Raw genomic sequence first — 56629 nt, forward strand, 5'->3', positions numbered from 1 at the left:
GCGAGGGCGGCGCAGACTCCGGCGATGACGCGCCCCTTGCGGGGCCGGACGAGGGTGCTCATGCCCTCATCCTGCCGCCGCGTCCTGAGCGGCGCCTGGGGCCGCCCGCCTTCGTCACGGCAGGCGGTTCGCCGCGGCGAGGTTGGCCCGCAGCTCCTCCGCGTTCTGCCGCGTGACGTAGGCGGGACGATCCCGCTCGAGGCGCCACGATTCGCTCAGCGGACCCGCGCTCACCGTGTCGAATCCGAGCCGATCGTACACATCGGTCACGAACGCGATCGCGTCCTCGTCATCGCTGGACGTGCCGAGCGCGCGACGATCGGACGTCCCCGCCGGGGAGCCGGTCGTCAGGATCTCCCCGGCCGCGATGTGGTTGAACGCCTTCACGACCTTCGAGGAGGGCAGGTGCTCCTGCAGGAGTTGCGACGTGGTGGTCTCGCCGCGGTCGAGGGACCCGATGCGGCCGTCGCGCTCGAAGTAGTAGTTGTTCGTGTCGAGCACGATCTTCCCGGCGAGCGGATCCACGGGGATGTCCTCCACCGCCTTCAGCGGAACGGTGACCACGGCGACGTCGGCGGCCTCGGCCGCTCCGGCCGCGGTGGACGCGGTCACGCGCGGGCCGAGTCGGCCGGTGAGCGCGCTGAGCGTCTCGGGGCCCCGTGAGTTCGCGATCACGACGTCGTAGCCGAGGCCCGCGAAGGCCTCCGCCAGAGCGCTGCCGATGTGTCCTGCTCCGATGATCCCTATCGTCGTCATGATGTGCGCAACAGCGCGCACCCGCGATCGCATTCCCGACGCGCGGGGAGCGGCGAGGGTCAGGTTCCGAGCGTCACCTCGGCGAGGGCACGGTCGGCGCCGAGCTCGAGCACGAGATCCGGTTCCAGCCGCCGCAGAAACGCGTCGTCGTGGCTCACGATCAGCACGGCTCCGCGGTAGGCGCGCAGTGCCTGCACGAGATGGTCCACCGTGTCCAGGTCGAGGTTGTTCGTCGGCTCGTCGAGCACGACGAGGTGCGGGGCGGGGTCCGCGAGCAGCAGCGCGGCCAGCGCGACCCGGAAGCGCTCCCCGCCGGAGAGCGACGCGATCCGCCGATCCGCCGTCGCCCCGCGGAGGAGAAAACGCGCGAGTCGATTGCGCAGCTCCTTCTCGGGGAGCCCCGGCGCCCGCGCACCGACGGCCTGAACGACGGTCGCGGACTCGTCGAGACCGTCGATGCGTTGGGGCAGGTAGCCGATGCGATCGGTGTGCGCGACACAACGCAGGACGTCGTGCGTGACGCACGGCGATCCGGCCCCGGCCACGGCGGGTTCTCCTGCGTTGTGTTCGACCCCGGCTCCGACCACGGCTTCGGCGTCGGACTCGGCGACCAGACGCCGGAGCAGCGTCGTCTTGCCGACGCCGTTGCGGCCGATGAGCGCGACCCGTTCGGAACCCTGGATCGTCCAGGAGCGCTCCGCGTCGCCGATCGTGGCGATGCGGCGCGACGCGGAGACGCCGGGATCCGGCAGCTCGACGTTCATGCTCGCTTCGCTGCGCACCCGTCGGCCCGCATCGTCGAGCGCCGCTCGAGCCGCCCCCTCCTTCTCCGCGACCTCGACGCGGAGCCGTCCGGCCGACACCTCTGCGGCCATCCGACGTCCGTGCGCCACGATCTTCGGCACGCGCTTCTCGCGCTCCGCCTTGTTCGCGGTGCGCTCGCGGTGGGCGAGCTTGGTGTGCGCCTCGATCCGCTGCCGCTTCTCCCGGCGGACGGCCTGCTTGGCGTCGCGCTCGGCCTGCCGCGCCGCGTCCTGCTCGGCGTCCAGCCAGGCGCGCCACTGCGAGTACGGGCCGCCGAATACGCTCAGATCCCCGTCGTAGAGCTCGGCCGTCTCGTCCATGAGCTCGAGCAGCGCCGTGTCGTGGCTGACCACGATCAGCGTGCCCTTCCACGAGCGCACCATCTCGCCGAGGCGCGCACGCGCGTCGCGGTCGAGGTTGTTCGTCGGCTCGTCGAGGAGGGTGATCGGCGCACGGCGGGCCCGGATCCCTGCGATCGCGACGAGCACGGCTTCGCCGCCCGAGAGCTCGCCGACGGTGCGGTCGAGGTACGACCCGGCGAGCCCCGCCTCTGCGAGGGCGGCCTCGGCGCGCGCCTCGACGTCCCAGTCGTCGCCGACATCGTCGAAACGCGCCTGGCGCACGTCGCCCGCGGCGATCGCGCGCACGGCGTCGAGGGCCCGGTCCACGCCCAGCAGCTCCGCGACCCGGGCCCCGGTGTCGAGGGTGAGGCGCTGCGGCAGCGTGGACACCTCTCCGTTCGTCGCGAGCCGCCCCGACGTCGGCCGCAGCTCGCCCGCGATGAGGCGGAGGAGCGTCGACTTTCCGGACCCGTTGCGGCCGACGAGGCCGGTGCGACCCTCGCCGAAGGCTCCGGAGACGTCGTCGAGGGCGACAGAGCCGTCGGGCCAGACGAAGCGGACGCGGTCGAGCACGACGGCGGAGGAAGGAAGGGATGATGACATGAGCGGACTCCCGGTGATCTCGGGTGCGCTGATCCCGGCTCCGATCGGGGACGTCGCGACGAGGACGTCGCGGGAGGCGATCGAGGTGCCTGCGGGCAGGAAGGAGCGTCGGTTCAGCGCGTGGATGGAACGCGGAGACGACGACTCAGATCAAGGGACTTCCTTACACGGCGGACAGGACCCGCACGACGATACCCGCGCCACGAGGAGACACGCAACCCGGGCGTGTCGGAACATGCCGCACGCGCATCCTGACACGTCACCGTCCCTTCCGGGATCTAGCCTGGAGGGATGGACGAGCGACCGCGGACGTCGGGGGAGACCGTACGGCGCGCAGGGCTCGGCGTCGGGCTGGCCGTCGGCATGGCGGCCGGAGTCGCCCTCGCGGCGGGACTCGGCAACGCCGGCGCCGGGATCGCGGCGGGTCTCGTGATCGGTTCCGCGGTCATGGTGCTGTTCACCGTGGCGGGAGCGCGGCGAGACCGGGAGGACGCGCGTCGTCGCGCTTCCGACGACGACGCTTCCCGCGTCGACCGCGGACCGGAGAACGCTGCGGAACCGGCCCCAGGGAAGGTGGATCGAGCCGACCCGGACCACGGGGATCCGGGTCAGGATCCGGTGATCCCGGGCTGATCTTCGCTGTCGGCGGCGCGCCCGGCGAGTGCGTCGTCCCGCCAGCGTTCCAGGAAGCGCCGGACATCGCCCAGCTCCTCCTCCGAGACGCTGTGCGTGAGGCCCGGATAGACGCGTCCGGTGAGCTGGGCGTGATCGGGCAGCCACTGGGCGGTGTGCGCGACGAGCGCGGCGGGGATCACGTCGTCGTTCGTGCCGCGGCCCCAGAAGACTGGAGGGCGTCGATCGCGCAGCGCGGCGTCGCCGTCGATCGCACCCGGTGCCGCGTAGCCGCTCAGCACGACGGCAGCCGCGATCCGGTCCGGCTCACGACGCATCGTCTGCAGGGCGACGGAGGCGCCTTGGGAGAAGCCGAGCAGCGCGATCGAGGGCGCGTCCCCCGCGTGCGCGTCGAGCCAGCGGAGGACGGCGTCGGCCGCCGCGGTGACGGTCGCGGGATCCCGGCGCTCGAGCTCGTCGATGGGGTACCAGGACCGCCCCGGCATCGGCCACGGGGCATCCAGCGGTGCCGGCAGCGAGGCGATCGCGATCCCGTCCGGGAGGAACGGGACGAGCGCGAACAGATCCTTCTCATCGGAGCCGTACCCGTGCAGCAGCACGAGCAGAGGTCGTCCCTCGCCCCGTCCGGAGGCGCGCACGGCGCCGTCGTCGATCTCTACGCTCTCCGCCATGCGTCCATCCTGCCCCAGCGCCCCGACACGGCCGCTCTGACCGGGCCGCGTGCCCGATCCCGAAGTGCGGCTGGTAGAAAAGGACAATGGCGGTACGCACACCCGACCCCGATCCGGCCGACTCCGGCGACGAGCTCCCCGGCGGTCTCGGCGACGGTCTGGACGGTCTCGGCGCCTCCGGAGGGGCCAACCCCGGCTGGCTGACCGATGTCGAGCTCGCGCAGGCGCGACGCCGCCTGCCGATGTTGTACGTCGAGGCGGTCCCCGTCCGCACAGACGGATCGGGACAGGTCACGGATATCGGGATCCTGCTCCGCGCGACGCCGCTCGGGGAGATCACCCGCACGATCGTCTCCGGGCGTGTGCGCTACGGCGAGACCGTGCGCGACGCGCTCTTCCGGCACCTGGAGAACGATCTGGGGCCGATGGCCTTCCCGATGATGCCGCCGTCCCCGGCGCCGTTCACCGTGGCCGAGTACTTCCCGCTGCCCGGGGTCAGCGCCTATCACGACGACCGTCAGCACTCGGTGTCGCTCGCCTTCGTCGTGCCCGTCACCGGCACCTGCGAGCCGCGGCAGGATGCGCTCGAGGTGACCTGGTTCAGCCCGGAGGAAGCGGCGAGCGACGCGCTCGCCGCTGAGATGGAGGGCGGCCGCGGCACGTTGATCCGGCAGGCGCTCGCGCACCTCGGACTGCTGCGCTGACCCCTCGGACTGCTGCGCCGGGCCCTCGGACTGCTGCGCTGGGCGGACCTAGCGGCTCGTCTCCTGGGCCATGAGCGCGACGAGCGCGTCGATGTCGGCCTCGGTGGTGTCGAAGCTGCACATCAGCCGCACCTCGTTGCGCGCGGCGTCCCAGTCGTAGAACCGGAAGGTCTCGCGCAGCCGGTCGGCCACGCCCTCCGGAAGCGTGGCGAACACGCCGTTCGACTGGGTGGGCTGGGTGAAGGCGACGCCGCGGATGGATCCGTCGGCGATGCCCGCTTCAAGCGAGCGGCGGAGCCGGCGCGCCATCGCGTTCGACTGCCGCGCGTTGCGGAGGTAGAGGTCGTCCTTGAGCAGCGCGATGAGCTGCGCCGAGACGAACCGCATCTTCGAGGCGAGCTGCATGTTGAACTTGCGCGAGTAAGACAGTCCGTCGGCCGCACCGGGCGTGAGCACGACGATCGCCTCGCCCAGCATCGCGCCGTTCTTGGTGCCGCCGAAGCTCAGCACGTCCACGCCGGCGTCGCGGGTGAAGGCCCGCAGCGGCAAGTCGAGCGCGGCCGCGGCGTTGGAGAGCCGTGCGCCGTCGAGATGCAGCTTCATGCCGCGCTCGTGCGCGTGATCCGCGAGCGCGCGGATCTCGTCGACCGTGTAGAGCGTGCCGACCTCGGTGGTCTGCGTGATCGAGACCACGAGCGGCTGGGCGCGGTGCTCGTCACCCCATCCCCAGGCCTCGCGGTCGACGAGCTCGGGCGTGAGCTTGCCGTCGTCGGTGGGGACGGAGAGGATCTTGAACCCGCCGATCCGCTCCGGCGCACCGCCTTCGTCGACGTTGATGTGCGCGGTCGAGGCCGCGATCACGGCGCCCCAGCGCGGCAGCATGGCCTGGAGTCCGGTCACGTTGGCGCCCGTGCCGTTGAAGACGGGGAAGGCCTCGACGTCCTCGCCGAAGTGGCGACGGAAGACCTCCTGCAGGCGAGCGGTATACGCGTCCTCGCCGTACGCGATCTGATGGCCGTCGTTGGCCGCCGCGATCGCCGCGAGCACCTCGGGGTGGATGCCGGAGTAGTTGTCAGATGCGAAGCCGCGGACGGCCGGATCATGCAGAACGCTCACCGCACAAGCCTACGGGCTGCGGGCCTCTGAACCGTGCTTCGCGCCCTCTTCCGGAGGTGGTCCTCCGGGTCTTATGCTCCCGTGACATGGGCGACGGCGATCGGGAGGGGTTCTGCGTCGTCCCGGCGAACCGGGCGGCGTGGGACGATCTGCAGACCGTTCTCACCGGTTCGGCGCGGAGATGCCAGTGCGAGCGGCAGCGCCTCGGCGACCGCGACTGGTGGCCGATGTCCGAGGGGGAGCGCGCGGCGCTGCTGCGCGGCGAGACGCACTGCGGAGATCCGTCCGCCCTCGGCACGACAGGCCTGCTCGGCTTCCTCGACGGCGAGCCGGTGGCGTGGTGCGCCGTTGATCAGCGCCGCGTCTACGCCCGGCTTCGCGGCTCTCCCGTCCCGTGGAAGGGGCGCGACGAGGACCCGGACGACGAGGGCGTCTGGGCGATCGCCTGCCTGATCGTGCGACCGGGGTTTCGCGGACGGGGTCTCACCTACCCGATGGTCGAGGCGGGCGTCGAGCACGCCCGCCGCTCGGGCGCGCGTGTGGTCGAGGGCTATCCCCTGCGCGCCGACGGTGCAAACGTCCCCTGGGGCGAGATGAACGTCGGATCTCCCGGGGCGTTCCTCGCGGCGGGGTTCTTCGAGGTCGCGCGGCCCACGGTCCGCCGAGTGGTCATGCGCCGCGAGCTCTGACTGCGGTGCTCCGTGGTCCCGGTGCGGCGGCTTGACCGCCCCACGATCGGTACGGGAGCATGCGGGAATGAGCCAGTCCCCCCTGGACGACGCGGCATCGCCGCCCGATGCGCGCCATCCGCTGCTGTCCGCCGAGCGGCTGAAGGCCTTCGTCGACGCGGTCGTGGCGATCGCCATGACCCTGCTGATCCTCCCGCTGCTGGAGAACGTCTCCGAGCTCGCGCGGGAGGGGAAGAGCACGCTGCAGTACCTGCAGGAGGAGCAGGGACCGCTGTGGAGCTTCGCGCTGAGCTTCGTCATCATCGCGCTGCTCTGGATCAACCATCACCGCGTCTTCGACCGCGTCGAGAGGGTGAGCACTCCGCTCGTGTGGTTGCAGGTGGGCTGGATGTTCACGATCGTGTGGCTGCCCGTCAGCACGGCGATGCTCGGGGCGATGTCCACCGACGACGCGCAGAAGTTCGTCTACATCGGCTCGCTGCTGCTGTCGTCCCTGCTCATGCTGGCGACGCGGCTGTACCTGCGGAGGCATCCGGGGCTGCACGGCATCGACCCGGCGGCGCTGCGCCGAGGGATCACGGCGGAGGTGGTGACGGCGGTGCTCTTCGCCATCGCGCTGATCGTGTCGGTCACCCTGCCCAGGATCGGCTACGCGGCGCTGTTCCTGCTCGTGCTGTCGGGGCCGATCCAGGCGGTCGCGGGGCGCAGCAGGCGCACGCCCTGACTCCAGGGCGGCACGGCGTGAGGGGTGTCCTCAGCCGTCGTCAGTCGACGTCGAGGATCCGGTCGTTCACCGCGACGGCGTCGGCGTCCCACAGTCCGACGATCGTCGTGGCGACGCGATCGATCACGCTGTCCAGCGCCTTCACGCGCAGCACCGTCGCCGCCGCGCGCAGAGGCTCGTCGGCCTCCCTCGCCGCCTTCGCGAAGCCCTGTGCCACGGCGCGGGTCCATGCCTCGCTCGCGGCCTTGACCGCGGCGTAGTTCGCCCCTCCGGCGAGCGGACGCGCCACCGCCGTCGAGGAGAGGATCGCGAAGCGCCCTGCTGCCGACGCGCGCAGATCGGCCTCGAACGCCCGGCTCGTGAGTCGGATCGCCGTGAACGAGCTCTCCAGCGCGCGGTAGTCGTCCTCGCTCTGTCCGGCGAGTCCACCCCCGCCGCGCCAACCCCCCACGAGCGGGACCAGTCCATCCAGGTGCTCCCCGTCGGCGGCGAGCCGTCCGGCGAGCGCCGTGACCGCCCCCTCGTCCGTGAGCGAGCAGCGTTCGACGCGCACGGACCCCGCGCGCTCCGCGCCGAGCGCGTCGGCGAGGGCGTCGAGGCGGTCCTGGTCGCGCCCGACCGCGATCACGCGGGCGTCGGCGGCGACGAGGGCGCGGGCGATCGCGAGCCCGGACGGACTCGTCGCGCCGGCCAGCATCACGGTGCGTCCTGCAACGGTCATGGCTTCCGCCTCTCAGGGCTCGGGAGATTCGCGGGTCGTCGGGCGAACGGCGGCCGCCCGCCCGACGACCCGCATCGGCCGGTCTCGCCTTGGATCAGTCGTCGGTGCCGCGGATCCCGACGGTCGACTCGATCACCGGCTTCATCTTCTTGTCCAGCGTCTCGAAGAACATGGACAGCGGGAACTCGTCGTCCATCACCGCGTCGGTGTAGCCCTTGGGGGCGCCGGCGAGGATCTCGTCGCTCAGACCGCGGGCCCACTGCGACGCGGGGTGCGGGGTGAGCGTGCCGCGGACGAGCTCGTAGGCGGCGAGCCAGTGCGCGATCTTCGGACGATCGATCGAGTGCCAGTACAGGTCGTCGATCGCGTCGCCGAGGGCGACCACGGCGTCCGGCACGTTGCCCCAGTCGAAGGCGAGGGCGGTGTCGGTCCAGTGCAGCACGCCGCGCTGGTGCAGCCAGGCGAACAGGAGCTGGCCACCGACCGCGTCGTAGTTGCGCGTGCGGGTGCCGGTGATCGCGAAGCGGAAGATGCGGTCGAAGATCACGGCGTACTGCACGAGGTGCGCGTAGTCGTGCATCTCCTGCTCCGTCGCGGTGAGCTGCTCGCCGGCGGCGATGCGCGCGGCGAGGCCGCGCTCGATCTTGACCGACTCGCGGAACGCGGTCATGTCGCAGCGCATCTCCTCGAGCGAGTAGAGGAAGAACGGCATGCGCTGCTTGATCATGAACGGATCGAACGGAAGGTCGCCGCGCATGTGGGTGCGGTCGTGGATGATGTCCCACATCACGAACGTCTTCTCGGCGAGCTCCTGATCGTCGAGCATCGCCGCGGCCCGCTCGGGCAGCTCCAGGTTCGTGATCTCGCTCGCCGCGCGGACGACCCGGCGGTAGCGGGCGGCCTCGCGGTCCTGGAAGATCGCGCCCCAGGTGAACGAGGGGATCTCGCGCATCGCGACCGTCTCCGGGAAGAGCACGGCGGAGTTCGTGTCGTAGCCGGGGGTGAAGTCGATGAGCCGCAGCGAGACGAAGAGCTTGTTGCCGTAGTCGCCGGCCTCCAGGTCGGCGATGAACTCGGGCCAGATGGTCTCCACGATGAGCGCCTCGACGAGCCGGTCGCTCGATCCGTTCTGCGTGTACATCGGGAACACGACGAGGTGGCGGATCCCGTCGATCCGATGCTGCTGCGGCTGGAAGGCGAGCAGCGAGTCGAGGAAGTCCGGCACGCCGAAGCCCTCGTCGGCCCAGCGCTGGAAGTCCTTCACAGAGGCGTCGAGGTAGGCCGCGTCGTGCGGGAAGGCGGGGGCGAGGGCGCGGATCCCCGCGGTGATCGCCGCGACGTGCGCACGGGCCGCCTCGTGATCCTGCGCGTTCGGAACGGATCCGTCCTTGATCTGGAGGGGACGCAGGGCGATCGCGGCATCCTTGAGCGTGCGCCAGGCGGCGCTGTTCTCGGCGGTCGTGGCGTCCTCGACGACCTCGGGCTCGCCGATGAGGGTGGAGTTGTCGTGCAGGGTGGAGAAGGACATCGTGACCTCCGATCGTGTGAAGGCAGGAAAAATTCCTGCATAGATGTTCTGACTCCGGTATTCTTCCATGCATGGACGATCCTGTCGACCTCGCCATCCTCGGTGCCCTGTCCCGTGACGGACGCGCGACCCTCGCCCACCTCTCCGAGGCGGCCGGGCTCTCCGTCTCCGCCGTGCAAGCACGCCTGAAACGCCTGGAATCCCGCGGCGTGATCACGGGCTACCGCGCCGTCGTCGATGCCGAGGCCGTGGGTCGGCCGATGGCCGCGTTCATCGAGATCACGCCGCTGGATCCCGCCCAGCCGGACAACTCTCCTGACCTGCTCGAGCACCTCGAGGCGATCGAGGCCTGCCATTCGATCGCCGGCGATGCCGCCTACATGCTCTTCGTCCGCGTGCCGTCGCCCCGCGCGCTCGAACAGCTGGTGCGCGACATCCGTCTCGCGGCCAACGTCAGCACCCGCACGACCGTCGTCCTGCAGACGTTCTACGAGCACCGGCCCGTGGTACCCGCCGCCGGATAGCGCGCCCTCGATCCGTCCGTTCTCAGCCTGAGCTCGTGGCCACCGCGACTCCGAAGGACAGGACCGGCCGAGCCGCAGAGCCGTCCTGAGAACGGACGGGACGATCGGGGAGAGCGCGGCGTGGCTGCGCCTAGGCTGAGTGCCGTGACGGATACCGCGATCCAGGGCAGCACGGCGCAGGAGATCGCCGACTCCATCCGCGGTCTCATCGACGCGGGCGCGCTCGCACCCGGGCAGAGCCTGCCGACGGTGCGCGGTCTGGCCGACGAGCTCGGCGTCAACCGCAACACGGTCGCCGCCGCCTACCGGGCGCTCGCCCGCGTGGGCGCCGCCGCCAGTCGTGGCCGGGGCGGAACCGTCGTCGCCGAACCGCTCCGCACGGAGGAGGAGGGCTTCGCCGCCGAGACGGTGCTGCGCGATCTCGGGAGCGGAAACCCGGATCCGGATCTCCTGCCCCTGCCGGTGCTCGCCGAGGTCGACCTGCGCACGCCGGCGCTCTACGGCGACGCGCTCATCGATGAGGGACTGCGCACCTGGGCCACCGCCTGGCTCGCCGCGGCGCAGGACCGTCCGTTCGAGCTGAGCGTGACCTCTGGCGCGGTCGACGCGCTCGAACGTCTGCTCCTCGCCTCGCTCGCCCACGGTGATGCCGTCGGCCTGGAGGATCCCTGCTTCCTCTCCAGCATCAACGTGGTGCGGCTGGGCGGCTATCGGCCGATCGGCATCCCGCTGGACGACGAGGGCATGACGCCGGACGGGGTGCGCGCGGCGATCGCCGCGGGTGCGCGCACGATCGTCTGCACTCCGCGCGCCCACAATCCGACGGGGATCAGCCTGAGCGCCGCGCGGGCGGAGGAGCTCCGCGCGGTCTTCGCCGAGGCACCGCACGTGCTCATCGTCGAGGACGACCACTACTCGCTGCTCTCGCGACGCCCGTATCACACGGTCGTCCCGGACGGGCATCCGCGCTGGGCGCTCGTCCGCTCCATGTCGAAGTTCCTCGGACCGGATCTGCGTCTCGCGCTGCTCGCGAGCGATCCGGACACCGCCGCGCAGTTGCGCACCCGGCTCTCGCCCGGCAAGACCTGGGTGAGCCGGATCCTGCAACGGGTCGCGGTCGGCATGCTCGACCACCCGGACACCCCGAGCGCGCTGGAACGCGCGGGGGAGCACTACGCGGAGCGCGGCGACGCCCTGCGCACGTTGCTGCGCGAACGCGGCATGACGGTGCGCGGCGACGACGGTCTGAACGTCTGGGTGGAGTGCGGCGTCGATGCCCGCGCGGTCTCGCTCGCGATGATGCGGCGCGGGTGGCTCGTGCGCACCGGCGGAGGGTTCCTGCTGGAGGCAGACGAGGCCTCTCCGCAGATCCGTCTCACCGCCCACACGCTCGACGACGCCGAGCTGCGCGCCCTCGCGGACGACCTGCAGTCCGCGATCGCCGGGGCGCGGGCTCGATGAGTCCGTGCGCCGGGACCCCGCGCGCAGCCGGCACAGCCGCCGCCGTTAGGATTCGGGCGTGGCGAAAAGCAAGAATCCCGGGACCTCGGCCTCGCGTCCGGTGACGCACGCCCGCTCCGGGAACCCCGCGAAGAAGCCGGCCGTCGCGCAGAGGCCGGTCACGGTCGGCGACTGGATCGGGGCGGCGCGGCCCCGTACGCTGCCGCTCGCGATCGCCCCGGTGCTCGTCGGCACCGGTGCCGCGCATCTGGTGGATCCGCGCTTCCACGGGATGATCGCGCTCGCCTGCCTCGCCGTCGCGGTCTGCCTGCAGATCGGCGTGAACTTCACCAACGACTACAGCGACGGCGTCCGCGGGACGGATGCGCGCCGCGTCGGCCCGGCGCGCCTCACCGCGTCCGGGCGCGTCTCGGCCCGGAGCGTGCTGTTCACCGGGCTCGCGTTCTTCGCGCTCGCGGCGATCGCCGGGCTCGGCATCGTGATCCGCACCCAGCAGTGGTGGCTGATCGCGGTGGGCGCCGTGTGCATCGTCGCGGCGTGGTTCTACACGGGAGGCAAGCGCCCCTACGGCTACAACGCCCTCGGCGAGGTGTTCGTGTTCGTCTTCTTCGGTCTCGTCGCCACGCTCGGCACGACCTGGGTGCAGGCGGGGGCGCTGCCGCAGGAGGCCTGGATCGGGGCCGTCGCGGTCGGCCTGTTCGCGTGCGCCGTGCTGCTCGCCAACAACCTGCGCGACATCGACCAGGATCGCGTGGTCGGCAAGCGCACGCTCACGGTCGTCATCGGCCGCCGCGCCACCCAGATCGTCTACACGCTGTTCGCGCTGCTGCCCTTCGTGGGGCTGGTCCTGCTCGCCCTGTTCTACCCGGTCGCGTGGATCGGCCTGCTGGCCCTGCTCGCGTTCCTGCCGGCGATCCTCATCGTGTGGACGTACAAGGAGCCGCGCGAGCTCGTGATCGCCCTCGCGCTGACCTCGCTCGGAACCCTCGCGTTCTCGGGTGCGCTGCTGTGGGCCTTCCTGACCCCGACCGTGTGAGCCGACGCCGCGCGCCGCGTTCGGCGTCCGCCCATCCGACCCATAGAGACCTTCCGTAGGATTCCGAGCATGTCCCCCCGTTCGTCGCGCCCGGCCGCCGAGCTGCGCACCGCCCCCCGCCGCGCAGAACGGACCAGCGCCTCCCGCGCCGCCCGTCTCGTCCGCACGGGCGCCGCCCTGGCGGGCATCGGACTCGTCGCGGCAGGTCTCGCGGCCTGTTCGAGCGACCCGGTGGCGGACCAGTACCGCAACGGCGACAACAAGGGCTACATCGGCAGCGACGGGCTCCGCGTCGACGAGATCAAGGCCGCCGACCGTTCCAGGCCCGTCTCGTTCGCCGGCACGCTCGAGGACGGCAAGAGCTTCACGAGCGCGTCGATCGCGGGCGACGTGACCGTCGTGAACTTCTGGTACGCCGCCTGCGGCCCGTGCCGCGTCGAGGCCGAGGACCTGCAGTCCGTCTGGAAGAAGTACGACGGCAAGGGTGTCTCCTTCGTGGGCGTCAACACCTACGACCAGGCGGGCACCGCGCAGTCCTTCAACGAGAAGTACGGCGTGACCTACCCGAGCATCATCGACGTGAACACCGGCGCGGCGAAGCTCGCGTTCGCCGAGGTCACCTCGATCCAGGCGACTCCGACCACGCTCGTCCTCGACAAGCAGGGCAGGGTCGCGGCGCGCATCGTCGGCCCGATCGACTCCGCCTCGATCCTGTCGACGCTCATCGACGACGCGCTGGCGGAGAAGTCGTGACACGTCACCGGGCGGGGGCGCGGTGAACATCGACGCCATCGTCGGATCCGGCGCGCTCTGGGTGGCCCTGCCCGTCGCGATGCTCGCGGGTCTGCTGTCGTTCCTCTCCCCGTGCGTGCTGCCGCTCGTCCCCGGCTACTTGGGCTTCGTGGGCGGCGCGGTCGGCGGATCCGCCCCGGCGGTCGACGGCACGAACCCGGCGCCGACGCGGCGGCAGATGGTGCTCGGCGTGCTGCTGTTCATCCTCGGCTTCACGCTGGTGTTCGTGCTGTTCGCCGTCGTCGGCGGTGCGGCGGGGGTGTTCCTGCTGCGCTGGGGCGATCTCATCACGCGCGTCCTCGGCGCGGTGATCGTGCTCATGGGGCTCGTGTTCATCGGCCTCTTCGGCTTCGCCCAGCGGACCGTGCGGATCGGCGTGTCCGGCCGTGCGGGACTGATCGGGGCGCCCCTGCTCGGCATCGCGCTCGGCTTCGGCTGGAGCCCCTGCATGGGGCCGACCCTCTCCGCGATCGTGTCGCTCTCGGTCAACGTCGGGGACGTGGGTCGTGCCGCGCTGCTCGGCGTCGCCTATTCGCTCGGGCTGGGGATCCCCTTCCTGCTCGTCGCCTTCGGATTCGGCTGGGCGACCCGGTCCGTGTCGTTCCTGCGTCGCCACGTGCGCGTCGTCAACATCGTCGGAGGTGCGCTGCTCATCGTGCTCGGCCTGCTCATGGTGACCGGGGTCTGGAAGGCCCTCATGTCCAGCATCGGGGCGGTGATGGGCAGTGTCCAGCTCCCGCTCTGAGACGGTGAAGAAGGCGAAGGCCCGCGGATCGGCCTCGACGGATCCGTTGCGCCCCAGCGACCACGTCGACGGCGCGGGGCCCGAGATCGAGTCGCCCCGGCTGGGTGTCGTCGGCTGGCTGCGCTGGGGCTGGCGTCAGCTCACCTCGATGCGCACGGCGCTCGTGCTGCTGCTCATCCTCGCGATCGCGGCGATCCCCGGCTCGATCTTCCCGCAGCGCATGGCCGATCCGAACGGCGTCACGCAGTGGAAGACGGACCATCCGGACCTCTTCCCGATCCTCGACGGGATGCAGCTGTTCGACGTCTATCTTTCGGCGTGGTTCTCGGCCATCTACCTGCTGCTCTTCCTCTCGCTCGTCGGATGCGTGATCCCGCGGATCAAGCACCACGCGAAGGCGCTGCGCTCTCGTCCGCCGCGGACGCCGGCGCGGCTGAGCCGGCTCGACGACCACCGGGAGAGCACGCGGATCGTCGCCGGCGGGGATCCGCGCGCCGCGGCGGAGCAGTCCGTCGCGATCGCGGAGCGGCAGCTGAAGGCGCTGCGGTACCGGGTCGAGCGCTACGACGACGCGCGCGGCTTCTCCGTCTCCGCCGAGCGCGGCTACGCGAGGGAGACCGGCAACCTGCTGTTCCACCTGGCCCTGCTCGGCGTGCTCGTCGCCGTCGGCCTCGGGGGCAGCTTCGCGTACACGGGGCAGCGGGTGGTCGTCGAGGGCACGACCTTCGTCAACACCCTGCTCGACTACTCCTCGATGAACCGCGGCCGGTTCGTCTCGGATGACGCGCTCCCGCCCTACAGGATGACGCTGGACCGTTTCGACGTCACCTATCAGCCGTTCGACCAGACCAAGTCGTCCTCGGGGCAGGCCGGCGACTTCGACGCCCGCGTGACCGTGGCGGAGCCGGGGCAGAAGGGCCGCGAGGAGTCCGTCCGGGTCAACCATCCGCTGGGCATCGCCGGCGACCGCGTGTACCTGCTGGGCAACGGCTACGCGCCCACCATCACCGTGCGCAACGCGCAGGGCGCCGTCGTCTTCCACGACTCCGTGCCGTTCCTGCCGCAGAACAACTCCACGATGACGTCCCTCGGCGTGGTGAAGGTGCCGGACGGACTGCCGGAGCAGCTCGGCATGGTCGGCTTCTTCTACCCGACCGCGGCGGCGCTGCAGACCGGCGCGTTCACCTCGGCCTACCCGGACCTCATCAATCCCCTCCTCACGCTCAACGTGTACGCGGGAGACCTGGGCATCGACGGCGGCCAGCCGAAGTCGGTCTACGTGCTCGATCCCACCGACATGACCCAGCTGACCGGAGGCAAGACCGGGGTGAAGTCCCTGGAGCTGCAGCCGGGCGACACCGCGCAGCTGCCGAACGGCATGGGGTCCGTCACCTTCGACAACGTCGCGCCGAAGGATGCGAAGGACTACTCCGCATCCGTGAAGCGCTACGTGTCGCTGCAGATCCATCACGACCCGTCCGAGCAGTGGGTGCTCGGCTTCGCGGCGCTCGCCGTGGTCGGGCTCGTCCTCGCGCTGTTCGTGCCGCGTCGGCGACTGTGGGTCAAGGCGAGCGTCGTCGACGGGCGCGTGCACCTCGAGTACGCCGGCCTCGCCCGCGGAGAGGATCCGACCCTCGCGGCGGCCGTGGAGGACCTGCGCGCCGGCCATGCGCGTCTGCTCGACGCCGACACCGGTGCCGACACCGCCACCGTCGCGGAGCCGGACGCCTCCGCCGCCGACCCCGCGGAGGCGCCGGACGCCGCGAGGGACGTCGCCGACCACCCCTCCGACAAGCCCGATGACAGCGGAATTCCGCGGAAGTAGGCTGAGACCATGAACTTCGACTCCCTGTCGATCCTGATGATCTGGACGGCGATCGCGATCTATGCGCTCGCGTTCATCGCTTACGCGCTCGATCTCGGCAGGCGCTCCCAGGTCGCCGCGGACACCCGCTTCGCCGAGGTGACCGCACGCGAGCTGGTCGCGGTCGGCGCGGCGACCGAGACCGGGGGAGCGGCCGCATCTCTTTCCGCCGCCCCGGCCCCTGCACCGTCGTCGGGATCAGGGGGCGCGTCGTCGACGCCCCGCTTCGTGATGGCCCGCATCGGCACCGCGCTCGCGACGCTCGGCTTCCTCTTCCACCTCGCCGGAGAGGTCCTGCGCGGCATCGCCGCAGGCAGGGTGCCGTGGTCGAACATGTACGAGTTCGCGATGACGGGAACGCTGCTCATCGTCGCGGTGTACCTCGTGGTGAACATCCGCTTCGATCTGAAGTTCCTCGGCACGTTCATCCTGGGTCTCGTCGTCGTGCTGCTCGGAGGTGCGGCGACGGGCTTCTACGTGCAGGTCGTGCCGCTCTCGGACCCGCTCAAGAGCGTCTGGCTCGTGATCCACGTGTTCGTCGCCTCCCTCGGCACCGCCTTCTTCGCGCTCGCCTTCGCGCTCAGCGTCTTCCAGCTGCTGCAGGCCCGGCGAGAGGCGAGGATCGCGGCGGGTGCGGTCAAGGGCGGTCCCCGTTTCCTCGCGACGCTGCCCGGTTCCGAGCGGCTCGAGGGGCTCGCGTACCGGTTCGCGACGATCGGCTTCATCTTCTGGACGTTCACCCTCATCGCGGGAGCGATCTGGGCCAATGACGCGTGGGGACGGTACTGGGGCTTCGACACGAAGGAGACCTGGACGTTCATCATCTGGGTGCTCTACGCCGGGTACATCCACGCGCGCGCGACGCGCGGGTGGCGCGGATCCCGGTCGGCCTGGCTGTCCATCGTGGGCTTCGCGGCCGTGCTCTTCAACTTCACCATCGTGAACATGTTCTTCAAGGGGCTGCACGTCTACTCCGGCCTGAGCTGAGCCGGATCCGTCGTCCGCGCGCCCGCCGACCGATCCCGCGGCGGCGGGCAATACTGGAATCCGGCATCCGAGCCAGAGGACGGTGGGGGACATGCGCAGACGTCAGGTGACGATCATCACGGGCGATCCGGGACAGGCCGCGACCGGCACACGGATCCAGCCGTTCACCTTCGGCCTCGTGGGAGCCCTCGGGGTGCTGGTGGCGTTGCTCATCGGCGCGATCGTCGGTCAGCTGTCCACGGTGCTCGTCTACATCGGGATCGCGCTGTTCCTCGCTCTCGGGCTCGACCCGATCGTGCGCTGGATCGAGAAGAAGCTGCCGCGGGGCGCCGCGGTGGCGATCGTCGTGGTCGTCGTCGTGCTGGCGGTCGCGGGGATCCTGTTCGCGATCGTGCCCATCGTCGTCCAGCAGATCACGCATCTCATCGAGATCGCGCCGAAGACGATCGACGACATCCTGCGCAGCGACTGGTACAAGCAGCTCGCGGACCAGTACGGCGACTCGTTCAACAAGGCCGTGAACGGGATCGCCGACTTCTTCAAGGATCCCGGCAACCTCGGCAAGATCGGTGGCGGTCTGCTGGCGGTCGGAGCGGGCATCGCCGGCGGCTTCACCGGCTTCACGATCGTGCTGATCCTCACGCTCTACTTCATGGCGTCGCTGCGCGCGATGAAGCGCACCGCCGCGCGGTTCGTGCCGGCCTACCGGCGCCCCCGGTTCACCGAGCTGCTCGAGGACGTGTCCGGCGCCGTGGGCCGCTACGTGATCGGGCAGGTCAGCCTCGCGCTCATCAACGGCGTCCTCAGCCTGATCTTCCTGTCGATCATCGGCGCGCCCTTGCCGGCGCTGCTCGCCCTGATCGCTTTCATCGGCTCGCTCATCCCCCTGGTCGGGACGCTGAGCGGATCGATCATCAACTCGCTGCTGTGCCTGTTCGTGTCGCCCGTGACAGCGTTGATCGCGTTCGTCTACTACCTCATCTACATGCAGATCGAGGCATACGTGATCAGCCCGCGCATCATGAGCAGGGCCGTCGCCGTGCCGGGCGCGCTCGTCGTGATCGCTGCGGTGGCGGGAGGGGCGCTGGGCGGTGTGCTCGGCGCGCTCGTCGCGATCCCCATCGCCGCGAGCGCCATCATCATCATCCAGAAGGTCGTCTTCCCCGCGCAGGACGCGAAGCTCACTCCGCCGCAGGAGGCGAAACAGTCCTGACACGGCTCCGCTCCGCGGGACGGAGGCAGGGTCGCCGTAGGATCGGCCGGTGAGCATCGCGCGTGGTCGTCTGCGTCCGGGGGTCGTCCTCGTGTGGGCGCTCCTCGTGGTCGCCGTGGCATTCGTCGCCACGGGACTGCTGCCCGCCACGGACGCGGACGCCCTGGTGGGACGGACCGCCCCGGTACTCGGGTTCGTCGTGGCGATCACGATCGTGGCGGAGCTCGCGCGCGACGCCGCCGTCTTCGACGTGATCGCGCAGCAGCTCGGCCGGTGGGGTCGCGGACGGGTGCTCGTGCTCTGGGGCGCCGTGATCGTGCTGGCGGTGCTCAGCACCGTCTTCCTGTCGCTGGACACCACGGCCGTGATCGTGACGCCCGTCGTGGTGCTGCTCGCGCAGAGCGTGGGCGTGTCTCCGCTGCCGTTCGCCTTCGCGACCGTCTGGCTCGCGAACACCGCCTCGCTCCTGCTCCCGGTCTCGAACCTGACGAATCTGCTCGCGTCGCCGACCATGGGCGGCAATGCGGTCGCCTTCCTCGCGCTGAGCTGGGCTCCTGCGCTCGCCGGGATCCTCGTGCCGGTCGTGATCCTCACCCTCGCGCATCGGCGCACGCTCTTCGCGACGTTCCCTACGCCGCCGCGTCACGCGCCCGCGGACCGCACGCTCTTCCTCGTGTCGTCGATCGTGCTGCTCGTGCTGCTCCCGTTGCTGGCGCTCGTGCCGGAGGTGTGGATTCCCGCGACCGGGGCCGCCCTCGTGCTGCTCGTGCTCTTCGCCGCACGCCGCAGGGAGGCGCTGCGCCTCTCCCTCGTGCCCTGGCAGGCGCTCGGCCTCGCCGCGGCGTTGTTCGTGATCGTGGAGACGGCCCATGCACGCGGACTCGCCGAGCTGCTGGGCCCGTTATCGGCGCACGGTCACGGGCTCGGCGAACTGCTGAGGGTCGCAGGCATCGGCGCGCTCGCCGCGAACGGCATCAACAACCTGCCGGCCTACCTCGTGCTCGAACCGATCGCGTCGGGCGATCCGGTCGCGCTCATGGCACTGCTCATCGGTGTGAACCTCGGACCGCTCGTCACGCCGTGGGCCTCGCTCGCGACCCTGCTGTGGCACCACCGCATCACGGCACTCGGGGTGCGGATCCGCTGGGGCGGCTTCATGCTGTGGGGTCTGCTCGCCGCGGTGCTCACGGTCGCGGCGGCGGCCGTGGCTCTCGCGCTCGTGCACGGCTGAGCGTCGGGGCCGCGTCGGCCCGCGTCGTCCGGATCGGGAGGGAGGGGATGGCATGGCCCTGATCGGCGAGTAGGGTCGGCGGCATGTGCCGCAACATCCGCTGTCTCCACAACTTCGAACCGCCGACCACGGACGACGAGGTCCGCGAGGCCGCGCTCCAGTTCGTGCGCAAGGTCAGCGGATCCACGCGTCCCTCCCGAGCCAACACACCGGCGTTCGAGCAGGCGATCGACGAGATCGCCGCGGCCACCCGCCGCATGCTCGACCAGCTTGTCACGAGCGCTCCGCCGAAGAGCCGTGAGGCCGAAGCGATCAAGGGGCGTGCCCGGCACGAGAAGCGGATGGAGCGCGAGGTGCGGATCCGCACGGCGTCCGCCTGACCGGCGGACGCCGCGATCAGGCGGACGCGGGGGCGAGCACGGCGCGTGCGGACGTCGTGCGCCGCGCCACGACCGCGAGCGTGGTCGCGGCGATCGAGAGCACGGTCCAGACCACGAGCGCGGCGATCGCGGATCCGACGCCGTCGCGGCCCAGCAGGGCGGTCGCGGCGGGAGAGGTGGGGAGGATGCCCGCGAGCCCCGCCAGCCATCCGGGGAGCGTCGAGATGATCCCCGCGCCCAGCGCCGCGACCCCGACGAGGGCCGCGACCCAGCGTCCGAAACCGCCGAGCACCGCGACGAGCGCCTGGTTCACCGCCGCGAACGCCACACCGGTCAGCACGGCGACACCCGCGAAGCCCCACCAGCGCGCGGGATCGTACGCGGCGACGATCTGCACGACGAGGGCGACGAGCAGCCCCTGTGCCGCCCCGATCGCAGCCGCGGGGGCGAGGCCGCGCAGCGCGAGCGACGCCGAGGAGCGCCGGGAGGTGAGCGCGCGTGCGGTGAACGCGCGGATCGCCAGGAACGACGCCAGGCCCCCGAACCACAGCACGACGGTCGCGAGCAGGGGGATCGCGGTCGGTCCGAACATGCCGCCCGAGGTGTCGGCCGTGACGGGATCGGCCACGACCGAGGCGAGCGACGACGCCTCGGCGTCGGTGCGCTTCGGCAGGGAGTCGGCCGCCTGGTGCAGCCCCGCCGCGAGATCCTTGGTTCCGCTCGCGAGCGAGGTCAGTCCGGTGCCGAGCTGCGTCGCGCCGTCGGCCAGCTGGGTCGCTCCGGACTGCAGGCCCGTCGCCCCGGAGGCGAGGCCCTGGGCGCCGGTCTGGCTCTGCGACGCGCCGGCCGAGAGCTGGTTCATCCCGGCTGAGAGCTGGTTGATCCCATCGGCGGCGGAGCGGAGCTGGCCGGGGAGGGCGGTGAGCCCGGACATGCCTTCGGACACTCCCGCAGCGCCTTGCGCGGCACCCGCGGCGACGGGATCAAGCTGTGCGGCCCTGGCGGACAGCGCGGCGAGCTGATCGCAGACCGGCTTGGCCGTGACGGGATCGCAGTCGGCCAACGCTTGATCGATCCCCTTCCGCAGACCACTCACCCCTGCGCTCGTCCCGTTCGCGGCGGTGCTCGTGTCGGACGCGGCCTTCGCCAGATCCGTGATCCCCTTGCCGGGAGCTTCCAGGGCATCCGCGCCCCGGGAGAGTCCTGCGCCGATCCGGTTCGCTCCGGTCTGCGCGGAGGTGATGCCGTCCGAGAGCGATCCGAGGCCGGTGGCGAGCTGCGAGGCGCCGTCGGAGAGCTGTCCCGCTCCGTCGGCGAGCTTCGTCGCGCCCTCCGGGATCGCCGCCGCGCCGTTCGCGGCGGACTGGGCGCCGCCCGCGAGCGTGTCGGCGCCGTCGGCCGCCTCGCCGATCTTGTCGCCGAGCGTGCCGAACCCGACGAGGACGTTCTGCAGCGTGCTCTTCGAGATCGTCGAGCCCATCGTGGCCGCGGCGGTGTCGGCGATCTGGTTCGCGATGAGCCCGTCCGCGGCGCGCGCCTGCGGGGCCGTGGTGACCGAGATCGTCGCCTTCTCCGCGGACTTCGCCGGATCCTGGATCGCGGCACCGCCCGAGACGGCCGCGGACGAGAAATCCTTCGGGATCCGCACGACCGCCTGGTAAGTGCCGTCCTTGAGGCCCTGGGTCGCGTCCTTCTCGTTCGAGACGACCCAGGTGAGGTTCTCGTCCTTCTTGCCCGTGCCGTCGACGAGACCCGCCGACAGCTGGCGGCCGAGCGGTGCGAGCTGGCCGTTGACGGTCGCAGGCTCGTCGTCGTTCACGATCGCCGCGGTCATCGCGTCCAGCCGCTGGGTGGGATCCTGCAGCGCCGCCACGAGGACGCCGCCGATCGCGGCGGGCAGTAGCAGCACGCCGATCAGCGTGAGCGCCGTGACGGGCTTGTGCGAGCGTGCGCGCTCGATCAGCGCGGACAGACGGGAGGTCATGCGGTCACCTCGTCGAGGTCGTCGGTTTCTCGGGCGAAGGAGCGCCCGCGGAGCGGGAGGGTGTGCGGATCCGCCCACCCGGCGTCGCGGAGCAGCGCGGCGACGTCGGACGACGTGCCGGCCCCGGAGGTCGCGACCACGGCGAGCGGGCGGCGGGCCGCGGCATCGCGCAGCATGGCGGCCGCCTGCTCGCGCTGCGAGAGCGTGAGCAGGCCGATCCCGTCGAGGATCACCAGGCGGGAGCGCCCGCGGAGCGCTTCGCGCAGGTCGCGCAGCGGATCCGCCGACGCGCCTCCCGCCTCGACCAGCACGATGCCCACGTGCGCACGCACCCACGCGGCACGCCCCGGCAGGAGGTGGCCGGCGACCCGCAGGAGGCCCTCGGCGGGGATGCGCCCGGCGAGAGCCAGAGCGACGGCTCGCCGCGCCGGCGCGTCATCCCCGCTCAGCACCAGGGCCGCCCCGGGGGCGAGCCGCAGATCCAGCGCCGTGACGGCGCCGGGGACGTCGAGGCCGTCGGCGGCGAGGATCGAGTCGTCGCCGGGCCAGGCGTCGAGGTGCTTCTCGCGCTCGACCGCCTCGCCCTCGATGTCGACGTGCGGGAGCACGCGGCCGAGCCAGGCGGGGATCCGCCATGCGCGATCGCCGAGGATCGCCATGAGCGCGGGGATGAGGGTCATCCGCACGAGGAACGCGTCGATCGCGATGCCGGCCGCGAGGCCCAGCGCGATGGGCTTGAGCGACGAGTCGCCCTCGGGGACGAAGGCGACGAAGACCGCGAACATGATGACGGCGGCCGCGGTCACGACCCGGGCAGACCCCGAGAAGCCGCTGCGGACGGCGCGGATCGCGGCGGCCCGTGCCGTGGCGCGATCCTTCGACTCCGGGTCGTGCACGTAGTCCTCGCGCATGCGCGAGACGAGGAAGACCTGGTAGTCCATCGCGAGGCCGAACAGCACGCCCATGAGGATGATCGGCATGAAGCTGATGATCGGACCGACGCGGGCGACGTGCAGGGCGTCGGCGAACCAGCCCCACTCGAAGACCGCGGCGACGACCCCGAACGCCGCGACGATCGAGAGCAGGTAGCCGAGGGCGGCCGTGACGGGCACCCACAGGGAGCGGAAGACGATCGTCAGCAGCACGAGGGAGAGCCCGATCACGAAGATCCCGAACGGGAGCAGCGCGGCGCCGAGCTGATCCGAGATGTCGATGCCGACCGCGGTGAATCCGGTGACCTTGAGGTCGATTCCGAACTCCTTCTTCCACTCGTCGTGGTGGGCGCGCAGCTCGCGGACGAGGTCGGCGGTGGCGGGCGCGTCCGGAGCGGTGGTGGGGATGACCTGCACGATGCCCGTGTCCGCCGTCTGATTGGGGGTCGCCAGGGCGATCTCCGCGACGCCGGGAAGGCGCCCGACCGCGTCGCCGAGTCGATCCATCAGCCCGACCGGATCCGTGGACGTGACGATCGTTCCGGTGAGGATCAGCGGCCCGTTGAACCCGGGGCCGAAGTGCTCGGCGGTGAGGTCGTAGTTCTGCCGGGCCTCCGAGCCCTTGTCGAGCACGCCGGCGTTCGGCAGGGCGAGGGCGAGACTCGTGGCGGGCACGGCGACGACGCCGAGGCCCAGGACCACGGCGACCGCGACGAGCACGGGATGCTTGGTCACGCCGCCGACCCAGCGCTCCGAGAAGCGGCGCCGCGGTGCCGACGGCGTCTTCTTCGTCCTCGTGGCGGCGCGGGGCGGACGGCCCGCGACCCGTCCCTTGAGGAAGCCGAGGATCGCGGGGGTCAGGGTCACCGCGATGAGCACGGCGATCGCGACGGCGACCGCGGCGGCGATGCCCATCGTGGTGAGGAACGGGATGCCGGCGAAGCCCAGGCCGATCAAGGCGATGAGCACCGTGACCCCGGCGAAGAGGACGGCGGATCCGGCGGTCCCCGTCGCCCGCGCCGCCGACTCCTCCGGATCCACGCCCGCGCGCACCTGGTCCTGATGCCGCGCCATGATGAACAGCGCGTAGTCGATGCCCACGGCGAGACCGAGCATGAGCGCGAGCAGCGGGGTCGTCGAGGAGACCGAGGCGAAGGCGGTCGCGGCGAAGATCGCGGCCATCGAGATGCCGACGCCGAGAATGGCGGTCACCAGCGGCATGCCGGCCACGACGAACGAGCGGAAGGTCACGATCAGCACGAGCAGCGCGATCACCAGACCGACCGCCTCGGTGATCGACAGCGCGGGGATCGACGTGGCGAAGAGGTCGCCGCCGAGCACCGCGCGCGCGCCGTCGGGAAGCTCCTTCTGCAGGTCGGACACCGCGGTGCGCAGCTCGTCCTTCGTCGCGGACGACACCTCGGAGGCCTGGCCGCGGAACTGCAGTCGGACGATCCCCGCCGTCCCGTCCTTGCTCACCATCCCCGTGACGTGCTCGTCGAAGGGCGAGGTCGCCGCGAGGACGCCCTTCAGATCCGCGAGCTCCCCCACCGTGCGCTGGATGGGCGCCTTGTACGCGGCGTCCTTCACGTCGTCCCCGGGGGCTGCGACGACGATGAACTGCGCGCTCGTACCGCTGACCTGGGGGAACGTGCGCTCGAGCTGTTCCAGCCCCGCCTGCGACTCGGTGCCGGGGATCGAGAACGTGTTGTCGGTGCCCTTGCCGAGTGCGAGGGCGGCCCCTCCGGCGATGCCGAGGACGAGGAGCCAGGCGACGAGCACGCGCCAGGGGTGCCGGAACGACCATCGTCCGAGCGAGAAGAGCAGGGTGGACACGCGGTTCCTCCGGACGGGCTCGGGATGTGTCGGGGCAGTGTCGAACGAGTTCGATACACTTGTGTATTCAATACGTCAATGTATCGTAATTCGGCGGTGCCGCGATATCCTGTGCGTGGGATGTGAATCGTGCGACGATGCCGTCGTCGGGAAGTGGTGGACATGACGATCGGTGCGACGCGGAGCCGCGAGAACACCCGTGCCCGGCTGCTCGATGCGGCGGCGCAGGTCTTCGCGGAGGAGGGCCTGGATGGTGCGACCGTCGAGGCGGTCTGCGAACGCGCGGGCTTCACGCGCGGCGCGTTCTACTCCAACTTCGCCTCGAAGGACGAGCTGTTCCTCGAGCTCGCCGGCGCCGTCTCGGCGGAACGGCTCGGAGCGGTGCGCGAGCGCATCGACGAGCTCACGGCCTCGGGGGCGCTCGCCGCCGACTGCGATCCGACCACGCTCGTGCAGCAGGTCATGGACACGGGCACCGACGATCGGCTCGGCGTGATGCTGCTCAGCGAGATCCGCCTGCGCGCCGTGCGCGATCCGGTCTGGGGCGCCGCCTACCTCGCGCAGGAGCAGGAGATGGTCGACGGCATCGCCCGGATCATCGAGGACGTGGTCTCCACGGGATCGATGTCGTTGCGGGTCGAGGCGCCCCTCGCCGCACGCATGCTGCTGATCCTCTGGGAAGGCATGACGGTGCGCGGTGCGATGGCCGGTCAGGACGATGCGCAGCTGCGCCGCACGGGCAGCGTCGAGCTCGGCCGTGCCGTGTCGCTGCTGCTCGGCTGAGGCGCGCACCGGTCGTCGACCGGATCCGCGCCCCGTGGTCCCCCTCCCGGGGTTCGTTGACCGAGGACGCCGAAGGCGACCGAGACGAAACGCGGTTCGCCACCTTCGCGACCACCCCAACCCCGGGGTCGTTGAGCGAGGACGCCGAAGGCGCGCGAGACGAAACGCCGTCCCTCCCGGACCACCCGCCCCCGGCGGGGCCGTGCTCAGCCCCGCCGCTCGGCTGCCCCCTGCGCGGCCCCCTCCGCGAGCAGAGCGTGGCAGCGCACGAGCCGGTCGATCCACCAGGTGCGGCGGTCGGCGGGCGCCGCGAGACGCGTGAGCGCGGCCGGATCGGGCGTCACACGCGCCGGCGAGACGGTCCCGGCGATGGGGCGCGCCTCGGCAACGTCGTCCGCGAAGAGCGCGGCGGTGCCGAGGCCGCAGTCGTAGTCGAGGTCGGGGAGCGCCGCGGCGAGGGCCGCGCCGAGCGACAGGCCGACCGCCGTGTCCAGGGCGCTGGAGACGACGACGGGCAGGCCAGCCTCCGCCACGATCGCGAGCGCTCGCTCGATGCCGCCGAGCGGCTGCGCCTTGACGACGAGCAGGTCCGCGGCGCCCGCCCGCGCGACGGCGAGGGGATCGGTCGCCTTGCGCACGCTCTCGTCCGCGGCGATCGGGATGTCGAGATACGCGATCCGCGTGCGCAGTTCGGCGAGCTCGTCGACGCTCGCGCAGGGCTGCTCGGCGTACTCCAGATCGAACGGAGCGAGGGCGTGCACGGCGCGCTCGGCCTCGTCGACGTTCCAGCCGCCGTTCGCGTCGATCCGGATCCGCCCCTCCGCACCCATGCAGGAACGCACGGCGCGCACGCGGTCCACGTCGTCGGCGAGCGTCTGCCCGGACTCGGCGACCTTGACCTTGGCGGTCCGGCAGCCGTCGAAGCGTTCCAGGACCTCGGGGACGTGCGCCGCGGCGATCGCGGGCACCGTGGCGTTCACCGGGATGCGCTCCCGCCGCGGGCTCGGGCGGGGCCGCCAGGCGTCGGCGAGGCCGGCGGCGAGCCAGGTCGCGGCCTCGGCGTCGTCGTACTCGGCGAACGGCGAGAACTCGGCCCAGCCCTGCGGCCCCTCGAACAGCAGCGCCTCACGGACATCCACCCCGCGGAACCGCGTGTGCATCGGAAGCGCGACCACCCGGGCGGTCTCGAGGATGTCGGCGAGCGCGGGGAGGTCGGTCATGCCCCCATCATGCACCGGCGCGGCGGCGCGACGCGGCTACCCGGCGGGGTTCGCCTGCTCCCGTCGCGGAGTCCGTCAGCCTTTTCGTATGGAGTGCGATCAATAGAATCGTGTGATTGACAATAGTGTGTGTCGCACAATATGGTGTTGACCATGAACGACGAGGAGTTCGACGGGCACCTGCAGGAGCTGAGGCGCGGCACGGTCGTGCTCGCGAGCCTGCGGCTGCTGCACGAGCCCGGGTACGGATACGGCCTGCTCGAGCAGCTGAGCGCCGCCGGTTTCCCCACCGACTCCAACACGCTCTACCCTCTGCTGCGCCGCCTCGAGAAGCAGGGGTATCTCGTGAGCGAGTGGAACACCGAGGAAGCGCGCCCGCGCAAGTTCTACCGCACCTCCGACGCCGGGCTGCGCCTGGCCGACACCCTCACCCGCGACGTGCAGGCGATCGCCGCGGCCGCGAAGAAGCTTCCCTGACCTCCCGGAGGAGAACATCATGGACACCGACACGTCGCTCGCCGAGCGATACGTGACCGCCGTCGCGCGGTCCGTCCCCGCTGCCGACCGCGCGGAGGTCTCCGCCGAGCTGCGCGCGTCGATCGCCGACGAGGTCGAGGGTCGCATCGCCGCCGGCGAGGAGCCCGCCGCGGCCGAGTACGCCGTCATCGCCGAGCTCGGCGATCCGATCGCGTACGCGGCGTCGCTTTCCGGCCGGCCCCTCGTGCTGATCGGCCCCCGGTACTACGCCGCCTGGCTGCGCCTGCTGCGCCTTCTCCTGATCATCGTGGTCCCCGTCACCGCCCTCATCGCGGGACTCGTCCGGGCGATCGGCGGCGGCGATGTGGGCGCGGTGATCGGATCCATGATCCCGGCGATCATCACGTACGGCGTGCACGTCGCGTTCTGGACGACCCTGGTCTTCGCCGTGCTGGAACGGGTGGGATCCACCGGCGACACGGTGCTCGACTGGACGCCCGACAAGTTGCCGCGCACCGTCATCCCCACCGCGCGGCTCTCGGACCTGATCGGCATCGCCGTCATGACCGTGCTCCTCGTCGGCTCCGTCGTCTGGGACCGGACCATCGGCTGGGGCGACCAGCACGTCCACGTGCTGGCGCCGGGCCTGTGGCCGTGGGTCATGACCGCGTGGTTCGGGCTGCTCGCGATCGGCCTGGTCGTCGAGGCGATCGTCGCCGTGCGGGGGCGCTGGAGCGCTCCGCTCGCGGCGGTGAGCATCGCGGCGAGCCTGGTCGCGATGATCGGGGCGATCATGCTGATCTGGCGCGGCGCTGTGATCGCCCCCGAGCTGATGGCGCAGATGCGGGCCGCCAGTACCCCGACCGCGGACGTCGTGCAGATCGTGAACATCTCGGTCACCGCGGTGCTGGGCGGGATCCTCATCGGGCTGCTGTTCGACGCCTACCGCAAGCTCGGTCTCGCCCGCGAGGCGTGAGCGGTCCGCTGCGGACGACAGTCGGAATAGGCTGGAACCGTGACTGACACGTTCGTCTCCGACCTGTTCGACCCGGCCGAGTGGACGCTCGCCCCGGGCGCGGGGGAGTACACCGACATCACCGCGCACGTCTCGAACGACGGGCGGATCGCCCGTATCGCCTTCGACCGGCCCGAGGTGCGCAACGCCTTCCGCCCGCACACGGTCGACGAGCTGTACCGCGCGCTCGACGAGGCGCGGCAGGATCCGAGGATCGGCGTCGTGCTGCTCACCGGCAACGGCCCGAGCCCCAAGGACGGCGGCTGGGCCTTCTGCTCCGGCGGCGACCAGCGCATCCGCGGTCGCGACGGCTACAAGTACTCGGAGGACGAGACGGCCGTGCCCGCGCAGGCGCAGGCCCGCGCGGGGCGCCTGCACATCCTCGAGGTGCAGCGGCTCATCCGGTTCATGCCCAAGGTGGTCATCGCCGTCGTGCCGGGGTGGGCGGCCGGAGGCGGGCACTCGCTGCATGTGGTCTGCGATCTGACGATCGCGAGCGCGGAGCACGGCCGGTTCAAGCAGACCGACGCCGACGTCGGATCCTTCGACGCCGGCTACGGATCCGCGTACATGGCGCGGCAGACCGGGCAGAAGTTCGCCCGCGAGGTGTTCTTCCTCGCCGAGGAGTACTCCGCCGAGCGGGCGATGCAGGCGGGCGCCGTGAACCGCGTCGTGCCGCACGCGTCGCTGGAGAAGGAGGCGATCGCCATGGCGCGCACGATCCTCACCAAGTCGCCCACCGCGATCCGCATGCTCAAGTTCGCCTTCAACGCCGTCGACGACGGGCTGGTCGGCCAACAGGTCTTCGCGGGCGAGGCGACCCGCCTCGCGTACGGCACCGACGAGGCCGTCGAGGGCAGGGACTCGTTCCTGCAGAAGCGCGAGCCGGACTGGTCGCCCTACCCCTGGCACTTCTGACCCGCATGCGCGCGCTCACCGCGATCGACACCGCCGATCCCGTCGCGTTCCGGCACGCGGTCGCGCGGGCGCTCGACGGGGAGAATCCGCTGGCGCTCGGCTTCCGGCCGTCCGACGAGGACCGGGTCCCGGACGGGACCGCGGTCGTGATCGCGACCTCGGGTTCGACCGGCGTCCCCAAGCGCGTGGTGCTGAGCGCCGCCGCGCTGCGCGCGTCCGCATCCGCGACCGCGGCGCGGGTGGGATCCGGATCCTGGCTCCTCGCGCTCGCCCCGGGCTACGTCGCCGGCCTGCAGGTCGTGGTCCGCTCCGTGCTCGCCGGGACGACGCCGGCGGTGCTGCCCGGTCGCTTCCATGCCGCGGAGTTCTGCGCGCTCGCCGCAGAGCTGTCCGCGGGGGGCGCCCGGCTGAGCTCGCTCGTCCCTGCGCAGCTCGGCGATCTGCTGGACCTGGCAGGTCACGACCCGGCGGCGGCGACGGCGCTGCGCACCTTCGACGCCCTGCTCATCGGCGGGCAGGCGCTCGCCCCGGCCCTGCGCGCGCGGGCCGCCGACCTCGGCGTCCGGATCGTGCGCACCTACGGGTCGAGCGAGACCGCCGGGGGATGCGTGTACGACGGCGTGCCGCTGGACGGCGTGCGCGTCGCGCAGGTCGACGGCGAGCTGCGGATCGGCGGCCCCACGCTCGCGGACGGCTATCTCGGCGACCCGGCGCAGACCGCCGACCGATTCCTCCGAGCCGAGGGCGCGCGCTGGTACCGCACGGGCGACCTCGGGGAGATCTCCGACGACGGCGTCGTCGCGGTCACCGGGCGCGCGGACAACGTGATCGTCTCGGGCGGCGTCAATGTGAGTCTCGACCGGGTCGAGCGGGTCGTGCGCACCGTGCCGGGGCTCGGCAGCGCGCTCGTCGTCCCCGTCCCCGACGAGCGCTGGGGTCAGGGCTCGGCGATCGTGGTCCCCGGCGGAATCGACACCGGCACCGAGGACCCGGCGGAGGCGTCGCTCGCCGTCGTGCGCCTGCTGGACGCCGTCCGTGACGCCGTCGCCGCGGAGATCGGCCCCGCGGCCCGGCCGTCGCTGCTCCTGCCCGTCCGCACGCTCCCGCTGCTCGCGTCGGGCAAGCCCGACCGCCGCGCCCTCAGCGCCCTCGCCGCCCGCACCCACGCGCTCTGAGACCGACGGCAGGCCCCCGTCGTGCCGGGGTCCCGCGGATACATCGTCCGACGGATGTCCCGGCGGACCCTGTCGCGTACCGTGAGGGGGTGATCCGCAGCATCCCCCGTTCCTGGCTCGTCTTCGACATCGTCGGATCCGGGATCGGGCTGCTGCTCACGCTCTCCATGACCTCCGCGCTCGCGGCGGGGCCGATCGTGAACTGGCTCGGCGACGGCACGGTGGCCGCCGTGCTGACCGCGGTCGTCGCGATCGTGCTGTGGTCGGCCGCCGCGATCTGCCGGCTCTCCCCGCCGATCGCCCTCATGATCGCCTGGGCGGGGGCGATCCTGCAGATGGCCTGCGGCTTCTCCCCGGCCCCGTACGATCTCGCGATCCTCGGGGTGCTCTTCGCGACCGCCGCCTGGGGGACGCGCCGGGTGATGTGGCTCGGCGGGGTGTCCGCGCTGGTCGGCGGCCTTCTCGCCGGTGCCTACCTCTCGCTGATCAACGAGCCCGGCCTGCTGCAGGACGAGCAGACGGGACTGCGCATCGCGGTGGTCGCCGGTCTCCTCGGGGCGGTCTCGGTGCTCACGCTCGTGATGGCCTGGGGCGCCGGGCTGCTGTGGCGCCTCGTGCTGCGCGGGCGCACCACCCGGGAGGCGCAGGTGCGCGCGGAGGCCGCTGCCGCCGCGGAGCAGGAGCGCGTGCGGATCGCCCGTGACATGCACGACGTGGTCGCGCACTCTCTCGCCGTCGTGATCGCGCAGAGCGACGGCGCCCGATACGCCGCGCAGACGGATCCCGCGCTCGCGACCCAGGCGCTGACGACCATCGGCCAGACCGCGCGCGCCGCGCTCGCCGACGTGCGACTGCTGCTCACTCAGCTGCGCCACCGCGAGGGGGAGGGCCCCCAGCCGACCCTCGCCGATCTGGAGCAGTTGTACGCGCAGGTCCGTCACGCGGGCATCGAGCCGCGCGTCACGGTCGACCCGACCCCGCCCGGCGAGCCGCCCGCCGCGATCCAGCTCGCGGTCTACCGCATTCTGCAGGAGGCCCTCACCAACGCGATCCGCCACGGCACCGGCGAGGTGGACGTGCGGCTGTCCTGGCTCGCGGACCGGGTGCGGATCACCGTCCTGAACGACGTGGCGCCGACCCACGTCCCCGGCCACGGGGGCCACGGTCTCGTCGGCATGCGCGAACGCGCGCAGCTCGTGGGCGGTACGCTCGGGGCCGAGCGCGAGGGCGAGCGGTTCGCCGTCCGTGCCGAGCTCCCGGTCGGGGCGACGGAGATCGCGGGATGAGCGCGCCGGCCGTGGTCGCCGGAGCGCACGAGAGAGGAGAGGCATGATCCGGGTCGTGCTCGTCGACGATCAGGCGCTGTTCCGCGCGGGGATCCGCATGCTCGTCGCATCCCAGCCCGATCTCGAGGTGGTCGGCGAGGCGGGCAACGGGCAGGAGGCGATCGACGTCGTCCGCGCCGTGCGTCCGGACGTCGTGATGATGGACATCCGCATGCCGGTCATGGACGGTCTCACCGCCACCGCGCGGATCCTGGAGGACGCGGATCCGCCCCGCGTCGTCATGCTCACGACGTTCGATCTCGACGAGGCCGCCGCCCGCGCGATCCGCCGGGGGGCGAGCGGCTTCCTGCTGAAGGACGCGGATCCCGAGTTCCTGCTCGCCGCGATCCGCACGGTGCACTCCGGTTCCAGCGTGATCGCCGCGTCGGCGACGCGGGAGCTGTTCGCGCACTTCTCTGCGCCGGAGCCGACGCCCGTGCCCGCCCGCTACGGCGACCTCACCGATCGGGAGCGGGAGATCTTCGCGCTCGCCGCACGGGGGCTCTCGAACTCGGAGATCGCCGCGCGCGAGTTCCTCTCCGAGGCGACCGTGAAGACGCACATCTCGCGGATCCTCACCAAGCTCGTGCTGCGCGACCGGGTGCAGCTCGTCGTGTTCGCGTTCGAGCACGGTCTCACCGCCTGACCGTCCGCGCTCAGTCCTCGGCGCGCAGCAGCCCGAGCAGCGCCAGCGCGGCACGGCTCGGGCGACCGCGGTGCACCACGCCCAGCCGGGATCGCGCGGCGGGCGCATCGACGGGGATCGCGCGGATCCCCTCCCAGCGCCGGCAGGTCGCGGCGCTCACCACGCCCACGCCGAGGCCGCGGACCGCGAGCCGCTCCACGACCGAGGGGGTCGCGACCTCCCAACGCGGAGCACGCGCGCCCGGCCTGCCGGACAGCAGAGCGTCCAGCGCCGCGCGATCGCCCGTGCCCTCCGGCAGCGCGATGAGATCCATCCCGATCAGCTCGGCCGGGCGGATCGCGCGTCGTGCCGCCCAGGGATGCGCGGGCGCGACGACGGCCACGAGCGGATCGTCGAAGATCGTCGTGGCGACGAGGCCCTCCGGGGGCTCCGCGGCCCATGCGAGCAGCGCGAGGTCGAGGTCTCCGTGGCGGACGGCCTCCGACAACCGGGCCGACGTGTCCTCCTTGAGCCGCAGGTCGATCCCCGGATGCGCCGCGCTGAGCGCAGCCAGCGCGTCGTAGAAGACCGGCCAGGTCAGCCCGGACACCGTACCCACCCGGAGCGAGCCGAGGATCAGGCCACGGAGGTCGGCCGCGGTCGCGCCGATCTCGCCGACGGCCTCGACCGCCGCGCGGATCACGGGCAGGAGGCGCTCGCCGTCGCCGGTGAGCGCGATCCGGCGTGCGCTGCGGTCGAAGAGCGCGACGCCGAGCTCGCGTTCGAGCTTCTGCACCTGGGTGCTCACGCCGGACTGGCTCACGCGCACCGCGGCGGCCGCGGCGGTGAACGACCCCGTCTCGACGACGGCGAGGGCATATCTGAGCTGATGCAGTTCCATCTTCACGACAGATGATACTCATCGATAACAGATGTTGGACGGATGGATCGGAGGGCGACAGCCTGGGAAGCGGAAAGGATCCACCATGACCGAGAACAGCACAGGGGACGCCACCGTCCCTATCCCCGTCCGCCTCGACATCGACACGGTCGCGCCGCGGTTCTCCCGCGCCCTCGCCGGGCTCGACGCCGCGATGGTGCGCGAGCTCGACGCCGCGGGCATCGACGCGCGGCTGCGCGAACTCGTCCGCCTGCGCGCCTCGCAGCTCAACGGCTGCAGCTACTGCGTCGATCTGCACACGACCGATGCGCGCAAGGCCGGCGAGACCGAACGGAGGATCGCCGCCGTCGCGGTCTGGGAGGAGTCGCCCTTCTTCACGGCGAGGGAGCGCGCCGCCTTCGAGCTCACCGAGAGCATGACCCGGCTGTCCGAGACGCACGTCCCCGATCGGGTCTGGGCGAGCGCCGCCGCCCGCTTCTCCGCAGAGGAGCTCGGCGCCCTCGTCGCGCTCGTCGTCACGATCAACGCCTGGAACGCGGTCGGCGTCTCGACGCACGCCTGGACGGGCTCGCTGTGAGCGGGGCGGAGCGGACCCGCGAGGCCGCGCGCGTCTACTTCGAGGCGTGGCGGGACCGCGACTTCGCCCTGCTGCGCACCGTGCTCGCCGAGGACGTCGAGTTCTCCGGCGTCTTCGGCGACGCGCACGGGATCGACGAGTGCATCGCAGGGCTCCAGGGCATGGCCTCCTCCGTCATGGACACGGTCGAGCTGACACGACGCGTCGTGGAGGACGCCGACGCGATGACGTGGTTCGATCTGATCGGCACGAACGGCGCCCGGGTGCCCACCGTGAACTGGAGCCGGGTCGAGAACGGGCTGATCACCCGCATCCGGGTCGTGTTCGATCCGCGGCCGCTGACGTGACGCCGTCGGATCATCCCGCAGATGTAGGCGGATGAGTCCCGAGGGCGACGCGGCCGAGGGCAGGCGCTCCGTAGCGTCGAAGCATGGAGATCACGACGACAGACCTCGGCCTCGCCGCCCGCGTCCAGCACCTGTCCAAGACCTACGGCTCCGGCGAGAGCGGCGTGCGGGCGCTCGACGACGTCAGCGTCGGCATCCGTCGGGGCCAGTTCACCGCGATCATGGGTGCCTCGGGATCCGGCAAGTCCACGCTCATGCACATCATGGCAGGTCTCGACGCGCCGTCGAAGGGGCGTGCGTGGATCGGCGACACCGAGATCACCGGGCTCGCCGACCTCGATCTGACGATCCTGCGACGGCGGCGCGTCGGGTTCGTCTTCCAGGCGTTCAACCTCGTGCCGACGCTCGACGCCCTCGGCAACATCCTGCTGCCGTTCGAGCTCGACGGGCGCCGGCCGTCGGCGATCGAGCGGGCGCGCATCGACGGACTCGTCGAGACCCTCGGGATCGGACCGCGGTTGCGCCACCGCCCGCATCAGCTCTCCGGCGGACAGCAGCAGCGCGTCGCGATCGCCCGTGCGCTCGCGACCGCCCCCGACCTCGTCTTCGCCGACGAGCCGACCGGGAACCTCGACTCCGCGACCGGTCGGGAGGTGCTGCACCTGCTCTCCCAGGCGAGTCGTGAGCACGGTCAGTCGATCGCGATGGTCACGCACGACGCGGTCGCGGCGAGCCACGCCGACCGCGTGCTCTTCCTCGGCGACGGCCGGATCGTCGCCGACCACCCCCGGCGGGGCGCGGAGGAGATCGCGTCCTTCATGCTCGCCACCGAGTCCGGGAAGCGGGTCGCCGCATGAGCGCCGCGACGCCCACGCTGCTCGAGACGCCGCTGAGTCCCTCCCGCCTCGCCTACCTGCGCGAACGCGGCATGGGGGCGAGCGTGTTCGTGGCCGCGCTCACCACGTCATTCGGAGTGATCCTCGTCGAGACCACGCAGTACCTCGGCGCGCTCCTGCAGGCCGATCCGCTGATCGGCAACAGCGCCACGCTCGCCTACGTCGTGCAGATCCTCTCCGCGATCCTCACCGCGGTCGCCCTGTACGTCGCCGCGATCGTGACCGCCAACACGTTCTCCACGATCGTCGCCGGACGCACGCGGCGGATCGCACTGCTGCGGCTCATCGGGGCGTCGGCGCGGGGACAGCGCACGGCGGTCGCCGGCCAGGGGCTGGGCGTCGGGGTCATCGGCGCGCTGCTCGGGCTCGCGGCAGGGCTGCTGCTGAGCGGCGTGGGGATCGCGATCGGCGATGCGGTCTTCCCGCACGCGCCCGCGTCGTTCTCGCCCCTGCAGCCGGGGATCCTGGTCCCCGCCCTCGGTGTGGTGCTCACCACCTGGCTCGCGGCCTGGGCGGGCTCCCGGCGCGTGCTCGCGGTCACGCCCTTGCAGGCGCTGTCCGGAGCGGCGGAGCGCACGGTCGCGGAGACGTCCTCCTCCGCCTCGCGTCACCTGGGCGCCGTCGCGCTGTTCGCGATCGGGGGCGCTCTGCTCGTCGGCGGGATCGCCTACGGCCTCGTGTCACCGCTCGGTGTCGTCATCGCGTTCTTCGGGGGGATCTTCTCGTTCACCGGGCTCGCGATCGGATCCGTCCTGGTCATGCCGCCCGTGCTGCGCCTGGTCGGCCGGATGTTCGGGCGGAGTGCGACCGCGCGCCTCGCCGCGGAGAACGCCCTGCGCCACCCCGAGCGGTCGAGTCGGATGGCGATCGGCGTCGTCATGGGCGTGACGCTCGTGACGATGTTCGCCGTGGCCCTGGAGTCGGCCAAGGCCCTCTTGATCCGACGCTCCGCGGAGACGCTGCCCGCGGGCTACTTCGCGCCGATCGACGTGTTCGCCACCGTCATGATGGTCCTCGTCGCCGTGTCGGCCGTGATCGCGGCCGTGGGGCTGGTGAACCTCCTCACGATCGGCGTCGTGCAGCGCCGTCGCGAGCTCGGACTGCTCAGGGCCATCGGGCTCAGCGGTCGCCAGGTGCGCGGGATGGTGCTGCGGGAGGCCGCGCACGTCACGATCGCGGCGACGGCGACCGGGCTCGTGCTCGGGATCGCCTACGGCTGGATCGCGGCGCAGTCCCTGCTCGGCTCGGTGCCGACGCTGCCGGATCTCCATCCCGCGGGTCTGGTCCCGCCGGCGATCCCGTGGGCTCCGATCGCCGCGATCGTCGTCGGCACCGCGGTGCTCACCCTCGTCGCCGCGGTCGCGCCGACCCGGCTGGCGACCAGGGTCGCGCCGGTCGAGGCGCTCGCCGCGGACTGAGGCCGAGGGCGGCGCGGCGGATCCGACGGGTCAGGCCCAGCGCCGTGCGAGTCGTCGGATCCGCCACCCGCGCCACTGCCAGGTCAGCCAGAGCGCGGGCCAGAGCAGGGCGGAGGTCGGGCCGCCGAAGACGAGACGATCGCGCCAGAGCGCGCCCCCGTCGGGAAGCGCCGAGACCGCCATCCTGTGGTCCCAGACGTCGAGAGCCGCGAGGGGGCCCGTGAGCGGGATCCCGCTGTCGCGGAGGATGCGGACGGTCTCGCCGCCCTGCTCCCGTGTCTCGTCGTAGGCGCCGATGAGCTGCGTGCCGAGCGGGATGCGCCCGAACAGTCGGAGCCGCACGGCCGTGTGCAGCACGGACGCGTCGCCCTCGTCGGGAAGGACGGGCTCCACGACGATCAGCGGGCCGTACAGCGCCGCGAGCACCTCGGGCGAGTGCAGCGCCGCCCAGGCGGCATCGGCGCTGGCGCGGATACGGAACTTGAGCTGGACGTGTCGCAGGCGCACGGGGCCACCGTTTCTCATCGGGGGGTCACCGCCGCGCGGCGCGCGTCCGCCGTGATCTCGCGTCGGGTCCAGACCAGCAGGAAGCGTTCGTCGTACCGCCGCGAGCAGCGCGCGCAGGAGGACGACCGCGTCGGACGGCGATGGCGATAGGTCACGTGGCCCGCGGGGCACCGCCCCACCCAGGGGGCGAGCTCCGTCGCGGTCTCGCCCCGGTGCGTGGTCCCGCCGTCGTACCCGATCGAGCGCGCGACGCGCTTCCAGGCCGCGCCGTGCGCCGCCTCGTGACCGGCCAGGGCGTGCGCGACCTCGTGCAGCAGCACCTGATGGATCTCGTCGTCCTCGAAGCGTGCGGCGAGATAGCGCGAGACCGTGATCCGCTTGTCGCGATAGTTGCACGCCCCGGCGCGGCGCTTGGCGTTGTCGAACCCGAACGACCAGGTGGTGTCGAGGTGCATGCCGATGAGCGCCTCGCCCCAGATGCGGACCCGTTCCAGTTCGGCCATGGCCTCCACGCTAACCCCCGGCAGGGACATCCGGCGCGGGGTCGGGAGTCCCGCGCCGTGGCTCAGCCGTTGACGGCGATCGGGTCGCGGCGGCGCTCGACGAGATCGACCGCGCGCAGCGCCGACTCGAGCGCGGCGTCGTCGGCGCCGGCCTCGCGGCGCAGGAAGACCGTGCGCTTGAAGCTCTCCCTCGCCTGCTCGTAGTCGCCCGCCTCGAAGGCGTTGCGGCCGCGGTGCTGGTGGGCGAACGCGGCGATCGGCACCCATCCCTGTCCTTCGGCCTCCGCGACGCAGGCGGCGAGCTCGTGATCCGCGGCCCCGTGGGCGCGGCGGTACTGCAGCACCGTCCCGCGCAGCACGCGCGCGCGGATCAGGTCCTTCCGCGTGCCGGCCATGCGCGCCTGGCGCACCGCCTCGTCCGCGAGCACGAGCGCGTCGTCCAGGCGCCCGAGCACCTTGAGCAGCCAGACGCGCTCGAACATGGCCGGAAGGCTGCGCTGGTCGGCGATTTCGTCGAGCCGGCCCTCGCACTCGGCCGCGCTCACCAGTTCGCGCAGAGAGTCCGGGTCGTATCCCTTGATGAAGCCCACGCGCCCGTCCTCCCGTTCCGTCGTCGCCTCGTCCAGTCTGCCTGCCCGCGCGCCCGGCGGCGGGGAGGGCGCGGGCGCGCCGTCGAAACCGGTATGACGGCGAGGGCGCGACGCGGCGCTCAGCGCAGGAACATCCCCGCGTCCGGACGCGGGGAGGCGACGGCGGTGGCGTCCGTGACGATCGCCGCGTCTTTGGCGAAGGCATCGACCTCCGCGCCGTGCGCGAGCTTGGCGGGATGGGGGCCGGCCGCGAGGATCCGCGGCAGGGCGTCCGCGGGCAGAGGGGCGCGCGAGGCGGCGAGCACGAGGTTCCCGAAGCGTCGTCCCTTGAGGATCTGCGCGTCGGCGAGGATCGCGAGCTCGGGCAGCACGGTGCGGATCGTCGCGACCTGTCGTCGGGCGAAGGCGAGGCCGGGGCCGTCCGCGACGTTGACGAGCAGCACCCCCCGGGGCGCCAGCACCGACGCGAGCTCGGCGTAGAACTCGGCGCTGGTGAGGTGCGCGGGCGTCTGGGCCCCGGAGTAGACGTCGGCCACCACGAGGTCGGCCCCGCCGAGGAGGGCGGGCGGCAGGCGCCGGACGCCTTCGCGGGCGTCGCCGATCCTGATCCGGATCGCCGCGCCCCGCGGCAGGGGCAGGTGCTCCCGGACGAGCTCGACGAGCGGCGCCTCCAGTTCGATCACCTGTTGGCGCGATCCCGGCCGCGTCGCCGCGATGTAGCGCGGAATCGTCATCGCCCCGGCGCCGAGGTGCACGGCCGAGATCGCCGCGCCGGGGGAGCCCAGCTGATCGATCAGGGCGCCCATCCGCACGATGTACTCGAAGTGCAGGTGGGCGGGGTCGGCCAGGTCGACGTGCGACTGCGGCGTCTCGTCGATGAGCAGCTCGTGGCCACCGCCGAACGCGGAGGGGACGATCCGCGCGATGCTCCCGGATCCGAGTCGGGCGGAGGGATGCTCGGCGTCCTTCGCTCGCGTGCGTCCCATACGTCGAGCCTATGCGCGCCCGCTTCCGCCGGGTGGATCAGAAGTTTCACGGAATGGTCACGGTCGTGGAAAAAACTTGCACGAGGTTTGTTAGTCACAAATACTTATTGGAACGCGAGATGCCTCGCACCACGGTGAAGTTCGAAGAGGAGATTCCCCCGATGAAGAAGCGCGTGCTTTCCCTCATCGCCCTCGGCGCGGCGGCGACGCTGGGCCTAGCCGGCTGCTCCGGCGGCGCGTCCGACAGCGCGAGCAGCGGTCCGGTCGACGGCAAGGGCAAGACCCTGAACGTCTGGATCATGAAGGGCACCAACCCCGACGCGACCGCGTTCTACGACAAGGTCGAGAAAGCCTTCAAGAAGGAGACCGGCGCCACGGTCAAGATCGAAGAGGTGCAGTGGGCGGATGCCCACGACCGTTTCACGACCGCGATGGCCGGCGGCACGACCCCTGACGTCGCCGAGGTCGGCACCACCTGGACTCCGGAGTTCGCCGACGCCGGCGCCCTGTTGGAACTGGACAAGTACGTCGATGCCGAGAAGGGCCTGAACGACGACCTCGTCCCCGCCCTCAAGACGGCCGGCACCTACGACGGGCACCTGTACGGGATGCCCTGGTACGCGGGCGTCCGCTCGATCGTGTACCGCACCGACGTGTTCGACAAGCTCGGCCTGAAGGCGCCGACCAACTGGGACGACATCGTCAAGGCCGGAGAGGCCGTCAAGGCCGCCGACCCCAACATGCTCGCCTTCCCGGTGCCCGGCGCCGCCGAGTTCCAGGTCTACCCCTGGGTCTGGGGCGCGGGCGGCGAGATCGCCACCGAGAAGAAAGGCACCTGGACGAGCGGGATGGACAGCGCGAAGTCGCAGGCGGGCATCCAGTTCTACACGGACCTGGCGCTCAAGCACGGCTTCTCCTCCGCCGGTGCGACCACCTGGAAGGAGACCGACCTCAAGGACGCCTTCACCCAGGGCAACGTCGCGATGATGCTGTCCGGTTCCTGGACGCCCAACGCGATCGTGCAGGCCAACCCCGACCTGAAGGGCAAGATCGGCGCGGCCGTGATCCCGGGCGAGGACGGCGGCATCGCCCCCTCCGTCCTCGGCGGCTCGCACCTGTCGATCTTCAACACCACGAAGAACCCCGACCTGGCCTGGGCCTTCACGAAGATGATGACCACGGGCGAGCTCGCCCAGGAGTGGGCCAGCCAGACCGGCTACTTCCCGGGCGTGCAGTCCGCGATGAAGGATGCGCTCGCCTCGAAGGACCCGCTCGTGGCCCCCTTCGCGAAGCAGATGGTCGACGGCGGCGGATCCGTGCCGGTCAGCCCCAACTTCGGCGCCGTGCAGGCGAAGAAGACCACCAACTCGATGATGCAGTCGATCCTCAGCGGCCAGAAGGACGTCGCGACCGCGACGAAGGACGCCGCCAAGGAGATGACCGACCTGCTGAACCAGAAGAAGTGACCCGATGACGACGGTGCAGGCACCGCTGCCGGCCGCGGAGGGGGAGCGCGTCTCCCCTTCCGCGGCCGGCGGCCCCACCGGCAGGCGCCGGTTCCGCTGGGCGACCGCGCGCCCCTGGCTGCTGCTCACCCCGGCCCTGCTGATCCTGGCCGGCCTGATGCTGTGGCCGCTCGTGCAGGTCGTGATCTTCTCGCTGCAGAACTACGGACTGCGCGAGATCAACACGGGCCGCAGCAACTGGATCGGCTTCGACAACTACGTCGAGGCGCTCACCGACCCCACGCTGTGGACCGTGGTTATGCCGAACACCGTCGGCTTCGCGGTCGTGTCGGTGTTCACCACCGTCGTCGTCGGCACCCTCGTGGCTCTGCTGCTCGCGCGCCTCGGGACGGTGTGGCGCACGATCGTCGCGAGCTGCATCATGCTGGCCTGGGCTATGCCCGCCGTGACCGGCACCTACGTCTGGATCTGGATCTTCGACGCCGACCACGGCATCTTCAACAGCGTGCTCCAGGATCTCGGGCTCATCCACGGACAGGTCAACTGGTTCACGAACCGCTGGGCGTTCTTCGCCATCGTGCTCGTCAACGTCGTCCACCACGGCTTCCCCTTCGTGGCGGTGACGATCCTCGCCGGACTCCTCGGCGTCAACAAGGAGATGCTCGAAGCCGCCGCCCTGGACGGCGCCGGCGCCTGGCGGCGGTTCTGGAAGATCGTGTTCCCCACGCTCAAGCCGGTCTTCTCCGTGGTCATCATCCTGTCCACGATCTGGGACTTCAAGGTCTTCGCCCAGGTGTTCCTGATGCCGGGCGGAGACGGCAGCAACCGCAGCGTGCTCAACCTCGGCGTGTGGTCCTACGTCGAGTCCTTCGGGCAGAACCGATTCGGATTCGGATCCGCCCTCGCCGTCCTGCTCACCCTCGTGCTGCTCGCGATCACCGCGGTGTACGTGCGCGCCCTGATGAAGGAGGACGAACTGTGAAGTCCCGTCACCCCGTGCTCGCCCGGATCGGCCTGTCGATCGCGGTCGTCGTCGTCCTGGTGTTCACGCTGTTCCCCGTCTACTGGATGGTGTCCAGCGCGTTCGACAAGCGCGCCTCCAGCGGAGGCCAGTCGCTGCTGCCGAAGGAGTTCACCTGGGACAACTTCGCCTTCGTCCTCACCGACGGAGGGTTCTTCCTGTTCCTGCGCAACTCGCTGCTCGTCGCCCTCGTGACCGTGCTGATCAGCGGGTTCGTCTGCCTGCTCGCCGCGGTCGCGGTCGCGCGGTTCCGGTTCAAGTTCCGCACCTCGGTGCTGCTCATGATCCTCGTCGTGCAGATGGTCCCGCTCGAGGCGCTCGTGATCCCGCTCTTCCTGCAGGTCAAATCGTTCGGGCTGCTCAACAGCATCCTCGGGCTGATGGTCGTCTACACCGCGCTCTCGCTGGCGTTCGGGATCTGGATGCTGCGCGGCTTCGTGCAGGCCGTGCCCGTCGATCTCGAGGAGGCGGCGTACATCGACGGGGCGAGCTGGTGGCGGATGTTCCGCTCCGTGCTGCTGCCGCTCGTCATGCCTGGTCTCGTCGCGACGAGCGTGTTCAGCTTCATCACGGCCTGGAACGAGTTCATCTTCGCGATGACGATGCTCGGCGGGGCGAAGGACCAGTACACGGTCTCGATCGGTCTGAAGTCGTTCTTCGGCGAGCACTCCAACGACTGGGGGAGCATCATGGCCGCGTCGACGATCATCACGATCCCTGTCATGATCTTCTTCGTGCTGGTGCAGCGACGTCTTTCCGCCGGTCTCGTCGCCGGGGCGGTCAAGGGATGAGCGTCGACCTGGAGCGCCTGGCGAACGGCGTCCTCTGGCCCGGCTTCCTCGGGACGGAGCTGCCCGCGTGGCTCGAGCGCGAGCTGCGCGCGGGTCTCGCCGGCGTCGTCTACTTCGCCCAGAACATGGGACCGGACGTCGCCTCCCTCAGCGCCGCGATCCACGCCGCCAATCCCCTCGCCCTCATCGGCGTCGACGAGGAGGGCGGCAGCGTCACGAGGCTCGAGGCCGCGACGGGGTCGACGGTGCCGGGCGCCGCGCAACTCGGCGAGCTCGACGACCTCGACGCGACCAGGCGGACCGGGGCCGAGCTGGCCCGACGCGTCCGCGCGGCGGGTGCGGACGTCGTCATCGGTCCGGTGGCGGATGTCAACACGGATCCGCGCAATCCGGTCATCGGCGTGCGTGCGTTCGGCGCCGACGCGGAACTCGTCGCACGGCACACGGCGGCCGAGGTCGAGGGGATCCAGGGCGCGGGCGTCGCCGCCTGCGTCAAGCACTTCCCCGGCCACGGCGACACCCACGTCGACTCCCACCACGACCTGCCCCGCATCGCGCTGGCGCCGGAGGAGATCGAGGACGTGCACCTCGCACCGTTCCGCGCCGCGATCGCCGCCGGTGCGCTGTCGGTGATGACGGCGCACATCGTCGTCCCTGCCTGGGGCGAGGAGCCCGCGACCCTCAACGCCCGCGTCCTGGGGATGCTGCGGGACGACGGCTTCGACGGCGTGATCGTGACCGATGCGCTCGACATGGCCGCCATCCGCGAGTCCGTCGGGATCGGCGGGGGCGCGGTCCGCGCGCTCGCCGCCGGAGCCGACCTGCTCTGCATCGGCAACCCGACCAATCCGGGGGCCGCGGCCGCCGCGGACCAGGACGAGCGCGACGTCGCCGCCGCCAAGGACGCGATCGTGCGGGCGCTGCGGGAGGGCACCCTCGACGTCGCGCGCGTGCAGGAGGCCGCCGCACGGGTCGCCCGGCTCGCGGGGATCCTCGCCGCGGAGCGGGAGGTGCCGGAGCCGCAGGGCGAGGCCTTCGACGGTGCGGCGCTCGTCCGACGCGCGCTGCGGGTGCACGGCGTGCTCGGAGAGCCGGCCCGCGCCCTCGTCGTGCTCGACGCGCGTCGGCGGGCGACGCTCGCGGTCGACAGCGCCGCCGGGTATGTCGTGGACGCCCTCGCCGACGGCGGCTGGTCGCGCCGGATCGACACCGCACGCGCGTCGTCCGTCGAGACCACGCAGGCGATCGCCGAGGCCCGGGACGCGGCGGAGCGGGCGGGTGCGCGTCTGGTCGTCCTCGTCGACAGGATCGACACGGACGAGACGCAGCGCGCTCTGATCGCGGACGTGGCCGACACGGTGCCGTCCGCGGTCGTCGTGAACACGGGGCTGGGGGCCGGATCGGCTACGCTTCCGGTCATCGACGTGCTCGCGAGCAGCCGGGTCGGTGCCGAGGTCGTCCGCGAGGTCCTGCTCTCGAGCGGCGTCTGAGCGGCCGCCGCGGCACGGTGTCCGCTCGGGTGGGAGCCGGCGACGCGGATCGGGACGACTCGATGCGGCCGAGCCCCGGGAGGAGAGCCGTGGACGTGGATGTGATCGAGGTGGTGCGTGCGGCGCTGCCCGGTCTCCGGGCCGCGGAGGCGCGGGTCGCCCGGCGGGTGATCGCGGACCCCACTCTCGTCGTCGACCTCACGATCTCCGACCTCGCCCGGCTCTGCGAGACCTCCCTGGCGACCGTCGCGCGGTTCGCGCAGGCGGTCGGCTTCTCGGGATACCGCGAGCTGCGGGTGGCGTTCGCCGGATCCGTGGCCCGTGCGCAGGCGGACCGTGCGCGCTTCGGGGTCGACGACGCGTCGATCGATCTCGAGGACACGATCGGCAAGGTGGCGGCCAAGATCGCCGCGCGGGAGATCGGGGCGATCGAGCAGACCGTCGATGGGCTCGACTTCGTGCTGCTCGACCGGGTCGCCCTCGCGATCGCGACCGCGGGGAGGGTGCAGCTCTTCGGTCAGGCCGCGTCCTCGCTCACGGCGCAGGACCTGCGGCTCAAGCTCGCCCGCATCGGCATCGTCGCGGAGCATTCGGGCGATCCGCACATCGCCCTGCCCGCCGCGGCCGTGCTGCGGGACGGCGACGTGGCGCTCGCGATCTCCCACGACGGCACGACGGCGGAGACGATCCGCTGCGCCGAGGTCGCTCGCGGCGCAGGCGCCCTCACCGTCGCGGTGACAAACGCGCCGCGGTCGCCCCTCAGCCGGGCCGTCGACCTGGTGCTGGAGACCAGGGCCAAGGAGTCCCCGCTGCGGCTCGCGGCCATGCCGTCCCGCATCGCGCAGCTCGCGCTGCTCGACGTGCTGTTCGTACGGGTCGTGCAGCATCGCGGGGGAGCGGTCGCGGATCCGCTGCGCGCCACCCGCCGCGCCGTCACCGGCGGGTGACGGCCGGCCCAGGGCTCAGTCGACGTGGTCGCGCGTGCTGCCCAGCGCACGGGTCGCCAGGCGGTTGGCCCTGGCGAGGCAGCCGCTGAGGGAGAGTCCGCTGAGGACCCCGGCGAGGAATCCGGCTGCGAACGCGTCGCCCGCGCCGACCGTCTCGACCACGTCGGACGGCACGGCGGGGGCGTCGGCGCGCTCGGAGCCGTCGAAGGCGGTCGCCCCGTCGTCCCTCGTCACGACGAGGTGGCGCGGCCCGGGGAACATCTCGCGGAGCCGGTCCGGATCCCCCGTGCCGAACACGACCTCGGCGTCGTGCGTCGAGCACTGCGCGACGTCCGCCGCGCCCAGATAGCCGCCGAGCAGGGAGCGCGCCTCGCCCTCCCTGCCGCGCCAGAGCTTCGGACGCCAGTTCAGGTCGAAGCTGATCCGGCGCCCGCCGCGATCGGCGAAGAGAGCGTCCTGCGCGGCCCGGGCGCTCTCGGACAGCGCGGGCGTGATCCCGGTGGTGTGCACGAGCGCGGCCTCGGCGAGGACCCGCGCGGCTCCGGGCGTGCGCAGCGTGGCGGGGGAGAGGCGGCTCCCCGCCGATCCGGAGCGGTAGTAGTGCATGGCGCTGTGCGCGGGGGCTCCCGGCTCGTCGCCCTCCACCAGCTCCTTGATGTAGAGCCCGGTCGGCGCCTCGTCGTCGATCTCGACCGCCGAGGCGTCCACGCCGTGTCGATCGAGCTGGGCGAGCAGGAATCGGCCGAACGCGTCGTCGCCGACGCAGGAGACGACCGCGGCGCGCATCCCGGCCGAGACGAGTGCGAGCGCGGTGTTCCACTCGGCCCCGGCCAGCGAGCGCTCGAAGGTGCTGCGGGTCTCCAGAGGACCGGAGGACGTGGGGACGAGGGCGATGAGGCCTTCGCCGACGCAGGCGATCAACGGGGTTCCTGGCACGGTCCAGACGTTACCCGATGGCGGGTGCGCGCGCGGGTATACCCCAAGCCGAGAAGAAATTCAAGATCAGGACTTGCCATGTCGTGAAATCGGGCCTATAGTTGATAGTTGCGCCTCGCTCCATCCTGCCTTCATATGGTGGTCGGCAGAACTCCGCACGTCCCCGCTCCTCGACGGAGCGCCTTCGGTGTGCGGCCGGACGACGGGGTGCACTCCACCTGACGACGAGGAATCGAGACGCCCCATCGGGGCTCACGGAGGTTATTCCCTTGGCTGCTGCTCGCACCGCATCCACCCCCACCACCACCACCAAGAACGGACGCGGATTCTCCCGCCTCTCGTTCGCCAAGATCTCCGACACGCTGACGGTCCCGGACCTTCTGGCCCTGCAGACCGAGTCCTTCGACTGGCTCGTCGGCAACGAGGCCTGGAAGAACCGCGTCGCGGAGGCCGAGAAGGCCGGCCGCAAGGACGTCGCGACGGCCAGCGGACTCGAGGAGATCTTCGAGGAGATCTCCCCGATCGAGGACCTGAGCGAGACCATGCAGCTCTCGTTCACGAACCCCTACCTCGAGCCCGAGAAGTACTCCATCGAGGAGTGCAAGGAGCGCGGCAAGACGTACGCGGCCCCGCTCTACGTCGAGGCCGAGTTCATGAACCACCAGACCGGTGAGATCAAGACCCAGACGGTCTTCATGGGCGACTTCCCGCTGCAGACCGCCAAGGGCACGTTCATCATCAACGGCACCGAGCGCGTCGTCGTGTCGCAGCTCGTGCGTTCCCCCGGCGTGTACTTCGACAAGACGCCCGACAAGACGAGCGACAAGGACATCGTGTCCGCGCGCGTCATCCCGTCCCGCGGTGCCTGGCTCGAGTTCGAGATCGACAAGCGCGACCAGGTCGGCGTGCGCATCGACCGCAAGCGCAAGCAGTCCGTCACCGTGTTCCTGAAGGCGCTCGGTCTGTCCAGCGAGGACATCCTCGCCGAGTTCGCCGGCTACGAGTCGATCGCCGACACGCTGAGCAAGGACACGATCCTCACCAAGGAGGACGCGCTCCGCGACATCTACCGCAAGCTCCGTCCGGGCGAGCAGGTCGCCGCCGAGGCCGCCCGCGCGCTCCTGGACAACTTCTACTTCAACGCCAAGCGCTACGACCTGGCCAAGGTCGGTCGGTACAAGATCAACCAGAAGCTCGGCCTGGACACCCCGCTCGACGAGTCCGTCCTCACGGTCAAGGACATCGTCGAGACGATCAAGTACCTCGTGCGCCTGCACGCGGGCGTCGAGACCTTCGAGGGCATCCGCGGCGGCAAGCAGACGGAGATCCGTCTGGCCACGGACGACATCGACAACTTCGGCAACCGTCGCATCCGCGCGGTCGGCGAGCTCATCCAGAACCAGGTCCGCACCGGTCTGTCGCGCATGGAGCGCGTCGTCCGCGAGCGCATGACCACGCAGGACATCGAGGCGATCACGCCGCAGACCCTGATCAACGTCCGTCCCGTCGTGGCGGCGATCAAGGAGTTCTTCGGCACGTCGCAGCTGTCGCAGTTCATGGACCAGAACAACCCGCTCGCGGGTCTGACCCACAAGCGCCGCCTCTCGGCCCTCGGCCCCGGTGGCCTCAGCCGCGACCGCGCCGGCGTCGAGGTGCGCGACGTGCACCCCTCTCACTACGGCCGCATGTGCCCGATCGAGACCCCGGAAGGCCCGAACATCGGTCTGATCGGCTCGCTCGCCACGTTCGCGCGGATCAACTCCTTCGGCTTCATCGAGACCCCGTACCGCAAGGTCGAGGGCGGCAAGGTCACCGAGCACATCGACTACCTGACCGCGGCCGAGGAGGTCGACTTCAACATCGCCCAGGCGAACGCCCCGCTCGATGCGGACGGCCGGTTCACCGAGGCGCACGTCCTGGCCCGTCCGAAGGGCGGCTCCGGCGAGGTCGACATGTTCGCCCCCGAGGAGATCGGCTACATCGACGTCTCCCCGCGCCAGATGGTGTCGGTCGCGACCTCGCTCGTGCCGTTCCTCGAGCACGACGACGCGCAGCGCGCGCTCATGGGCGCCAACATGCAGCGTCAGGCCGTTCCGCTGCTCCGTTCCGAGTCGCCGTTCGTCGGCACCGGTATGGAGGGCTACGCGGCCATCGACGCCGGCGACGTGATCACCGCGGAGAAGCCCGGTGTGGTCTCCGAGGTCTCCGCGGACCGCGTGGTCGTCATGCTCGACGAGGGCGGCACGCAGGAGTACTACCTGCGCAAGTTCGACCGCTCCAACCACGGCACCTCCTACAACCAGAAGGTCGTCGTCTCGGCCGGTGAGCGCGTCGAGGTCGGCGAGGTCATCGCCGACGGACCCGCCACGGAGAACGGCGAGCTCGCGCTCGGCAAGAACCTCCTCGTCGCCTTCATGACCTGGGAGGGTCACAACTTCGAGGACGCGATCATCCTGAGCCAGGACCTGGTGAAGGACGACACCCTCTCCTCGATCCACATCGAGGAGTACGAGGTCGACTCGCGCGACACGAAGCTGGGCAAGGAGGAGATCACCCGCGATCTCCCCAACGTCAGCCCCGAGCTGCTCAAGGATCTGGACGAGCGCGGCATCATCCGCATCGGCGCCGAGGTCCGCCCCGGCGACATCCTCGTCGGCAAGGTCACGCCGAAGGGCGAGACCGAGCTGTCGGCCGAGGAGCGCCTGCTCCGCGCGATCTTCAACGAGAAGAGCCGCGAGGTCCGCGACACCTCCCTCAAGGTGCCGCACGGCGAGCAGGGCACGGTCATCGCGGTCAAGGAGTTCAACGCCGAGGACGGCGACGACGAGCTCGGCTCGGGCGTCAACCGCCGCGTCGTGGTCTACATCGCCCAGAAGCGCAAGATCACCGAGGGCGACAAGCTCGCCGGCCGCCACGGCAACAAGGGCGTCATCGCGAAGATCCTGCCCGTCGAGGACATGCCGTTCCTCGCGGACGGCACCCCGGTCGACGTCATCCTGAACCCGCTCGGAATCCCCGGTCGCATGAACTTCGGCCAGGTGCTGGAGACCCACCTCGGGTGGATCGCCTCGCGCGGCTGGAAGATCGAGGGCAACCCGGAGTGGGCGGCGCACCTGCCCGAGGAGGCCTTCGAGGTCGCCCCCGGCACGAAGGTCGCCACCCCCGTGTTCGACGGCGCGACGGAGGAGGAGATCTCCGGTCTCCTCGACTCCACGCTCCCGACGCGCGACGGTGTGCGCCTGATCGACTCGACCGGCAAGACCACCCTGTTCGACGGTCGTTCCGGCGAGCCGTTCCCGGGGCAGATCTCCGTGGGCTACATGTACATCCTGAAGCTCCACCACCTGGTGGACGACAAGATCCACGCACGCTCGACGGGCCCCTACTCGATGATCACCCAGCAGCCGCTCGGCGGTAAGGCCCAGTTCGGTGGCCAGCGCTTCGGTGAGATGGAGGTGTGGGCGCTCGAGGCCTACGGCGCCGCGTACGCGCTGCAGGAGCTCCTCACGATCAAGTCCGACGACATCGTCGGCCGCGTCAAGGTCTACGAGGCCATCGTCAAGGGCGAGAACATCCAGGAGCCCGGCATCCCCGAGTCGTTCAAGGTGCTCATGAAGGAGATGCAGTCGCTCTGCCTGAACGTCGAGGTCCTCTCGGCCGACGGCACCGCGGTCAACCTCCGCGACACCGACGACGAGGCCTTCCGCGCCGCCGAGGAGCTGGGGATCAACATCTCCAGCCGCTTCGAGTCCGCATCCATCGACGAGATCTGAGCCCTCGGGGGATCCGGATCCGCTCCGGGTCCCCCGAGGCCCTGACTTTTTCTTAAGAGAATTTCGACACAGGAGAACTAGTGCTCGACGCAACAACCTTCGATGAGCTTCGCATCGGCCTCGCGACCGCAGACGACATCCGCAAGTGGTCGTACGGTGAGGTCAAGAAGCCCGAGACCATCAACTACCGCACGCTGAAGCCGGAGAAGGACGGCCTCTTCGGCGAGCAGATCTTCGGACCCTCCCGCGACTGGGAGTGCGCCTGCGGCAAGTACAAGCGCGTCCGCTTCAAGGGCATCGTCTGCGAGCGCTGCGGCGTCGAGGTCACCAAGAGCTCGGTGCGCCGTGAGCGCATGGGCCACATCGAGCTCGCCGCCCCCGTCACCCACATCTGGTACTTCAAGGGCGTGCCCTCGCGCCTCGGCTACCTGCTGGACATGGCGCCGAAGGACCTCGAGAAGGTCATCTACTTCGCCGCGTACATGGTCATCTCCGTGGACGAGGACGCGCGTCACCGCGACCTGGCGACGCAGGAGAACAACATCCGCCTCGAGCTGAAGACGCTCGGCGACCGCCGCGACGCCAAGATCGCGGAGCGCCTGGCCAAGCTGGAGGAGGAGCTCGCGGCCCTCGAGGCCGAGGGTGCCAAGGCCGACCAGAAGAAGAAGGTCAAGGACGCCGCCGAGAAGGAGATGGCGTCCATCCGCAAGAACGCGGACGACCAGGTCGCCAAGCTCGAGCGCATGTGGGACGAGTTCCGCGGTCTCGAGGTCGGCCAGCTCAAGCAGGAGGACGACGTCTTCCACGAGCTGCAGGACCGCTTCGGTCAGTACTTCGAGGCCTACATGGGCGCGGAGTCGATCCAGCGTCGTCTGCAGGCCTTCGACCTGGCCGCCGAGGCCGAGTCGCTGCACCTGCAGATCTCCGAGGGCAAGGGCCAGCGCAAGATCCGCGCGATCAAGCGCCTGAAGGTCGTCAACTCGTTCCTCGAGACCGGCATGAGCCCGGCCGCCATGGTGCTCGACGTCGTCCCGGTGATCCCGCCGGAGCTGCGCCCGATGGTGCAGCTGGACGGTGGCCGCTTCGCGACCAGCGACCTGAACGACCTGTACCGTCGCGTGATCAACCGCAACAACCGTCTTCGTCGTCTGATCGACCTCGGGGCCCCCGAGATCATCGTCAACAACGAGAAGCGCATGCTGCAGGAGGCCGTCGACGCTCTGTTCGACAACGGCCGCCGCGGCCGTCCCGTCACCGGCACCGGCAACCGCGCCCTGAAGTCCCTCAGCGACATGCTGAAGGGCAAGCAGGGTCGCTTCCGTCAGAACCTGCTCGGCAAGCGCGTGGACTACTCGGGCCGTTCGGTCATCATCGTCGGCCCGCAGCTCAAGCTCCACCAGTGCGGTCTGCCCAAGCAGATGGCCCTCGAGCTGTTCAAGCCGTTCGTGATCAAGCGCCTGATCGACCTCGGTCACTCGCAGAACATCAAGGCCGCCAAGCGCGCCGTCGAGCGCACCCGTCCCGAGGTCTGGGACGTGCTCGAGGAGATCATCCGCGAGCGTCCGGTGCTGCTCAACCGCGCCCCCACGCTGCACCGCCTCGGCATCCAGGCCTTCGAGCCGCAGCTCGTCGAGGGCAAGGCCATCCAGCTGCACCCGCTCGTGTGCGCGGCGTTCAACGCCGACTTCGACGGTGACCAGATGGCCGTGCACCTGCCGCTGTCGGTCGAGGCCCAGGCCGAGGCCCGCGTGCTGATGCTCGCGTCGAACAACATCCTGAAGCCGTCGGACGGCCGCCCGGTGACCCTGCCCTCGCAGGACATGATCATCGGTCTGCACCACCTGACCACGGTCAAGGACGGCGCGGATGGCGAGGGTCGCGTGTTCGGCTCCGTGGGCGAGGCGATCCTGGCGAAGGACGAGGGCACCCTCGACCTGCAGGCCAAGATCCGCATCCGCATCCCCGGCCTGACCTTCCTCGAGGGGGAGGCTCCCGAGGGCTACGAGCGCCACGGCCTCGTGGACGCGTCGCTCGGCCAGGCGATCTTCAACGACACGCTGCCGAAGGGCTACCCGTTCGTGCGCGAGGTCGCCGACAAGGGCAAGCTGTCGCAGATCGTCAACAAGCTCGCCGAGGAGTACCCCAAGGTCGAGACCGCCGCGGCGCTGGACCGCATCAAGGACGCCGGCTTCTACTGGGCCACGCGCTCCGGTGTGACCGTCGCCCTGAGCGATGTCGTGACGCCGCCGAACAAGGCGGAGATCGTCGCCGGCTACGAGAAGCAGGCCGAGAAGGTCCAGGGTCAGTACGACAAGGGCCTCATCACCGACGCCGAGCGTCGTCGCGAACTCATCCAGATCTGGACGTCTGCGACCGACGAGGTCCAGGCGGCCATGATGGCGAACTTCCCGGCGGACAACACCATCAACCGCATGGTGTCCTCGGGCGCCCGTGGTAACTGGCTGCAGATCCGCAACATCGCGGGTATGCGCGGTCTGGTGAACAACCCCAAGGGTGAGCTCATCCCGCGTCCGATCATCTCCTCGTACCGCGAGGGGCTGTCGGTGGCGGAGTACTTCATCGCCACGCACGGTACCCGCAAGGGTCTCGCCGACACCGCTCTGCGCACCGCCGACTCGGGTTACCTGACCCGTCGTCTGGTGGACGTCTCGCAGGACGTCATCATCCGTGAGGACGACTGCGGCACGTCGAAGGGTCTCGAGCTGCCGATCGCCGCGCCGAACGCGGCCGGCGAGCTGGTCCGCGACCCGAACGTGGAGAACTCGGTGTTCGCCCGGACGCTCGCGTCGGACGTCGTCAACGAGGCCGGCGAGGTTCTCGCCTCCGCCGGTGAGGACGTCGGAGACGTGCTCATCGACAAGCTGGTCGCCGCGGGCGTGGAGTCGATCAAGGTCCGCTCCGTGCTGACCTGCGACTCGGCCGTCGGCGTCTGCGCGCAGTGCTACGGCCGCTCGCTGGCCACCGGCAAGACGGTGGACATCGGCGAGGCCGTGGGCATCATCGCGGCCCAGTCGATCGGTGAGCCCGGCACCCAGCTGACGATGCGTACCTTCCACCTCGCCTCCGCAGGCGACATCACGCAGGGTCTGCCCCGCGTGCAGGAGCTGTTCGAGGCGCGCACCCCGAAGGGTGCCTCCCCGATCGCCGAGGCCGATGGCCGGATCACGATCGAGGAGACCGAGAAGTCGAAGAAGGTCATCCTCACGCCCGACAACGGCGACGAGGAAGTGGTCTACCCCGTGCTGAAGCGTGCGACGCTCCTCGTCGAGGACGGCCAGCACGTCGTCGTCGGCGAGCCGCTGCAGGTCGGAACGCTGGACCCCAAGGAGGTCATGCGCGTCATGGGTGCCCGCGAGGTGCAGCGCTACCTCGTCAACGGCGTCCAGGGCGTGTACCGCTCCCAGGGTGTGCCGATCCACGACAAGCACATCGAGGTCATCGTGCGTCAGATGCTGCGCAAGGTCACCGTCGTCGACCACGGCGACACGACCCTGCTCCCCGGCGAGATGCTCGACGCCCGTCGGTACCAGGACGTCAACCGTGAGGCCGTCGCGGCGGGCAAGCGCCCGGCGTCCGGTCGCCCGGAGCTGATGGGTATCACCAAGGCGTCGCTCGCGACCGAGTCGTGGCTGTCGGCCGCGTCCTTCCAGGAGACGACCCGCGTGCTCACGCAGGCCGCGATGGAGGGCAAGAGCGACCCGCTGGTCGGCCTCAAGGAGAACGTCATCATCGGAAAGCTCATCCCCGCGGGGACCGGGCTGCGTCGCTACCGCGACATCACGGTGGAGGCGACCGAGGAGGCCAAGAGCGAGCGCTACCCGAACCGGATCTTCGCATCCGACGGGGCGTACGCCGACGGCGACTTCGGTTACGTCGACTTCGACGCGTTCTCGACCGACGACATCACCCCCGGCACCTACAACTGAGTGAGGGTGATCGCCTGACCGAGGCCCCCGGATCCGCACGGATCCGGGGGCCTCGTCGTCTCCGGATCCGTCCCTCCCTCCTCGCTCCCGTCGCTCCCTCCTCGCTCCCGTCTCTCCCTGCTCCCGTCGCAACGGATGTCGTTCTGGCCGCGTCTGAGCGACCGTTTCTGCGACCGGAACGAGGGGACGCGGGAGCGAGCGGACGCGGGGTCAGGAGACGCGGGGTCAGGAGACGCGGTGTCGGGAGATGTCAGGATCCGAAGACGTGCGCGATGATGCTCGAGGTGTAGCCCGTGGGTGCGAGGTTCGCGTAGCGCGAGTCGATGAGAACACCGTCCCGCCAGAACAGGGTGCGGCCGTCCGTGACGGGGTATTTCGGGTCGGGCCACTCCTTCTCGCAACGGGTGCCGCCGTCCGGCGTGTAGCAGGTGAACCCGTCGGTCTTCACGAGGCCGTTCAACAGATCGAGGGCAGGGCCGCGGTCCTTGTAGGCGATGGTCGTCACCATGGTCGACGTGTCCGCGCGGGGATCGCCCCAGATGCAGGTGAGGGAGCCGTCGGCCTGCACCCCGCTCGATCCCCATTCCGGGTCGTTCAACGGCATGCTTCCGAGCTGGGACAGGACGTCGGCGGAGAGGATCGCACGGCAGTCGCTCGGCAGCGCCACGGGAGTCGCCGTCGGCGAGGGCGTCGGTGATGCTGATCCACCCGGCGTGGGCCGGGGGGAGGACGTTCCCAGAAACGAGGCCGACGACGCGGAGGTGCCTGATCCGCCGGGCGCGGCGGACGAACAGGCGGCCAGCACGCCGACGAGGGCGAGGGTGCTCAGAACGGTCGCGACCGTGCGCGTCTTCATGTCGCCACGATAGGGGCAGATCGAGGCGTTCGCGGCGCGCAGCGCGGGGGTACCCTGGGGAGACTCTCGGCGGAAGGGGCTCGGATGACCGAACGTCACGTGACGATCCTGGGCGACGTGCGGATCGAGGAGGTCCGCGATGCCCAGGGCGTGCGCGAGCGGGTCGCCGGCGACGCGGTGGAGCTGGTGCGTGCACTGCGCGACCACGGCGTGGTCGTGACCGTCGTCACGCCGATCGGCGAGGACGCGGACGGAGAGCGGATCCGTGCCGTGTTCGCGGATGTCGGAGCGCAGCTCGTCGGGATCCCCGCGCCGGAGGGCACGCCGCGGTGGATGATCGTCCGGGACCGCGCCGGCGCCCAGAGCGTGCTGCGACGCGGCGGCACGACCTCCTTCGTTGAGACGCGCCGCTCGCTGGCGGCGCAGAGCGAGGCGGAGCATGTCGTCGACCTCCGCGAGACCGACGGCAGCGAGGAGGACGGCGCGGCCGTCGCGGAACGACGCGATGCGGTGCTGCGCGCGCTGGGTCTGCGATCGGAGGACGAGGGCACTTCGCGTCCTCCCGCGGGTGTTCCGGACGCGCCGACGGCGGCGTCCCCCGCGACGGAGGGCGGCGGAGACGCGCCGGGCGGAGCGTCCGAGGAGTCGTCCCCGCGGGAGTCCGTCGCGGGGGACGCCGCCCCGAAGGCGTCGTCGGATACCGCGCGCGGGCGGTCGCGGCTCCTGCCCGCGCCGGTCGTCGCGGGGACGGTCCGCCATGCTCCGGTGCGGCTGACCTCCCCCGGGGAGTCCGTGCGCGGAGAGGCCCCCGACCTGCATGGACTCGCCGATCGGATCGGTCGGATCGCGACCTGAGAACAGGGTCCTCCGCCGATTTCCGGTCAGGCCGCGCGGCCGGTATGCTTGATCTTCGCGCCCCCGGTCGGCTGGAAAAGCGGGACGGGCGTGCATTGGCAAGTTGCCCGAGCGGCCAAAGGGAGCTGACTGTAAATCAGCCGCGTAATGCTTCGGGGGTTCGAATCCCTCACTTGCCACCCCAATCAAAAGGCCTCTGACCAGGCATTAACCAGCCAAGGTCAGAGGCCTTTCTGGTCCCATGGGGCGAACTATGGGGCAACGTCCTACTGAACGAGCGCCGCGAACCTGTCCGCGGCAGCCCGTCCCATAGTCGGGTTCACGTGTGAATAGATGTCCATCGTGATGGCGATGCTCGCGTGCCCCAACCGCTCCTGAACGACCTTGGGTGACTCGCCGAGCTGCAGCAGCAGCGTCGCATGCGTATGGCGGAGTCCGTGCAACGGGATGTGCGGAAGGTCCCGCATGACTCGCTGTGCCGACGTCGTCCGTCGCTTCCAACGGTTCGTGACGAGTACTGGGCTCAGCATCTTGCCGTCCTCGGCACCGAAGACGAATGCACCCGGTCGTGCGAAGTCGAGGGCGAGCGACCCCCGCTCGGTCTTGTGCGTCTTAAGTACCGCAAGAAGCCCAGCGTCGACATCGACCGCGCGGGCGGCGCCCGACTTAGGAACTTTCACACGGTCACGGGTCGCAATATCAGCGGCCCTCCGAATTGAGATCCGACCATGGGCAAAGTCGATGTCACGCCACTGCAGCGCGAGCGCCTCACCTCGACGCATGCCCGTGTGTGCGAGCGTGAGCCACAGGGGATAGCTCTCGTCGTTGATGGCCTTCCGGCTCCACTCCATGAAGCCCTTGAGCTGCTCCGCAGTCCAGGTAACGATCTCGCGACGCTCAGCACGAATATCGCGGCCCGTTGGTGCCTTGACGGTCTTCTTGAGTCGGGCCGGGTTCTTCGTGATGAAACCGTCCTCCATCGCCGAGTCCACGATCGCCGCGAGCGTGATGCTCGTCTTGTTGACCGTGTTCGAACTCAAGGGCCCCCTCCCGGCCACCACGCTCCTTCAGGGTCTTGTAGACCTTACCGATTGCGGGACCCGTGATCTTGTCCAGCTGCTTGGAACCGAGGTGCGGCACCAGATGGTTGTAGAACTGGCGGCGGTATCCGAGAAGAGTGCTTGGCTCGAGCGTCAAAGCGTCGAGCCAGTCAGACCCATACGCCTCCAGCGTTGCCACCGCGCCATGGAACTTCTCGTCATTCTTCCGCTTCCGAAGCGCTTCCTGCATCGCATCGTCGGCATCGTCATCGGTCAGGGAGCCGCCCCGGCTGAACTTCTTCTCGCCGGCATCCGGCTGTTCCGGATCGATCGGAATCCACAACTGATAGCGCCACCTCAGCCCAGCCCTAGTCTGATAACTCTGCAGCGAGCCCTTCCCCCGACGCCGCGAACGTGGCCGCGTAGCCATCGCGCTCATCCAGACCGGCAGCCAGGCTAACGACGCCCTCCGCACGATGGTGCAGGCGCTTACCGGACTCGTCGGGATGTATAGCGACCTGCCTGCGCCCGTGCAGGCGGTGACGTCCGTCGTTGGCGGGGCGACTGCCGCCGTGCTCCTCTCGGGCGGGGCGGCGTTCAAGGCGATCCGGCCTGGTTGGAGTTCTCCGAGACGGTGAAGGCCTCAAACCTGTCCATGAAGGGGATCGGTCTGTCAGCGGGAGTGGCGGGGTTGGCGCTCGGGGGCCTGTTCTTCGTTGTCGGAGAGCTCGCAGCGCGTCAGCAGCGCGCTCGAGAGTTGGCGCAGGAGTACGCAGATATCATCTCGGAAGGCGCGGACAAGATTGGTGAGTCGGCGCGCAAGCTCGCGATCGAACAGTTGAAGAAGGGCGGCGACGCTCTCTCCTTCAACTGGCAGTCCGCCTACGACGCGTCGGAGAAGCTTGGCGTCTCCCTCGACACTGTCACCAGCGCGGCTCTCGGGAACAAGTCCGCGATGGCCGACCTCGG

Annotated in this window: 53 protein-coding genes and 1 tRNA gene (2 of these 54 running past the window's edge); 35 read left to right on the top strand and 19 right to left on the bottom strand. The window is 70.8% G+C overall.

What is annotated here, in order from left to right; translation table 11 throughout:
- The 3 genes in view from Q0P88_RS01430 to Q0P88_RS01440 are tightly spaced (at most 59 nt apart) and all read right to left on the bottom strand, a layout consistent with a single transcriptional unit that may run on beyond the window.
- Positions 1-62 carry the beginning of a PspC domain-containing protein gene (locus Q0P88_RS01430; RefSeq protein WP_295010501.1) on the bottom strand. It extends 121 nt beyond the left edge of the window, so the window shows 62 of its 183 coding nt (coding positions 1-62); the start codon lies at positions 60-62; the stop codon falls past the left edge of the window.
- 52 nt (positions 63-114) lie between these two features.
- Entirely contained in the window at positions 115-756 is a 642-nt protein-coding gene (locus tag Q0P88_RS01435; RefSeq protein ID WP_295010502.1) for an NADPH-dependent F420 reductase, read from the bottom strand.
- A 59-nt stretch (positions 757-815) separates the two neighbouring features.
- Positions 816-2504 (bottom strand): ATP-binding cassette domain-containing protein, encoded by a 1689-nt coding sequence (locus tag Q0P88_RS01440; RefSeq protein ID WP_295010503.1) that lies wholly within the window; start codon positions 2502-2504, stop codon positions 816-818.
- 291 nt (positions 2505-2795) lie between these two features.
- Here Q0P88_RS01440 and Q0P88_RS01445 point away from each other — a divergent pair, with 291 nt between their 5' ends.
- Positions 2796-3137 carry a hypothetical protein gene (locus Q0P88_RS01445; protein WP_295010504.1) on the top strand — a complete coding sequence of 114 codons (342 nt, stop codon included), beginning with the start codon at positions 2796-2798 and terminating at the stop codon, positions 3135-3137.
- On the opposite strand, the gene Q0P88_RS01450 is transcribed toward Q0P88_RS01445, so the two are convergent.
- On the bottom strand, positions 3113-3808 hold the full coding sequence (locus Q0P88_RS01450) for an alpha/beta hydrolase (protein ID WP_295010505.1): 696 nt from the start codon (positions 3806-3808) through the stop codon (positions 3113-3115). The two genes, Q0P88_RS01445 and Q0P88_RS01450, sit on opposite strands and share 25 nt — an antisense overlap.
- An 86-nt stretch (positions 3809-3894) precedes the next feature.
- Here Q0P88_RS01450 and Q0P88_RS01455 point away from each other — a divergent pair, with 86 nt between their 5' ends.
- Complete coding sequence (locus Q0P88_RS01455) at positions 3895-4512, top strand: NUDIX hydrolase family protein (protein ID WP_295010506.1); 618 nt, start codon at positions 3895-3897, stop codon at positions 4510-4512.
- Between the two features lie 48 nt (positions 4513-4560).
- Here Q0P88_RS01455 and Q0P88_RS01460 read toward each other — a convergent pair whose 3' ends face one another.
- Positions 4561-5628, bottom strand: a complete 1068-nt coding sequence (locus tag Q0P88_RS01460) for a low specificity L-threonine aldolase (RefSeq protein ID WP_295010507.1) — start codon at positions 5626-5628, stop codon at positions 4561-4563.
- An 86-nt stretch (positions 5629-5714) separates the two neighbouring features.
- Between Q0P88_RS01460 and Q0P88_RS01465 the strand changes: the two genes are divergently transcribed.
- Positions 5715-6317, top strand: a complete 603-nt coding sequence (locus Q0P88_RS01465) for a GNAT family N-acetyltransferase (protein WP_295010508.1) — start codon at positions 5715-5717, stop codon at positions 6315-6317.
- A gap of 67 nt (positions 6318-6384) precedes the next feature.
- Positions 6385-7041 carry a TMEM175 family protein gene (locus tag Q0P88_RS01470; protein WP_295010509.1) on the top strand — a complete coding sequence of 219 codons (657 nt, stop codon included), beginning with the start codon at positions 6385-6387 and terminating at the stop codon, positions 7039-7041.
- 40 nt (positions 7042-7081) lie between these two features.
- On the opposite strand, the gene Q0P88_RS01475 is transcribed toward Q0P88_RS01470, so the two are convergent.
- Both Q0P88_RS01475 and Q0P88_RS01480 read right to left on the bottom strand, forming a co-directional pair.
- Positions 7082-7762, bottom strand: a complete 681-nt coding sequence (locus tag Q0P88_RS01475) for an SDR family oxidoreductase (protein WP_295010510.1) — start codon at positions 7760-7762, stop codon at positions 7082-7084.
- A gap of 94 nt (positions 7763-7856) precedes the next feature.
- The gene (locus tag Q0P88_RS01480; RefSeq protein WP_295010511.1) at positions 7857-9290 is read right to left on the bottom strand and encodes a DUF6421 family protein; all 1434 of its coding nucleotides are present in this window, start codon (positions 9288-9290) and stop codon (positions 7857-7859) included.
- 71 nt (positions 9291-9361) lie between these two features.
- On the opposite strand from Q0P88_RS01480, the gene Q0P88_RS01485 reads away from it, so the two are divergent.
- The 10 genes from Q0P88_RS01485 (at position 9362) to Q0P88_RS01530 (ending at position 19523) form a co-directional block, all read left to right on the top strand.
- A complete protein-coding gene (locus tag Q0P88_RS01485; RefSeq protein WP_295010512.1) occupies positions 9362-9814 on the top strand; it encodes an Lrp/AsnC family transcriptional regulator in 453 nt (150 codons plus the stop codon).
- Positions 9815-9958: 144 nt separating this feature from the next.
- Positions 9959-11275 (top strand): aminotransferase class I/II-fold pyridoxal phosphate-dependent enzyme, encoded by a 1317-nt coding sequence (locus Q0P88_RS01490; protein WP_295010513.1) that lies wholly within the window; start codon positions 9959-9961, stop codon positions 11273-11275.
- Positions 11276-11375: 100 nt separating this feature from the next.
- A complete protein-coding gene (locus tag Q0P88_RS01495) occupies positions 11376-12311 on the top strand; it encodes a 1,4-dihydroxy-2-naphthoate polyprenyltransferase (protein ID WP_295010578.1) in 936 nt (311 codons plus the stop codon).
- Between the two features lie 69 nt (positions 12312-12380).
- On the top strand, positions 12381-13064 hold the full coding sequence (locus Q0P88_RS01500; RefSeq protein ID WP_295010514.1) for a TlpA disulfide reductase family protein: 684 nt from the start codon (positions 12381-12383) through the stop codon (positions 13062-13064).
- A 22-nt stretch (positions 13065-13086) separates the two neighbouring features.
- A complete protein-coding gene (locus tag Q0P88_RS01505) occupies positions 13087-13848 on the top strand; it encodes a cytochrome c biogenesis CcdA family protein (protein WP_295010515.1) in 762 nt (253 codons plus the stop codon).
- Positions 13849-13852: 4 nt separating this feature from the next.
- A complete protein-coding gene (locus Q0P88_RS01510; protein WP_295010516.1) occupies positions 13853-15673 on the top strand; it encodes a cytochrome c biogenesis protein ResB in 1821 nt (606 codons plus the stop codon).
- Between the two features lie 9 nt (positions 15674-15682).
- Complete coding sequence (ccsB, locus tag Q0P88_RS01515) at positions 15683-16699, top strand: c-type cytochrome biogenesis protein CcsB (RefSeq protein ID WP_295010517.1); 1017 nt, start codon at positions 15683-15685, stop codon at positions 16697-16699.
- A gap of 91 nt (positions 16700-16790) precedes the next feature.
- Positions 16791-17912 (top strand): AI-2E family transporter, encoded by a 1122-nt coding sequence (locus Q0P88_RS01520; RefSeq protein WP_295010518.1) that lies wholly within the window; start codon positions 16791-16793, stop codon positions 17910-17912.
- A gap of 49 nt (positions 17913-17961) precedes the next feature.
- Positions 17962-19143 (top strand): SLC13 family permease, encoded by a 1182-nt coding sequence (locus tag Q0P88_RS01525; protein WP_295010519.1) that lies wholly within the window; start codon positions 17962-17964, stop codon positions 19141-19143.
- Between the two features lie 83 nt (positions 19144-19226).
- The gene (locus Q0P88_RS01530; RefSeq protein WP_295010520.1) at positions 19227-19523 is read left to right on the top strand and encodes a DUF2277 domain-containing protein; all 297 of its coding nucleotides are present in this window, start codon (positions 19227-19229) and stop codon (positions 19521-19523) included.
- Positions 19524-19539: 16 nt separating this feature from the next.
- Here Q0P88_RS01530 and Q0P88_RS01535 read toward each other — a convergent pair whose 3' ends face one another.
- Together Q0P88_RS01535 and Q0P88_RS01540 are read right to left on the bottom strand one after the other, a co-directional pair.
- The gene (locus tag Q0P88_RS01535; protein ID WP_295010521.1) at positions 19540-21507 is read right to left on the bottom strand and encodes a YhgE/Pip family protein; all 1968 of its coding nucleotides are present in this window, start codon (positions 21505-21507) and stop codon (positions 19540-19542) included.
- Positions 21504-24275: an efflux RND transporter permease subunit gene (locus tag Q0P88_RS01540; protein WP_295010522.1), complete on the bottom strand. Its 2772-nt coding sequence runs from the start codon at positions 24273-24275 to the stop codon at positions 21504-21506. The genes Q0P88_RS01535 and Q0P88_RS01540 overlap by 4 nt, the downstream gene beginning before the upstream one ends.
- A 162-nt stretch (positions 24276-24437) precedes the next feature.
- Here Q0P88_RS01540 and Q0P88_RS01545 point away from each other — a divergent pair, with 162 nt between their 5' ends.
- Entirely contained in the window at positions 24438-25058 is a 621-nt protein-coding gene (locus Q0P88_RS01545; protein ID WP_295010523.1) for a TetR/AcrR family transcriptional regulator, read from the top strand.
- Between the two features lie 206 nt (positions 25059-25264).
- Here Q0P88_RS01545 and Q0P88_RS01550 read toward each other — a convergent pair whose 3' ends face one another.
- Entirely contained in the window at positions 25265-26278 is a 1014-nt protein-coding gene (locus Q0P88_RS01550; RefSeq protein WP_295010524.1) for an o-succinylbenzoate synthase, read from the bottom strand.
- Between the two features lie 153 nt (positions 26279-26431).
- Here Q0P88_RS01550 and Q0P88_RS01555 point away from each other — a divergent pair, with 153 nt between their 5' ends.
- The 6 genes from Q0P88_RS01555 (at position 26432) to Q0P88_RS01580 (ending at position 31834) form a co-directional block, all read left to right on the top strand.
- Entirely contained in the window at positions 26432-26755 is a 324-nt protein-coding gene (locus Q0P88_RS01555; protein ID WP_295010525.1) for a PadR family transcriptional regulator, read from the top strand.
- Positions 26756-26774: 19 nt separating this feature from the next.
- Positions 26775-27731 (top strand): permease prefix domain 1-containing protein, encoded by a 957-nt coding sequence (locus Q0P88_RS01560; RefSeq protein ID WP_295010526.1) that lies wholly within the window; start codon positions 26775-26777, stop codon positions 27729-27731.
- Positions 27732-27770: 39 nt separating this feature from the next.
- On the top strand, positions 27771-28688 hold the full coding sequence (locus tag Q0P88_RS01565) for a 1,4-dihydroxy-2-naphthoyl-CoA synthase (protein WP_295010527.1): 918 nt from the start codon (positions 27771-27773) through the stop codon (positions 28686-28688).
- A 5-nt stretch (positions 28689-28693) separates the two neighbouring features.
- A complete protein-coding gene (locus tag Q0P88_RS01570; RefSeq protein ID WP_295010528.1) occupies positions 28694-29863 on the top strand; it encodes an AMP-binding protein in 1170 nt (389 codons plus the stop codon).
- 89 nt (positions 29864-29952) lie between these two features.
- The gene (locus tag Q0P88_RS01575; protein WP_295010529.1) at positions 29953-31149 is read left to right on the top strand and encodes a sensor histidine kinase; all 1197 of its coding nucleotides are present in this window, start codon (positions 29953-29955) and stop codon (positions 31147-31149) included.
- 43 nt (positions 31150-31192) lie between these two features.
- A complete protein-coding gene (locus tag Q0P88_RS01580; protein WP_295010530.1) occupies positions 31193-31834 on the top strand; it encodes a response regulator transcription factor in 642 nt (213 codons plus the stop codon).
- Positions 31835-31844: 10 nt separating this feature from the next.
- Here the strand turns inward: Q0P88_RS01580 and Q0P88_RS01585 are convergent, their stop codons facing one another.
- Positions 31845-32714, bottom strand: coding sequence for a LysR family transcriptional regulator (locus Q0P88_RS01585; protein ID WP_295010579.1), 870 nt, complete (start codon positions 32712-32714; stop codon positions 31845-31847).
- Positions 32715-32799: 85 nt separating this feature from the next.
- Here Q0P88_RS01585 and Q0P88_RS01590 point away from each other — a divergent pair, with 85 nt between their 5' ends.
- From Q0P88_RS01590 to Q0P88_RS01605, 4 genes are all read left to right on the top strand, one after another.
- Complete coding sequence (locus tag Q0P88_RS01590; protein WP_295010531.1) at positions 32800-33291, top strand: carboxymuconolactone decarboxylase family protein; 492 nt, start codon at positions 32800-32802, stop codon at positions 33289-33291.
- Positions 33288-33638, top strand: a complete 351-nt coding sequence (locus Q0P88_RS01595) for a nuclear transport factor 2 family protein (protein WP_295010532.1) — start codon at positions 33288-33290, stop codon at positions 33636-33638. Before Q0P88_RS01590 ends, Q0P88_RS01595 begins: the two co-directional genes overlap by 4 nt.
- An 83-nt stretch (positions 33639-33721) precedes the next feature.
- On the top strand, positions 33722-34495 hold the full coding sequence (locus tag Q0P88_RS01600; protein WP_295010533.1) for an ABC transporter ATP-binding protein: 774 nt from the start codon (positions 33722-33724) through the stop codon (positions 34493-34495).
- Positions 34492-35952, top strand: coding sequence for an ABC transporter permease (locus Q0P88_RS01605; protein WP_295010534.1), 1461 nt, complete (start codon positions 34492-34494; stop codon positions 35950-35952). The genes Q0P88_RS01600 and Q0P88_RS01605 overlap by 4 nt, the downstream gene beginning before the upstream one ends.
- Positions 35953-35982: 30 nt before the next feature.
- Here Q0P88_RS01605 and Q0P88_RS01610 read toward each other — a convergent pair whose 3' ends face one another.
- From Q0P88_RS01610 to Q0P88_RS01625, 4 genes are all read right to left on the bottom strand, one after another.
- Positions 35983-36459 (bottom strand): hypothetical protein, encoded by a 477-nt coding sequence (locus Q0P88_RS01610; protein ID WP_295010535.1) that lies wholly within the window; start codon positions 36457-36459, stop codon positions 35983-35985.
- 14 nt (positions 36460-36473) lie between these two features.
- Positions 36474-36962 (bottom strand): SprT-like domain-containing protein, encoded by a 489-nt coding sequence (locus tag Q0P88_RS01615; RefSeq protein WP_295010536.1) that lies wholly within the window; start codon positions 36960-36962, stop codon positions 36474-36476.
- Between the two features lie 62 nt (positions 36963-37024).
- Entirely contained in the window at positions 37025-37552 is a 528-nt protein-coding gene (locus tag Q0P88_RS01620; RefSeq protein ID WP_295010537.1) for a hypothetical protein, read from the bottom strand.
- A gap of 119 nt (positions 37553-37671) precedes the next feature.
- Positions 37672-38538 carry a spermidine synthase gene (locus Q0P88_RS01625; RefSeq protein ID WP_295010538.1) on the bottom strand — a complete coding sequence of 289 codons (867 nt, stop codon included), beginning with the start codon at positions 38536-38538 and terminating at the stop codon, positions 37672-37674.
- Between the two features lie 119 nt (positions 38539-38657).
- Here Q0P88_RS01625 and Q0P88_RS01630 point away from each other — a divergent pair, with 119 nt between their 5' ends.
- From Q0P88_RS01630 to Q0P88_RS01650, 5 genes are all read left to right on the top strand, one after another.
- Positions 38658-40004, top strand: a complete 1347-nt coding sequence (locus Q0P88_RS01630) for a sugar ABC transporter substrate-binding protein (RefSeq protein ID WP_363316492.1) — start codon at positions 38658-38660, stop codon at positions 40002-40004.
- 4 nt (positions 40005-40008) lie between these two features.
- A complete protein-coding gene (locus Q0P88_RS01635; RefSeq protein WP_295010539.1) occupies positions 40009-40986 on the top strand; it encodes a carbohydrate ABC transporter permease in 978 nt (325 codons plus the stop codon).
- Entirely contained in the window at positions 40983-41816 is an 834-nt protein-coding gene (locus tag Q0P88_RS01640; RefSeq protein WP_295010540.1) for a carbohydrate ABC transporter permease, read from the top strand. The genes Q0P88_RS01635 and Q0P88_RS01640 overlap by 4 nt, the downstream gene beginning before the upstream one ends.
- The gene (locus Q0P88_RS01645; RefSeq protein ID WP_295010541.1) at positions 41813-43306 is read left to right on the top strand and encodes a glycoside hydrolase family 3 protein; all 1494 of its coding nucleotides are present in this window, start codon (positions 41813-41815) and stop codon (positions 43304-43306) included. The genes Q0P88_RS01640 and Q0P88_RS01645 overlap by 4 nt, the downstream gene beginning before the upstream one ends.
- Before the next feature lie 89 nt (positions 43307-43395).
- Positions 43396-44253, top strand: a complete 858-nt coding sequence (locus tag Q0P88_RS01650) for a MurR/RpiR family transcriptional regulator (RefSeq protein WP_295010542.1) — start codon at positions 43396-43398, stop codon at positions 44251-44253.
- Positions 44254-44268: 15 nt separating this feature from the next.
- Here the strand turns inward: Q0P88_RS01650 and Q0P88_RS01655 are convergent, their stop codons facing one another.
- Positions 44269-45189 carry a sugar kinase gene (locus Q0P88_RS01655; protein ID WP_295010543.1) on the bottom strand — a complete coding sequence of 307 codons (921 nt, stop codon included), beginning with the start codon at positions 45187-45189 and terminating at the stop codon, positions 44269-44271.
- Positions 45190-45458: 269 nt separating this feature from the next.
- Between Q0P88_RS01655 and Q0P88_RS01660 the strand changes: the two genes are divergently transcribed.
- Complete coding sequence (locus tag Q0P88_RS01660; protein WP_295010544.1) at positions 45459-48962, top strand: DNA-directed RNA polymerase subunit beta; 3504 nt, start codon at positions 45459-45461, stop codon at positions 48960-48962.
- An 80-nt stretch (positions 48963-49042) separates the two neighbouring features.
- Positions 49043-52909, top strand: a complete 3867-nt coding sequence (gene rpoC / locus Q0P88_RS01665) for a DNA-directed RNA polymerase subunit beta' (protein WP_295010545.1) — start codon at positions 49043-49045, stop codon at positions 52907-52909.
- A 250-nt stretch (positions 52910-53159) separates the two neighbouring features.
- Here rpoC and Q0P88_RS01670 read toward each other — a convergent pair whose 3' ends face one another.
- A complete protein-coding gene (locus Q0P88_RS01670; protein WP_295010546.1) occupies positions 53160-53765 on the bottom strand; it encodes a hypothetical protein in 606 nt (201 codons plus the stop codon).
- An 84-nt stretch (positions 53766-53849) separates the two neighbouring features.
- Here Q0P88_RS01670 and Q0P88_RS01675 point away from each other — a divergent pair, with 84 nt between their 5' ends.
- On the top strand, positions 53850-54620 hold the full coding sequence (locus tag Q0P88_RS01675; protein ID WP_295010547.1) for a hypothetical protein: 771 nt from the start codon (positions 53850-53852) through the stop codon (positions 54618-54620).
- A 97-nt stretch (positions 54621-54717) separates the two neighbouring features.
- A tRNA-Tyr gene (locus tag Q0P88_RS01680) sits at positions 54718-54799 on the top strand.
- A gap of 87 nt (positions 54800-54886) precedes the next feature.
- On the opposite strand, the gene Q0P88_RS01685 is transcribed toward Q0P88_RS01680, so the two are convergent.
- Positions 54887-55600, bottom strand: a complete 714-nt coding sequence (locus Q0P88_RS01685; protein ID WP_295010581.1) for a site-specific integrase — start codon at positions 55598-55600, stop codon at positions 54887-54889.
- Positions 55518-56099, bottom strand: coding sequence for a hypothetical protein (locus tag Q0P88_RS01690; protein WP_295010548.1), 582 nt, complete (start codon positions 56097-56099; stop codon positions 55518-55520). Before Q0P88_RS01690 ends, Q0P88_RS01685 begins: the two co-directional genes overlap by 83 nt.
- 177 nt (positions 56100-56276) lie before the next feature.
- Between Q0P88_RS01690 and Q0P88_RS01695 the strand changes: the two genes are divergently transcribed.
- A protein-coding gene (locus Q0P88_RS01695; protein WP_295010549.1) for a hypothetical protein crosses the window boundary here: on the top strand, positions 56277-56629 show its start. It continues 1000 nt past the right edge of the window; only the first 353 of its 1353 coding nucleotides appear in the window; its start codon is at positions 56277-56279; its stop codon lies off the right edge, out of view.

The sequence above is a fragment of the uncultured Microbacterium sp. genome (assembly GCF_945952435.1).
In the GTDB taxonomy this organism is placed as follows: domain Bacteria; phylum Actinomycetota; class Actinomycetes; order Actinomycetales; family Microbacteriaceae; genus Microbacterium.

Coding starts and splice junctions, on each gene's coding strand:
- Q0P88_RS01435 (WP_295010502.1), bottom strand. CDS start 756: ATGACGACGATAGGGATCATCGGAGCAGGACACATCGGCAGCGCTCTG.
- Q0P88_RS01440 (WP_295010503.1), bottom strand. CDS start 2,504: ATGTCATCATCCCTTCCTTCCTCCGCCGTCGTGCTCGACCGCGTCCGC.
- Q0P88_RS01445 (WP_295010504.1), top strand. CDS start 2,796: ATGGACGAGCGACCGCGGACGTCGGGGGAGACCGTACGGCGCGCAGGG.
- Q0P88_RS01450 (WP_295010505.1), bottom strand. CDS start 3,808: ATGGCGGAGAGCGTAGAGATCGACGACGGCGCCGTGCGCGCCTCCGGA.
- Q0P88_RS01455 (WP_295010506.1), top strand. CDS start 3,895: ATGGCGGTACGCACACCCGACCCCGATCCGGCCGACTCCGGCGACGAG.
- Q0P88_RS01465 (WP_295010508.1), top strand. CDS start 5,715: ATGGGCGACGGCGATCGGGAGGGGTTCTGCGTCGTCCCGGCGAACCGG.
- Q0P88_RS01470 (WP_295010509.1), top strand. CDS start 6,385: ATGAGCCAGTCCCCCCTGGACGACGCGGCATCGCCGCCCGATGCGCGC.
- Q0P88_RS01475 (WP_295010510.1), bottom strand. CDS start 7,762: ATGACCGTTGCAGGACGCACCGTGATGCTGGCCGGCGCGACGAGTCCG.
- Q0P88_RS01480 (WP_295010511.1), bottom strand. CDS start 9,290: ATGTCCTTCTCCACCCTGCACGACAACTCCACCCTCATCGGCGAGCCC.
- Q0P88_RS01485 (WP_295010512.1), top strand. CDS start 9,362: ATGGACGATCCTGTCGACCTCGCCATCCTCGGTGCCCTGTCCCGTGAC.
- Q0P88_RS01500 (WP_295010514.1), top strand. CDS start 12,381: ATGTCCCCCCGTTCGTCGCGCCCGGCCGCCGAGCTGCGCACCGCCCCC.
- ccsB (WP_295010517.1), top strand. CDS start 15,683: ATGAACTTCGACTCCCTGTCGATCCTGATGATCTGGACGGCGATCGCG.
- Q0P88_RS01520 (WP_295010518.1), top strand. CDS start 16,791: ATGCGCAGACGTCAGGTGACGATCATCACGGGCGATCCGGGACAGGCC.
- Q0P88_RS01530 (WP_295010520.1), top strand. CDS start 19,227: ATGTGCCGCAACATCCGCTGTCTCCACAACTTCGAACCGCCGACCACG.
- Q0P88_RS01535 (WP_295010521.1), bottom strand. CDS start 21,507: ATGACCTCCCGTCTGTCCGCGCTGATCGAGCGCGCACGCTCGCACAAG.
- Q0P88_RS01545 (WP_295010523.1), top strand. CDS start 24,438: ATGACGATCGGTGCGACGCGGAGCCGCGAGAACACCCGTGCCCGGCTG.
- Q0P88_RS01550 (WP_295010524.1), bottom strand. CDS start 26,278: ATGACCGACCTCCCCGCGCTCGCCGACATCCTCGAGACCGCCCGGGTG.
- Q0P88_RS01555 (WP_295010525.1), top strand. CDS start 26,432: ATGAACGACGAGGAGTTCGACGGGCACCTGCAGGAGCTGAGGCGCGGC.
- Q0P88_RS01560 (WP_295010526.1), top strand. CDS start 26,775: ATGGACACCGACACGTCGCTCGCCGAGCGATACGTGACCGCCGTCGCG.
- Q0P88_RS01570 (WP_295010528.1), top strand. CDS start 28,694: ATGCGCGCGCTCACCGCGATCGACACCGCCGATCCCGTCGCGTTCCGG.
- Q0P88_RS01580 (WP_295010530.1), top strand. CDS start 31,193: ATGATCCGGGTCGTGCTCGTCGACGATCAGGCGCTGTTCCGCGCGGGG.
- Q0P88_RS01585 (WP_295010579.1), bottom strand. CDS start 32,714: ATGGAACTGCATCAGCTCAGATATGCCCTCGCCGTCGTCGAGACGGGG.
- Q0P88_RS01590 (WP_295010531.1), top strand. CDS start 32,800: ATGACCGAGAACAGCACAGGGGACGCCACCGTCCCTATCCCCGTCCGC.
- Q0P88_RS01600 (WP_295010533.1), top strand. CDS start 33,722: ATGGAGATCACGACGACAGACCTCGGCCTCGCCGCCCGCGTCCAGCAC.
- Q0P88_RS01605 (WP_295010534.1), top strand. CDS start 34,492: ATGAGCGCCGCGACGCCCACGCTGCTCGAGACGCCGCTGAGTCCCTCC.
- Q0P88_RS01615 (WP_295010536.1), bottom strand. CDS start 36,962: ATGGCCGAACTGGAACGGGTCCGCATCTGGGGCGAGGCGCTCATCGGC.
- Q0P88_RS01625 (WP_295010538.1), bottom strand. CDS start 38,538: ATGGGACGCACGCGAGCGAAGGACGCCGAGCATCCCTCCGCCCGACTC.
- Q0P88_RS01630 (WP_363316492.1), top strand. CDS start 38,658: ATGCCTCGCACCACGGTGAAGTTCGAAGAGGAGATTCCCCCGATGAAG.
- Q0P88_RS01635 (WP_295010539.1), top strand. CDS start 40,009: ATGACGACGGTGCAGGCACCGCTGCCGGCCGCGGAGGGGGAGCGCGTC.
- Q0P88_RS01645 (WP_295010541.1), top strand. CDS start 41,813: ATGAGCGTCGACCTGGAGCGCCTGGCGAACGGCGTCCTCTGGCCCGGC.
- Q0P88_RS01670 (WP_295010546.1), bottom strand. CDS start 53,765: ATGAAGACGCGCACGGTCGCGACCGTTCTGAGCACCCTCGCCCTCGTC.
- Q0P88_RS01675 (WP_295010547.1), top strand. CDS start 53,850: ATGACCGAACGTCACGTGACGATCCTGGGCGACGTGCGGATCGAGGAG.
- Q0P88_RS01685 (WP_295010581.1), bottom strand. CDS start 55,600: ATGGAGGACGGTTTCATCACGAAGAACCCGGCCCGACTCAAGAAGACC.
- Q0P88_RS01690 (WP_295010548.1), bottom strand. CDS start 56,099: ATGAGCGCGATGGCTACGCGGCCACGTTCGCGGCGTCGGGGGAAGGGC.